The sequence below is a fragment of the Kitasatospora sp. NPDC050543 genome, from assembly GCF_044457565.1.
In the GTDB taxonomy this organism is placed as follows: Bacteria; Actinomycetota; Actinomycetes; order Streptomycetales; family Streptomycetaceae; genus Kitasatospora.
Window position 1 is genome coordinate 122,261 of sequence record NZ_JBITGZ010000016.1, and the last position, 45,729, is coordinate 167,989.

Annotated in this window: 40 protein-coding genes and 2 pseudogenes (1 of these 42 running past the window's edge); 18 read left to right on the top strand and 24 right to left on the bottom strand. The window is 73.8% G+C overall.

From position 1 onward, the window contains the following. The 3 genes from ACIBH3_RS20895 to ACIBH3_RS20905 all read left to right on the top strand — a co-directional run. On the top strand, positions 1-1,040 hold the 3' portion of the coding sequence (locus ACIBH3_RS20895; RefSeq protein WP_396313513.1) for an SAV2148 family HEPN domain-containing protein. The gene continues 235 nt to the left of window position 1, outside the view; 1,040 of the gene's 1,275 nt are visible here — the last part of the coding sequence; its start codon lies off the left edge, out of view; the stop codon is at positions 1,038-1,040. 371 nt (positions 1,041-1,411) lie between these two features. Next, on the top strand, positions 1,412-2,701 hold the full coding sequence (efeB, locus tag ACIBH3_RS20900) for an iron uptake transporter deferrochelatase/peroxidase subunit (RefSeq protein WP_396313514.1): 1,290 nt from the start codon (positions 1,412-1,414) through the stop codon (positions 2,699-2,701). A gap of 152 nt (positions 2,702-2,853) precedes the next feature. Continuing rightward, positions 2,854-3,555 carry an exonuclease domain-containing protein gene (locus ACIBH3_RS20905; protein ID WP_396313515.1) on the top strand — a complete coding sequence of 234 codons (702 nt, stop codon included), beginning with the start codon at positions 2,854-2,856 and terminating at the stop codon, positions 3,553-3,555. 348 nt (positions 3,556-3,903) lie between these two features. Here ACIBH3_RS20905 and ACIBH3_RS20910 read toward each other — a convergent pair whose 3' ends face one another. Together ACIBH3_RS20910 and ACIBH3_RS20915 are read right to left on the bottom strand one after the other, a co-directional pair. Next, the gene (locus tag ACIBH3_RS20910; protein WP_396313516.1) at positions 3,904-5,031 is read right to left on the bottom strand and encodes a polysaccharide deacetylase family protein; all 1,128 of its coding nucleotides are present in this window, start codon (positions 5,029-5,031) and stop codon (positions 3,904-3,906) included. Between the two features lie 122 nt (positions 5,032-5,153). Beyond that, positions 5,154-6,047, bottom strand: a complete 894-nt coding sequence (locus ACIBH3_RS20915; RefSeq protein WP_396313517.1) for a phosphotransferase enzyme family protein — start codon at positions 6,045-6,047, stop codon at positions 5,154-5,156. A 407-nt stretch (positions 6,048-6,454) separates the two neighbouring features. Between ACIBH3_RS20915 and ACIBH3_RS20920 the strand changes: the two genes are divergently transcribed. From ACIBH3_RS20920 to ACIBH3_RS20940, 5 genes are all read left to right on the top strand, one after another. Continuing rightward, entirely contained in the window at positions 6,455-7,318 is an 864-nt protein-coding gene (locus tag ACIBH3_RS20920; protein WP_396313518.1) for an MBL fold metallo-hydrolase, read from the top strand. 592 nt (positions 7,319-7,910) lie between these two features. Continuing rightward, positions 7,911-10,085, top strand: coding sequence for an MMPL family transporter (locus tag ACIBH3_RS20925; protein ID WP_396313519.1), 2,175 nt, complete (start codon positions 7,911-7,913; stop codon positions 10,083-10,085). A gap of 410 nt (positions 10,086-10,495) precedes the next feature. Continuing rightward, entirely contained in the window at positions 10,496-10,699 is a 204-nt protein-coding gene (locus tag ACIBH3_RS20930) for a cold-shock protein (RefSeq protein WP_396313520.1), read from the top strand. A 185-nt stretch (positions 10,700-10,884) separates the two neighbouring features. Next, entirely contained in the window at positions 10,885-12,615 is a 1,731-nt protein-coding gene (locus ACIBH3_RS20935) for a DEAD/DEAH box helicase (RefSeq protein ID WP_396313521.1), read from the top strand. A 322-nt stretch (positions 12,616-12,937) separates the two neighbouring features. Continuing rightward, entirely contained in the window at positions 12,938-13,060 is a 123-nt protein-coding gene (locus ACIBH3_RS20940) for a hypothetical protein (RefSeq protein ID WP_396313522.1), read from the top strand. A 62-nt stretch (positions 13,061-13,122) separates the two neighbouring features. Here the strand turns inward: ACIBH3_RS20940 and ACIBH3_RS20945 are convergent, their stop codons facing one another. From ACIBH3_RS20945 to ACIBH3_RS20995, 11 genes are all read right to left on the bottom strand, one after another. After that, complete coding sequence (locus ACIBH3_RS20945) at positions 13,123-13,968, bottom strand: sirohydrochlorin chelatase (protein ID WP_396313523.1); 846 nt, start codon at positions 13,966-13,968, stop codon at positions 13,123-13,125. 11 nt (positions 13,969-13,979) lie between these two features. After that, a complete protein-coding gene (locus ACIBH3_RS20950; protein WP_396313524.1) occupies positions 13,980-14,894 on the bottom strand; it encodes an ABC transporter permease in 915 nt (304 codons plus the stop codon). Then, a complete protein-coding gene (locus ACIBH3_RS20955; RefSeq protein ID WP_396313525.1) occupies positions 14,881-15,684 on the bottom strand; it encodes an ABC transporter ATP-binding protein in 804 nt (267 codons plus the stop codon). The genes ACIBH3_RS20950 and ACIBH3_RS20955 overlap by 14 nt, the downstream gene beginning before the upstream one ends. Before the next feature lie 224 nt (positions 15,685-15,908). After that, positions 15,909-17,078, bottom strand: coding sequence for an aliphatic sulfonate ABC transporter substrate-binding protein (locus ACIBH3_RS20960; protein WP_396313526.1), 1,170 nt, complete (start codon positions 17,076-17,078; stop codon positions 15,909-15,911). Between the two features lie 249 nt (positions 17,079-17,327). Beyond that, positions 17,328-18,698: a sulfate adenylyltransferase subunit 1 gene (locus ACIBH3_RS20965; RefSeq protein WP_396313527.1), complete on the bottom strand. Its 1,371-nt coding sequence runs from the start codon at positions 18,696-18,698 to the stop codon at positions 17,328-17,330. A 2-nt stretch (positions 18,699-18,700) separates the two neighbouring features. Further along, positions 18,701-19,639, bottom strand: coding sequence for a sulfate adenylyltransferase subunit CysD (gene cysD, locus ACIBH3_RS20970; RefSeq protein ID WP_396313528.1), 939 nt, complete (start codon positions 19,637-19,639; stop codon positions 18,701-18,703). Further along, positions 19,636-20,217, bottom strand: a complete 582-nt coding sequence (gene cysC / locus ACIBH3_RS20975) for an adenylyl-sulfate kinase (protein WP_396313570.1) — start codon at positions 20,215-20,217, stop codon at positions 19,636-19,638. Before cysC ends, cysD begins: the two co-directional genes overlap by 4 nt. A 122-nt stretch (positions 20,218-20,339) precedes the next feature. Further along, complete coding sequence (locus ACIBH3_RS20980; protein ID WP_396313529.1) at positions 20,340-21,038, bottom strand: phosphoadenylyl-sulfate reductase; 699 nt, start codon at positions 21,036-21,038, stop codon at positions 20,340-20,342. Continuing rightward, entirely contained in the window at positions 21,022-21,240 is a 219-nt protein-coding gene (locus tag ACIBH3_RS20985) for a hypothetical protein (protein WP_396313530.1), read from the bottom strand. The genes ACIBH3_RS20980 and ACIBH3_RS20985 overlap by 17 nt, the downstream gene beginning before the upstream one ends. A 73-nt stretch (positions 21,241-21,313) precedes the next feature. Beyond that, positions 21,314-23,035: a nitrite/sulfite reductase gene (locus ACIBH3_RS20990; protein WP_396313531.1), complete on the bottom strand. Its 1,722-nt coding sequence runs from the start codon at positions 23,033-23,035 to the stop codon at positions 21,314-21,316. 199 nt (positions 23,036-23,234) lie between these two features. After that, on the bottom strand, positions 23,235-23,318 hold the full coding sequence (locus ACIBH3_RS20995) for a putative leader peptide (RefSeq protein WP_310593185.1): 84 nt from the start codon (positions 23,316-23,318) through the stop codon (positions 23,235-23,237). A 352-nt stretch (positions 23,319-23,670) separates the two neighbouring features. Here ACIBH3_RS20995 and ACIBH3_RS21000 point away from each other — a divergent pair, with 352 nt between their 5' ends. Together ACIBH3_RS21000 and rsgA are read left to right on the top strand one after the other, a co-directional pair. Next, complete coding sequence (locus ACIBH3_RS21000) at positions 23,671-24,939, top strand: YihY/virulence factor BrkB family protein (protein ID WP_396313532.1); 1,269 nt, start codon at positions 23,671-23,673, stop codon at positions 24,937-24,939. A 329-nt stretch (positions 24,940-25,268) separates the two neighbouring features. After that, complete coding sequence (gene rsgA / locus ACIBH3_RS21005) at positions 25,269-26,402, top strand: ribosome small subunit-dependent GTPase A (protein WP_396313533.1); 1,134 nt, start codon at positions 25,269-25,271, stop codon at positions 26,400-26,402. Positions 26,403-26,465: 63 nt separating this feature from the next. Here rsgA and ACIBH3_RS21010 read toward each other — a convergent pair. Further along, a pseudogene (locus tag ACIBH3_RS21010) lies at positions 26,466-27,500 on the bottom strand (glycoside hydrolase family 1 protein); the annotation flags it as partial. Then, a pseudogene (locus tag ACIBH3_RS21015) lies at positions 27,428-27,928 on the bottom strand (carbohydrate ABC transporter substrate-binding protein); the annotation flags it as partial. The pseudogenes ACIBH3_RS21015 and ACIBH3_RS21010, both read right to left, overlap by 73 nt. Positions 27,929-28,494: 566 nt before the next feature. On the opposite strand from ACIBH3_RS21015, the gene ACIBH3_RS21020 reads away from it, so the two are divergent. After that, the gene (locus tag ACIBH3_RS21020; RefSeq protein ID WP_396313534.1) at positions 28,495-29,220 is read left to right on the top strand and encodes a YoaK family protein; all 726 of its coding nucleotides are present in this window, start codon (positions 28,495-28,497) and stop codon (positions 29,218-29,220) included. A 24-nt stretch (positions 29,221-29,244) separates the two neighbouring features. Here ACIBH3_RS21020 and ACIBH3_RS21025 read toward each other — a convergent pair whose 3' ends face one another. The 4 genes from ACIBH3_RS21025 to ACIBH3_RS21040 all read right to left on the bottom strand — a co-directional run bounded on the left by ACIBH3_RS21025 (position 29,245) and on the right by ACIBH3_RS21040 (position 33,332). Beyond that, complete coding sequence (locus ACIBH3_RS21025) at positions 29,245-29,682, bottom strand: ASCH domain-containing protein (protein WP_396313535.1); 438 nt, start codon at positions 29,680-29,682, stop codon at positions 29,245-29,247. Positions 29,683-30,249: 567 nt separating this feature from the next. Beyond that, a complete protein-coding gene (locus ACIBH3_RS21030) occupies positions 30,250-31,299 on the bottom strand; it encodes a CU044_5270 family protein (protein ID WP_396313536.1) in 1,050 nt (349 codons plus the stop codon). Continuing rightward, complete coding sequence (locus tag ACIBH3_RS21035; protein WP_396313537.1) at positions 31,296-31,919, bottom strand: RNA polymerase sigma factor; 624 nt, start codon at positions 31,917-31,919, stop codon at positions 31,296-31,298. The genes ACIBH3_RS21030 and ACIBH3_RS21035 overlap by 4 nt, the downstream gene beginning before the upstream one ends. Before the next feature lie 366 nt (positions 31,920-32,285). Beyond that, complete coding sequence (locus ACIBH3_RS21040) at positions 32,286-33,332, bottom strand: LacI family DNA-binding transcriptional regulator (protein WP_396313538.1); 1,047 nt, start codon at positions 33,330-33,332, stop codon at positions 32,286-32,288. Between the two features lie 181 nt (positions 33,333-33,513). Between ACIBH3_RS21040 and ACIBH3_RS21045 the strand changes: the two genes are divergently transcribed. Together ACIBH3_RS21045 and ACIBH3_RS21050 are read left to right on the top strand one after the other, a co-directional pair. Then, positions 33,514-35,109, top strand: a complete 1,596-nt coding sequence (locus ACIBH3_RS21045; RefSeq protein WP_396313571.1) for a DNA-3-methyladenine glycosylase 2 family protein — start codon at positions 33,514-33,516, stop codon at positions 35,107-35,109. Beyond that, positions 35,106-35,609 (top strand): methylated-DNA--[protein]-cysteine S-methyltransferase, encoded by a 504-nt coding sequence (locus ACIBH3_RS21050; RefSeq protein ID WP_396313539.1) that lies wholly within the window; start codon positions 35,106-35,108, stop codon positions 35,607-35,609. The genes ACIBH3_RS21045 and ACIBH3_RS21050 overlap by 4 nt, the downstream gene beginning before the upstream one ends. Before the next feature lie 44 nt (positions 35,610-35,653). Here ACIBH3_RS21050 and ACIBH3_RS21055 read toward each other — a convergent pair whose 3' ends face one another. Then, a complete protein-coding gene (locus tag ACIBH3_RS21055; RefSeq protein ID WP_396313540.1) occupies positions 35,654-36,298 on the bottom strand; it encodes a MarR family winged helix-turn-helix transcriptional regulator in 645 nt (214 codons plus the stop codon). Positions 36,299-36,467: 169 nt separating this feature from the next. Between ACIBH3_RS21055 and ACIBH3_RS21060 the strand changes: the two genes are divergently transcribed. Continuing rightward, a complete protein-coding gene (locus ACIBH3_RS21060; protein WP_396313541.1) occupies positions 36,468-38,162 on the top strand; it encodes an MFS transporter in 1,695 nt (564 codons plus the stop codon). A 69-nt stretch (positions 38,163-38,231) separates the two neighbouring features. Here ACIBH3_RS21060 and ACIBH3_RS21065 read toward each other — a convergent pair whose 3' ends face one another. From ACIBH3_RS21065 to ACIBH3_RS21075, 3 genes are all read right to left on the bottom strand, one after another. Beyond that, on the bottom strand, positions 38,232-39,017 hold the full coding sequence (locus ACIBH3_RS21065) for a DUF305 domain-containing protein (RefSeq protein WP_396313542.1): 786 nt from the start codon (positions 39,015-39,017) through the stop codon (positions 38,232-38,234). After that, entirely contained in the window at positions 38,999-39,673 is a 675-nt protein-coding gene (locus ACIBH3_RS21070; RefSeq protein WP_396313543.1) for a DUF3105 domain-containing protein, read from the bottom strand. Before ACIBH3_RS21070 ends, ACIBH3_RS21065 begins: the two co-directional genes overlap by 19 nt. Positions 39,674-39,794: 121 nt before the next feature. Further along, positions 39,795-40,352, bottom strand: coding sequence for a hypothetical protein (locus ACIBH3_RS21075; protein WP_396313544.1), 558 nt, complete (start codon positions 40,350-40,352; stop codon positions 39,795-39,797). A gap of 320 nt (positions 40,353-40,672) precedes the next feature. Here ACIBH3_RS21075 and ACIBH3_RS21080 point away from each other — a divergent pair, with 320 nt between their 5' ends. After that, positions 40,673-42,610: a hypothetical protein gene (locus ACIBH3_RS21080; protein ID WP_396313545.1), complete on the top strand. Its 1,938-nt coding sequence runs from the start codon at positions 40,673-40,675 to the stop codon at positions 42,608-42,610. A 100-nt stretch (positions 42,611-42,710) separates the two neighbouring features. Here the strand turns inward: ACIBH3_RS21080 and ACIBH3_RS21085 are convergent, their stop codons facing one another. Next, positions 42,711-43,319: a TetR/AcrR family transcriptional regulator gene (locus tag ACIBH3_RS21085; protein WP_396313546.1), complete on the bottom strand. Its 609-nt coding sequence runs from the start codon at positions 43,317-43,319 to the stop codon at positions 42,711-42,713. Between the two features lie 110 nt (positions 43,320-43,429). Here ACIBH3_RS21085 and ACIBH3_RS21090 point away from each other — a divergent pair, with 110 nt between their 5' ends. The 3 genes from ACIBH3_RS21090 to ACIBH3_RS21100 all read left to right on the top strand — a co-directional run bounded on the left by ACIBH3_RS21090 (position 43,430) and on the right by ACIBH3_RS21100 (position 45,601). Next, positions 43,430-43,654, top strand: a complete 225-nt coding sequence (locus tag ACIBH3_RS21090; protein WP_396313547.1) for a hypothetical protein — start codon at positions 43,430-43,432, stop codon at positions 43,652-43,654. Between the two features lie 370 nt (positions 43,655-44,024). Continuing rightward, positions 44,025-45,200: a peptidoglycan-binding protein gene (locus tag ACIBH3_RS21095; RefSeq protein ID WP_396313548.1), complete on the top strand. Its 1,176-nt coding sequence runs from the start codon at positions 44,025-44,027 to the stop codon at positions 45,198-45,200. A gap of 116 nt (positions 45,201-45,316) precedes the next feature. Then, entirely contained in the window at positions 45,317-45,601 is a 285-nt protein-coding gene (locus ACIBH3_RS21100) for a hypothetical protein (protein ID WP_396313549.1), read from the top strand. The last annotated feature ends 128 nt before the right edge of the window (positions 45,602-45,729 follow it).

The following is a 45,729-nucleotide window of genomic DNA, read 5'->3' on the forward strand; positions in this document are numbered from 1 at the left end:
AGCAGCGGCTGCGCGCCCTCGTCGACGAGGTGCTGCACCCCATCTACGCCCCCGCCCACGGCGAGGACTGGGTGACGGCCGCCGCAGGACCGGCCGGCGAGGAGTGGGCACACCGCGCCGGAGCCGTCCGCGAGGTCAGCCGGCGCAAGGGCTACCTGCTCGACCCCGCCGACGACGACCCGCTGGTCTTCCTCACCCTGCCCCAGCTGCGCGAACTCATGGTCCAGCACTGGCCGTGCTTCGAGCCGTTCCTGGCCGACCGCCGGGAGATCGAGCTGGCCCTGGACGAGCTGGAGGTCGCCCGGCACGTCGTCTCCCGCAACCGCAGCCTCTCGCAGACCGTCCTCGCCCAGACCGAACGGGCCGCCGCCCGGCTGCTCGCCCTGCTCGACGGCGGCAGCGGCGGCGCGCCCTCCGACGTCGTCGAGTCGCTGGTCGCCGGACGCTACGCGGACGTGGTCGCGGTGCACGCCGACCGGGTCCGCCTCCAGCGCGACCTGCCGGTGGAGGACCTGCTGGACGGTGCCCGGCGACTGGACGCGCTCGGCATCGGCCTCGGCATGCTCTGCCAGAACTACACCGGCAAGCGGTTGGTCCGGCTGGCCACCGACGGCTGCCGGGTCCGGCTGCTCTTCCTCAACCCGGCCGGCAGCGCCGTGCGCCGGCGCGAACGCGAGCTGGGCATCGGGCGCGGCGAGCTAGCCCGTTCGATCGAGATGAACATCATGCACGTCCGCCGGGTCCGGGCCCGGCTGCGGGACCAGGGCGGCTTCGAGATCCGGGTCTTCGACGAGACCCCGCGCTTCACCGCCTACCTGGTCGAGGGCCCGCGCCCGACCGGCCAGGCGGGCGGGCGCCGCCACTCGGGCGACCTCGGTGTCATCCAGCCCTATCTGCGCAAGGCCCGCGGGATGGAGTCGCCCGCGCTGGTGCTGCGCGGGGGCGCCGGGCAGCAGCCGGGCGGGACGGAGCCGGGGCTGCTGGAGGTCTATCGGGAGGAGTTCGAGGGCGTCTGGGGGGACTCCCGCGCGGTGTCCTGACGGCGCGCCGGGCCGCGCCGCACGTGGCGGGGCGTCCGGGGTCGTCAGCCGGGTGGCGGGTGCCGGCGGCGCCGGGCGTCCGCCGGGCGGGGTGGGTCGGACGGCTCCCGCCCGAGGCGCGTCGGGCACTCGGCCGCCCCTCCTCAGCGCCTTCCGGCCCCCCGATGGGCCGTCAGCCGGGCGCCCCGCGCGGGGAGCGCGAGCGCGGACCCCTTGCTAGCGTCGGCGTGGTGATCGGGCGGGCCCGTGCCCCGCCCGCCGCCCCTTCCCCCGGTGCTCGGGCCGGGCCGCGCCAGGGCCGGCCCTACCACCGGCCGAGGGGCGCGCGACGCTCACCGTCCTCCCCGTACCCAGACCCGGAAGGCCGACTGATGACCAGCCAGTACCCAGCCACCGGCTCCTGCCCCCTCCCCGGCGCGCCGGGCGGATCCTCGCGGCGCGGCTTCGTCAAGGCCGCGCTCGGCGCCGGCGCGGCCGGCGCGGTCCTCGGCCTGGGCGGCGCCGCCCAGGCCCCCGCCCTCGCCGCGGACGGCGCCGGGCCCGAGCCCGCAGCCGCGCTCATCCCCTTCCACGGCGAGCACCAGGCCGGCATCAGCACCGCCCCGCCGCCCGCCCACGCCACCTTCGCCGCCTTCGACGTGACCGCCGCCGACGGCCCGGCCCTGGAGCAGCTCTTCCGTACCCTCACCGAGCGGATCCGTTTCCTGACCGGCGGCGGCACCCCGCCCGACCTCGGATCCTCGGCCGCGCCCTCCGACGACGGCCTGCTCGGCCCCGCCCTGCCGGCCGACGACCTCACCGTCACGGTCGGCGTCGGCGCCTCCCTCTTCGACGAGCGCTACGGCCTGGCCGGCGCGCAGCCGCTGCGGCTCACCGCGATGCGGGCCTTCCCCAACGACGACCTGCGACCCGCCGCGACGCACGGGGACCTCTCGCTGCAGATCTGCGCCCGCAGCCGCGACACCGTCCTGCACACCCTGCGCGACCTCACCCGCCACACCGGCACCCTGCTGCGCGCCCGCTGGCAGATCGACGGCTTCCAGAGCCGTCCCCGCCCCAGCGGCGCCCCGCGCAACCTGCTCGGCTTCAAGGACGGCATCGCCAACCCCGACCCCGCCTCCGGCCGGCAGATGGACCAGCTGGTCTGGGTCGGCGCGGGCAGCGGCGAACCCGCCTGGGCGGTCGGCGGCAGCTACCAGGTCATCCGGATCATCCGCACCCTGGTCGAGCCCTGGGCCGACGTCCCGCTCGGCGAACAGGAGCGGATCATCGGCCGGCACCGCGACAGCGGCGCGCCGCTCGGCGCGAGGGCCGAGAGCGACGCCCCCGAGTACGCCAAGGACCCGGACGGGGCCGTCATCGCCCTCGACTCGCACATCCGCCTCGCCAACCCGCGCACCGCCGACAGCGCCGACAGCCGCATCCTGCGCCGGGGCTACAACTACGACCGCGGCCTGGACGAGGCCGGCGAACTCGACCTGGGCCTGGCCTTCTGCTGCTACCAGCAGGACGTCCGGCGCCAGTTCGAGGCCGTCCAGACCCGGCTGGCCGACGAGCCCCTCGCCCGCTTCCTGCGGCCCACCGGCGGCGGCTACTTCTACGTCCTGCCGGGCGTGCGCGACAGCACCGACTGGCTGGCCAGGGCCCTGCTCAGCCCCTGACACCGGCGTCCGGCGGCCGTCCTGCCCCCGTCCCCGCCCCCGTCCCCGCCCCCGTCCCCGCCCCTGCCCCTGCGGCCGCCCCGCGGCCGGCTTGTCACAGGCGCAGGTGATGATGGGGGACGTCAGAGCGTCGGACGGAAGGACACACCCCTATGAGCTGGTGGCAGGAGCCACTGGTCGGCTTCGATCTGGAGACCACGGGCACCGACCCGGCCGTATCCCGCATCGTCACGGCTGCGCTCGTGGACACCGTCGGGAGCCGCCAGCAGGGCACCACCAGCTGGCTGCTCGACCCCGGTGTCCCGATCCCGGCCGATGCCGAGGCCATCCACGGCATCGGCGACGACCTCGTCCGCGCCAAGGGCCGCCCCGCCAAGGAGGCGGTGGAGGAGATAGCCGCCGCGCTCTGCGAGCGCCTCACGGCGGGCCGCCCGGTCGTCGCCTTCAACGCCCCCTTCGACCTCTCCCTGCTCGACGCCGAGCTGCGCCGGCACGGCCTGCCCGCGCTGGCCGAGCGGCTCGGCGGCCCGGTCGCCCCGGTGCTGGACGCGCTGGCGATCGACCGCGCGGTGGACAGGTACCGCAAGGGCTCCCGGACGCTCCAGCGGGTCTGCGAGGTCTACGGGGTCGAGCTGACGGACGCCCACGAGGCGGGCAGCGACGCGCTGGCGGCCGTCCGGGTGGCGGTGGCGCTCGGCCGGCGGTACCCGCGCCAGGTGGGGGAGGTGCCGCTGGCCGAACTTCACGCCAGTCAGGTCGGCTGGTACCGGGAGTGGGCCGAGGGCCTGCAGGACTGGCTGCGCCGGGGCAAGGACCCGCAGGCCGTGGTCGACCCGCGCTGGCCGCTGCGCTGAGGGAGCCGGCCTCGGCTCGACCCGGCCGTACGCGGCCCGCAGCGGCTCGACCCGGTGGGCGGCGCCGGGCCGCTCCCCGTCCCGTCCCGGCCCAGCAGCGACCCGGCGGCCCGGGGACGGCGAGCAGCTCCACCTACCCGGTACTCCGCCCGGCGGCCCGGGCGAAGACCGCGACGCCACCGGAGCCGTCCCGGACGGGGCCGACGCTGGAGCCCGTGCCCGTGCCCGTGCCGGAGTACGTTCCGGTTCAGTTCGGTGCCGGAACTGACGGCGCCTCGCACCGGAAGTCGGCCCGTCCGACCTCCTGCTCCGCGTGCCGGGGTTCCGTCCGTACCGCGGGCGCAGCGCTCAGGCGGCCGGGAAGTCGAAGGTGTAGCCCTGGGCGGTGAGCCAGGGCAGCAGCTGGCGCAGAGCCGCGACCGTCTGGCTGCGATCGCCCCCGCCGTCGTGCATCAGGATGACCCCGCCGGGCCTCAGCTCGCGCTGCACGGTGGCCAGGATGGCCGCTGAGCCGGGCCTGGTCCAGTCCCGGGTGTCCACCGACCAGCTGAGCGGCCGCATGCCGTACTCCGCGGCGACCCGCTGGTTCTCCGCGGTGAACCCGCCGCCCGGGGCACGGAACCAGGGGACCTTGGTGCCGGCCCCGCCGGCCTTGACGATCATGTCCTTGGCGGCGGAGATCTCGTAGACCTGCCGGTCGTGCGAGAGCGCCGCGAACGGCTGCGGGTGGTGCACGCTGTGGTCGCAGAGCCGGTGCCCGGCGGCCAGGATGCGCTTGACCACCGCCGGGTTGGCGGCGGCCTGCGGGCCTATCTGACAGAACGTGGCCTTGGCGCCGTACTGCGCGAGGACGTCCAGGATCTGTCCGGTGGCCGGGCCGGGGCCGTCGTCGAAGGTCAGCGCCACGGTGCGGCCGCCCTGGGCGGTGGAGGACACGAGGGCGGGCGAGACCCCGGACGCGGGCGGCGGCGGCGCGGGCGCCGGCGTGGCGGTGGGGGCGGGGGTGGCGGGGGGTTGGGTCGGGTCGGGCTTGGGCGTGCCGCCCGGCTCGGGTGTGCCGGGGGCCGGCTTCGGCGGCTTGGCGGGGGCGGAGAGGGAGGCGGACGGGGTCGGGTGTGAGCCGGGCTTCGTACCGGGCGTGGCGCTGGGCGCGGTGCTCGCCTTGGGCGGGCTCGCGGGCGTACCGGCGCTGGAGGCGCTCTCGGACTGCGTCGCGGCCGGGGGTTCGGCCGAGCCGACCGCCGAGGGGCTTGCCGGGCTGCTCGCTGCGCTGCCCACCGGGGTGCTCGGCCCCCGCTGCGGCTGGAGCGCGCCCTGGGCCGTCCCGCAGCCGGTGATCACCGCCGCGGCGACCAGCGCGGCGCCGCCCACCGCCAGCCCGCGCCGCAGCGTGGTGCGCCGCGGGGCGGCGCACCGGGCCCCGGACCCGGCCCCGCGCAGGTGCTCCCGTGTGTGGTCCCGCATCTTCTCCGGCATGGCAGCGGCTCCCGTTGTCGTACCGGCCGCCCACTCGGCCGGGCTGACTGCAGGAGAGGACGCGGATCCGCGGGGCGGTGGTTCCGTACCCGGAGGAAGCCCGTGCCGCAGTCGATCGACCGTCAGAACGGGTACCAGCGAACGGCCGTCGCACCGTCCCGCAGTGAGGCGACCCGGCGGCCGAACTCGGCCAGGGCGGCCGGATTGCCGGCGGCCTGCTGGGCGACCCAGGACGCGCTGGCGGTCTCGCGCGCACCGCGCAGCACCGCGAAGCCGGGCCAGTCGCGGACATCCCAGCCGTAGCCGGCGGTGAAGGCGAGGTAGTCGGCGGCGGGCACCCCGTACCGGTCGTGGCTGAGCGCGAGGACGACCAGGTCGTGCTCACGCAGGTCGTTCGCGACGAACTCCAGATCGAGCAGGACGGGGCCCTCGGCGCCGACGTGGACGTTGCGGGGCAGCGCGTCGCCGTGGATGATCCCCGGCGGCAGGTGCGGTGTCAGCCGGGGCAGTTCGGCGGCGAAGGCGTCCCGCCGCTCGCGCAGGAAGGCCACGTCCGCCGGGTCCACCCGGCCCTCGGCCGAGGCCAGCCAGCGCTCGACCGGTGCGAGCAGGTCGCGGCCGCCGAGCGGGAACGGCGGTGGCGGCAGCAGGTGCAGGGCGCGCAGCAGCGGCGCGAGGTCGGCGGGCTGCGCCTGCCGGACGGCGGGGGCGAGGCGGTGCCAGAAGGTGACGGGGTGCCCGTCGGCGAGCTGCGGCCCCGGCGCGGCGGTGTCGTACGGGCGGACCACCGGCACACCCTGCTCCGCCAGCCAGCGCGCTACGGCGAGTTCGCGCCGCGCCCGCCCGTCGAGCTCGGGGCCCCGGCCGACCTTGGCCACCACCGCCGGATCGCCCAGGTCGAACACGGCGTTCTCCCCGAGCGCCAGCAGCCGCGCGTCCACCGGCGCGGGCAGCCCGGCCGCCGTGCACGCCCGGGTGAGCAGCGCCCGGGCGCGGTCCTCGTCGAAGGGGATCATGGGCGCTGCTCCGTTCCGCCGGGATGTCGTGATCATCATCGCGCACGACGGTTCGAGGCGGCGCGCGCGGTCCGCGTGTCAGTGGCGTCCGCTCGGATCTGGCACATGACCGTCCACGACCTCGCCCGCAGCCTCCCCGACTTCGCCGACCTCGCCGACCTGGGGAACCTGTGCGGCCCGTGATCCCGGACCTCGTCGCCGCCCTCGACGACGACGCCACCCTGGCCGACCTCGCCGACGACCTCGCCGAGATCGGCTACCCCCTGGCGGAGCGGCCCGCAGGTTCGTGATCGTGACCACGGTGTCCAGGGAGCCGGGCGGACGGGGTGCCGTCCCCTCCAGATCATCGCGGGTGGGGGCCGTTGAATCGGGCTGTCCTGTGGGGGTGGCCCGGCTACGGTGGCGGCGTGACGCCTGTGAATGAGACGAATGAGTTGCCGGCCGGGAATCTGGATGTCGTCTGGCACGCGGGGTGGCCTTCGGCCAAGCACGATCCGGCGCCGGAGATCCAGGTGCATTCCTACGACGAAAGGACGGTGATTCTTCGTCAGAACAAGTCGGTGCATTTGGAGGCGCCGTTCATGTTCCTGTTCTTCGGGCAGGAGCGGGCGTTGCTGCTGGACACCGGCGCGACCGAGGAGGAGGCGTACTTCCCGCTGCGCCGGACCGTCGACGAGCTGATCGCCGGCTGGCTGGAGCGCAGTCCCCGCCCCGGCTACGCGCTGGTGGTGGCGCACACCCACGGGCACGGTGACCATGTCGCGGGCGACGGGCAGTTCGCGGGCCGGGCGGACACCGTGGTGGTCGGGCGCGGGGTGGCGGAGGTCGTCGAGGCGTTCGGCCTGAAGGACTGGCCGGGCGGGCTCGGCGAGTTCGACCTCGGTGGGCGGGTGCTCGACCTGATTCCCGGGCCGGGGCACCAGAGCGCCGGGCTCGTCTTCTACGACCGCCGCACCGGGCTGTTGCTCACCGGGGACTCCTTCTACCCGGGCCGGCTGTACGTCCGGGACGTGGCGGCCTTCACCGCCACCGTCGAGCGGCTGCTGGCGTTCTGCGAGGCCCGTCCGGTGTCGCACGTCCTGGGCTGCCACATCGAGATGAGCACCACGCCCGGCGAGGACTACCCGCGCGGGTGGACGTACCAGCCGGACGAGCCGCCGCTTCAGATGACGGTCGATCAGCTGAAGGCGCTGCGCCAGATGCTGGCCACGGCCGACGGCCGGCCCGGGGAGTACAACGGTGGTGACTTCATCCTCCACATCGACGGCTGAGCGGCCCGCCGGGCCCGCGCGGAGTGTGCGGGCCCGCCGGGTCAGGCCTCGACCCGGCGGTGCCGGGCGCCTTCGGCGGCGGACGGGGCCGGCACACCCGCGGCGGCGCCCATGGGGGTGCCGGGCGTGGTAGCCCATCGAGAGCCCGAGGAGGATCGCGAACAGGAACAGCGGGACCCAGGACTCGACCGCGCCGACCCCGGCCCGTGCCCAGCAGCGAGGCGCCCACACCGTGCTACTTGCCCGGGGGCGTGCTGGGGTTGTCCCTACCTTCGGCCCCTGATCTCTCCTCCCTGGGGACAGCCTGGAAATCCACCCTGAGGGGGAGGGCACTCCACCCGGAGCACGAGGTCAACGAGGGGCCGGCGGGGTGAAGATGGTGCGGGGCCGCCGCGAGGCGTCCCCGAGGGGGTGGGGCCGCGGGGGGCTGCTTGCCGGTCGGCAAGCAAGTACTCGTAGGATGTTGTCCTCTTACTACTTACCTGCCGACCGGCTAGAACTGTCTTCGGGCTGTTCCGATCCGGTCCACTGCCGTTGCCCGATGTCCCGTCCCCAGGGCTGCGGTGAATCATGCCCAGGAGGCATAACGAGCATGTTCCACCGAATCGGACAATTCGTCGTCCGCCGGGCGTGGTGGGTGATCGCGGCGTGGGTGGTCGCGGCCTTCGTCATCGTCGCCTCGGCGCCGAAGATCACTGCCCAGACCGACGAGGCGGCCTTCCTCCCCAAGCACTACGAGTCCATCCAGGCGGCGGAGCTCCAGGAGAAGGCCTTCCCGGCCAGCTTCACCCCGGGCGCGCTGCTGCTCTTCGAGCGCACCGACGGCGGCACGCTGGACGATGCCGACAAGGCCGGCATGGACAAGATCGTCAAGGGTCTCACCGCCGCGCACATCCCGGCGGTCGAGACGGTCCTGCCGCTCAGCGACAAGTCGTTCTCCAAGGACGGCAAGTACGCGCTGTCGATGGTCTCCATCGACAAGACCAAGATGCAGACCGACGAGTACCCCGAGGCTGCCAAGAAGCTGCGCGAGGAGGGCGTCAAGCTGGCGTCCGGTACCTCACTGAAGTACCAGGTCGGCGGCCAGGCCGCGAGTGCCCTGGACCAGAAGGACGCCTCGGGCGCGGCGGACGCGATCATCGCCATGGGCACCATCGTGCTCGTCATGCTGATCGTCGGCATCATCTTCCGCAGCATCCTCGCCGGCCTGCTGCCGGTGGTGCTCTCGCTCGCGGTCGCCATGCCGGTGGCCAACGGCCTGATCGCGGACGCCACCAAGCTGTTCGACCTGAAGAGCTCGCCCGTCACCTCGGCGATCCTGATCGTCGTGGTGCTCGGTGTCGGCACCGACTACTTCCTCTTCCTCGCGTTCCGCTACCGCGAGCGGCTGCGGGCCGGTGACGACCGCAAGACGGCCGTCGTCAACGCCGTCGGCCGGGTCGGCGAGGCCATCGCCTCGGCGGCGGGCGCGGTCGCCGTGGCCTTCGCGGTGCTGGTGCTCTCCAGCCTGGGCATGTTCAAGGCCCTCGGTCCGGCGCTGGCCATCGCCGTCGTCGTCACCGCGCTGGGCTCGCTCACCCTGGCCCCGGCCGTGCTCGCGGTCATCCCCTCGCGCGGCGTGTTCTGGCCGGGCAAGAAGTGGATGAACGAGCCCTCGAACGCCCGCTTCGCGGCCCTCGGCCGGATGACGGCCAAGCGCCCCGGCCTGGTGGCCGTGGTCTCGGGCGGTCTGCTGGCGGTGCTGGCCCTGGCCGGCATCGGCTACAACGGCACCTTCGATCTGGCCGGCAGCTCCATGCCCAAGGACAAGGAGTCGATGGTCGTCCAGGACAAGCTGGTGAAGGGCTTCTCGGCGGGTGCCGCCGACCCGAGCCACGTCTACCTGACCAGCACCCAGGGCGGTGCCAAGCTGGACGCGGCCGCGCTGAGCGGCTTCGCCGGCCAGATCGGCGGCGTGCCCGGTGTCGCCCAGGTCGCGCCCCAGCCCCAGCTGAGCGCCGACGGTGCCACGGCGGACTTCACCGTCCTGCTCAACGACGCCCCGGCCAGCAATGAGGCGATCGACACCATCAGCAAGGTGCGGGACACCGCGCACGGCGCCGCGCCCGCCGGTACCAAGGCCTACGTCGGCGGCATCAGCGCGGTGTACAAGGACATCAACACCGCGATGGCCCACGACTACAAGCTGGTCTTCCCGATCGCCGGCCTGCTGATCATGATCATCCTCGGTCTGCAGCTGCGCAGTGTGGTCGCCCCGTGGTACCTGATGGCCTCGGTCGGCCTGGGCTTCGGCGCGACGGTGGGGGCCACCACGCTGATCTTCCAGAACATCAAGGGCGAGGCCGGCCTGATGTTCATGCTGCCGATCTTCATCTACCTCTTCGTGGTGGCGCTCGGCACCGACTACAACATCCTGATCATCGCCCGACTGCGGGAGGAGGTCCGCGAGGGCCGCAGCCCGCGCGAGGCGGCCAGGGAGGCCATCCGCCACGGCGGTCCGACGGTCGCGGCCGCCGGGTTCATCCTGGCGGCGTCGTTCGCGACCTTCATGCTCGCGGGCAACGTGCTCTTCATGGAGCTCGGCTTCTCGCTGGCCTTCGGCATCGTGCTGGCGGCCTTCGTGATGGCGATGTTCTTCACACCGGCGCTGACCGCGCTGCTGGGCCGGGCGGCCTGGTGGCCCGGCCACGGGGACGTGGCCAAGCCCGGCGGCCCCGCCGCCGTGCCCGCGGGTCACGGCGAGCCGCAGCCGGCCGGTCGACACTGACCGGGTGGTACCCGGTCGTCGGCACTGACGGGGTACCACCGACCGGGTGGCCACCGACCGGGTGGTGATCGTCCGGATCCGCCCCGTGGCCGGGGCCGGACCCGGCCCTTGGTCGGGTAGTGCCTGGTCACGCCATACGCGGCGTCCGCTCCGGCGGGCGCCGCGTGCCCGTTCGGGCCCGGCTGTAAACGTGACGTGCCGGGCAAAAGTCACCCGATCATTCCGGCGACCTCCGTGCTACAGTCGACGCAGTTGCAGTTTTGGTTCCCATGAACGTTTGTGTGCGCCTGCTGGTTCCAACCAACAGGCGCATTTGTTTTGTCCGGTGTTTCAGTCTCCGGATGGGGATCGCGGCTACTTGGGGCCCACGAGGTGTGGGTCCTGATGCCCCAGTTTTAGAGGAGACGGTTATGGCTACCGGCACCGTGAAGTGGTTCAACAGCGAAAAGGGCTTCGGCTTCATCGAGCAGGACGGCGGCGGCGCTGACGTGTTCGCCCACTACTCGAACATCGTGGCGAACGGCTTCCGTGAGCTCGTTGAGGGCCAGAAGGTCGAGTTCGACGTCACGCAGGGCCAGAAGGGCCCGCAGGCCGAGAACATCCGCGTCATCTGAGTCCAGCCTCCGAGCTGACTCACGTCGCGTAGCGAGGGCCCGTACCGCACGGTGCGGGCCCTCGTGCATGCCGCCGAACGGCCGGGGCGGCACCACTCCATCCTGACGGCCGACCCTCCCAGGTCCATCGCCACGGCACAGCCATGGCAGTCGGCCAATCAAGTCCACCAGGACGGAGTACTTCTATGACCAACCCAGCACGCCCCGCGCGCGACGCCTCCCGTACCCAGGGCGGCGGCCAGTCCCGCAGCCGCTCCCGCTCGCAGGGCGGCGGCAGCGCGAGCAGCACCGGCGGCTACAGCGACGCCCAGCGCCGCAGCGGCAGCAGCTCCGGCGGACTGCGCAGCGCGGGCGGCGGCCGTGGCCGCGGCCGCGCCGGTGCGCCCCGTGAGCGCGCCGTCGAGGCGCCCGCCGACTTCGCCGTCGTCGAGGGCACCCCGGCCCGCCCGCCGGCCGCGACCTTCGCCGAGCTGGACATGCCCAAGGGCCTGCTCTCCGCACTGACCCGCGAGGGCGTCACCGAGCCCTTCCCGATCCAGTCCGCCACGCTGCCCGACTCCATCGCCGGCCGTGACGTGCTCGGCCGCGGCCGCACCGGCTCGGGCAAGACCCTCGCCTTCGGCCTCTCGCTGCTGACCCGCACCGCCGGCAAGCGCGCCGACGCCCGGCGTCCGCTGGCCCTCGTGCTGGTCCCGACCCGCGAGCTCGCCCAGCAGGTCACCGACGCGCTCACCCCGTACGCCACCGCCGTGAACCTGCGGATCGCCACCGTCGTCGGCGGCATGTCGATCACCCGCCAGGCGAACGCGCTGCGCCGCGGCGCCGAGGTCCTGGTCGCCACCCCCGGCCGGCTGGACGACCTGATCAACCGCCAGGACGTACGGCTCGACGAGGTCGCCATCACCGTCCTCGACGAGGCCGACCAGATGGCCGACATGGGCTTCCTGCCGCAGGTCACCAAGCTGCTGGAGCAGGTCGCCGAGGGCGGGCAGCGGATGCTGTTCTCCGCCACCCTGGACCGCAACGTGGACCGCCTGGTCCGCCGCTTCCTGACCGACCCCGTCACCCACTCGGTGGACCCCTCGGCCGGCGCGGTGACCACCATGGACCACCACCTGCTCCAGGTCGACACCGCCGACAAGGCCTCCGCCACCGCGCACATCGCCGCCCGCGAGGGCCGGGTGATCATGTTCGTGCACACCAAGCACGGCGCGGACCGCCTCGCCAAGCAGCTGCTGGCCACCGGCGTCAAGGCGGCCGCCCTGCACGGCGGCAAGTCCCAGCCGCAGCGCAACCGCACCCTCGACCAGTTCCGCGAGGGCCACGTCACCGCGCTGATCGCCACCAACGTCGCTGCGCGCGGCATCCACATCGACGGCCTCGACCTGGTCGTCAACGTGGACCCGCCGATCGACCACAAGGACTACCTGCACCGCGGCGGGCGCACCGCCCGGGCCGGCGAGTCCGGCACCGTCGTGACGCTGGTGCTGCCCGAGCAGCGCCGCGAGGTCAGCCGGCTGATGACCACGGCCGGCATCCGCCCGACCACCACCAAGGTGCGCCCCGGCGATGCCGAGCTCACCCGGATCACCGGCGCCCGTACGCCCTCCGGTGTCGCCGTCACGCTGGCCCCGGCCATCGCCGCCGCGCCCGCCGCGTCGGCCGGCACCTCGTCCGCGCCGCGCCGTCGCTCGGGCCCGCGCTCGTCGCTGCCCACCGACGTCGACATCAACGGCAACGCGCGCCGGCGCCGCCCCAAGCAGCGGATCGGCGGGGCCGGCAACGGCGCCGGTAACGGCAACGGCCGTACCGCCGCGGGCTTCTCCGGCAAGGCCGCCGCAGGCGCCAAGCCCGGCTCCGGCTCCAGGAGCGGCGGCAACTACGGCACCGGACGCCAGCGCCGCCAGGCCAACTAGCCAGGCGACCGGCGGCGCATCGCCCGTCGTGCGAACGCCGGCACGGCCCTCGGGCCGGGCCGGCGTTCGGCGTTCGGGCCTCTCCTCGCTCGGGTGGTGCACCGCTTCGGCGGCTCACCACCCGTTCGGTTGCCCGCGGGGTCGGACCGCGCTGAGCGCCGCCTCGCCGGCCGGCCGCTGCGGCTCCGACGCCAGCAGCGCCGCCAGCCGGCGCGCCCCCGGGGAGTCGTCGCCGCCCCGCTCCCCGTACACCGCCCGCAGCTGAGCCAGCATCCGGCGGGCGTGGCGCTCCCACTCCACCGTGCGGGCCCGATGGGTCCGGTTGGACCCCGCCGACACGGCGCTGACCCAGGGCCCCGGCGGCAGTGTCTACCTGTTCTCCGGCCGGCTCGACCTGCTCCTCGCGGGCACCCCGGGCGACGGCTTCGTCCTGCGCAGGATCTGAGCGGCGGGCCGGAGAGCGGCGGTCGGGCCGACGGGCGTCAGCGGGCCCCGGCACCGGCCGGCTCAGGCCGTCCGGGCTGCGGCTGCGGGGTGGGCGGAGCGGGCTGTGCGGGTGGCGGAGTCGTAGCGGGCCAGGACGAGGCGGGCGATCTCCGGGGCGGCGCCGAGGACGGTGGCGATGTGGTCGGCACCGGCCTCCTCGGCGGCGGTGGTGATCCGGTCGGGGAGCAGCCCGGGGGCGAGCAGGAACGGCGCGACGGCGACCGGCCCGGCCCCGGCGGCGCGCAGCGCGGCGACGGCGTCGGGCACCCGGGGCCCGCCGGCGGAGGCGTAGGCGACCTCGACGGCGGCCCAGCCTCGGCTGCGCTGCCAGTCGGCGGCCAGGGCGTGGGTAGCGGCGTCGGCGGCCGGGTCGGAGGAGCCCGCGGCGGCGAGCACCAGGCCGGTGCGGGCGCGGACGGCGGGGGAGGCGACGTTCAGTCCGGTCTCGGCGAGGCGGCGCTCCAGGGCGGCGAGCAGCAGCGGCGAGGGGCCGAGCACGTCGGCGACGGGCAGGCCGCCGCCGGCCGCCCGCAGTGCGGCGGGGATGTCCTTCTTGGCGTGGAAGGCCCGGTTGAGCAGCAGGGGGACGGCCACCGCCGGGGTGTCGCCCAGCCGGGAGACGACCTGCGGGATGCGCGGTGTGCAGTGGTCCAGGTACGCGGTGGCGACCTCGGTGCCGGGCCGCAGCGCGCCGACCCGCCGCACCAGCGCGTTCACGGTGGCGGCGTGCCTGGGGTCGCGGCTGCCGTGGGCGATCAACAGCAGGGCGGGCCCCCCGGCCGCCGCCCCGCCCGCGGGGACGGCCGTGGCGCCGTCCGGGGCGGCGGGCGCGGCGGGCAGGGCCGCGGCGAGCAGGCGGGAGGCCATCAGCGGGATCCCTACCGCGCCGCGGCCAGCAGGCCGCGGTTGCGCAGCACCCGGCGCTCGATCGGGGAGAACACCAGCAGCTCGATGGCGATCCCGACGAACAGGATGAGGATGATGCCGAGCAGCACCCCGGCCATGTCGGAGAACTCCCGCTGGTTCTCCAGGTACCGGCCCAGCCCGATGCCGAGGTCGGGGGAGCTGGCGACGAGTTCGGCGGCCATCAGCGAGCGCCAGGAGAACGCCCAGCCCTGCTTGAGGCCGGCCAGGTAGCCGGGCAGCGCGGCCGGCAGCAGCACGTGCCGGGCGCCGACGAGACCGCTGGCGCCCAGGGTGCGCCCGGCCCGCAGGAACAGCGGCGGCACCTGGTCGATGCCCGCCACCAGGCCGTTGGCGATGGAGGGGACGGCGCCGAGCAGGATGACGGCGTACATCATCGAGTCGTTGATGCCGAGCCAGATCACCGCGGCGGGCACCCAGGCGACCGAGGGCAGCGACTGCAGCCCGGACAGCACCGGGCCGAGGGCGGCCCGCACCGGCTTGACCCGGGCCACGATCAGCCCGATCGGGGTGCCGATGGCGACGGCGGCGAGGAAGCCGGACAGGCCGCGCCAGACGCTGGTCCAGATGATCTCGAAGAGCGTGCCGGCCGTCCACAGGTCGCCGAGCGAGGACCACACGTCGGCCGGGCTGGGCAGCTTGTAGGCGGTGGTGACGTGCAGGCTGTAGGCGCCCTGCCAGACGGCGAGCACCAGCAGCAGGCCCAGCAGCGGCGGCAGGGCCTTCTGCCGCAGTGCCTGGCCGAGGGAGGTGTGCTGGGCGACGATGGAGTCCAGGGCGTCCAGGCCGGCCTCGACGCTGACCAGGTCGGAGGCGCCGGCGCCGGCGGCGTCCTGCGGGGGCTTGGTGGCGGTCTTACTGCTGGCCATGGCGGCGGATCTCCCCACGCAGTTCTTCGGTGATCTCGATGGACAGGTCCGCGACGCCCGCGGACTCGATGCGGCGTGGCTGCGGCAGGTCGATCCGCCATTCGCGGGCGACCCGGCCGGGGCGGGAGGAGAGCAGCACCACGCGCTGGGCGAGCCGGACGGCCTCGCGCACGTTGTGCGTCACGAACAGGACGGTGAGCTTCTGCTCGGCCCAGATCCGGGTGATCTCGTCGTGCAGGACGTCACGGGTGATCGCGTCCAGGGCGGCGAACGGCTCGTCCATCAGCAGCACCGAGCTGCCCTGGGCGAGCGCGCGGGCCATCGCCACCCGCTGGCGCATCCCGCCGGAGAGCTCGTGCACCCGCTTGCCGTACGAGCCGCCGAGCCGGACGAGGTCGAGCAGACGCTCGGCCTCGGCGCGGCGCTCGGGGCGGGCGACCCCGTTCAGGCGCAGGGCCAGCTCGATGTTCCTGCCGGCCGTGAGCCAGGGGAACAACGCGTGCTCCTGGAACATCAGGGCGGGACGGCCCCCGGGCACCTCGATCGAGCCCGCGGTGGGCCGGTCGAGACCGGCGACCAGGTTGAGCAGGGTGGACTTGCCGCAGCCCGAGGCGCCGAGCAGGGTGACGAACTCGCCCGGCCGGACATCGAGGGTGATGTCGTCCAGGACGTGGGTCGCGGAGCCGGGGCGGCCGAAGGACTTGTGGACGTGCGAGATCCGGACGGCCGGGGAGCCGTCGGCGGACTCGACGCGGCGGGCGTCTTCCGAGGTGGTCAGTGCCGGGGTCATCGGGCACCTCCTGCATGAGTGGCCATGGGTGGCCGTGAGCGGCCATGAGTGGTCTGGCGGGAGCGGCGGGGCTGGCGGTCGGGGAGCGGCGGGGCGGCGGCGAGGTCCGGGAGCCGGGGTCCGGCCCCCGCCCGGCCCTTTGACTGGGCATCGACCGGGCGGGCGGGGATCCGGACCGCGGAGCCTGTGCGGGGCGCGCCCTGGGGTGCGCCCCGGCGGACCTGCTACTTGGTGCCGAGGCCGGCGTCCGCCACGGCGGGCCGGCCCTGCTCCTTGAGCACCTTGTTCAGCAGGGTGAGGTCGTAGATCCCGGCCAGGTTGGGCTTCTTCAGCAGCCCGGCGGTCACCGCGTGGTCGGCCTCGGACTGCAGGGTGGTGGCCAGCGGGTCGTCCAGGAAGTCGATGTCCTGCCAGGCCGGGTCGAGCACCGCGGGCTCCAGCGCGTTGCCGGCGGCGTCCTTGATCGCGGCGTTGGCGTCGGCCTTGGCCTGGTCCGGGTTGGCCTTGATGAAGGCGTTGGTGTTCACCGAGCCGCGCAGCACGGCCTCCACCACGTCGGGGTGCTCCTTGAGGAACTTCTGCGACACGATGAGGTTGGTGATCACGAACTTGTCGTCCGGCCAGAGCGACTTCTCGTTCAGCAGCACCTTGCCGCCGAGCGTGACCAGCTTGGAGGCGGTCGGCTCGGGCACCCAGGCGGCGTCGATCGAACCGGACTTGTACGCGTCCGGAGTGACCTTGTTGTCGGTGCGGACCACCGAGACGTCACCGCCGCCGGAGTTGGCGTCGACCTTGAAGCCCTTGCCGGCCAGGTAGTTCAGCAGCGCCACGTCCTGGGTGTTGCCCAGCTGCGGGGTGGCGATCTTCTTGCCCTTGAGGTCGTCCAGCGAGCTGACCTTGTCGGGGTTGACCACCAGCTTGACGCCGCCGGAGGCCGAACCGCCGATGATCCTCAGCGACTGGCCCTCGGACTTGGTGAAGCCGTTGATCGCGGGGGAGGGGCCGATCCAGCCGATGTCGATGGAGCCGGCGTTCAGCGCCTCGATCTCCGCCGGGCCGGCGTTGAAGACCTGGGTCTTCACCTCGGTGGCGCCCAGCTCCTTCTGGAACAGGCCCTCCTTGAGGCCGACCAGCGCGGTGCCGTGGGTCAGGTTGGCGAAGTAGCCGATCCGGACGGTGGAGGCGGAGAGCTTGGCGCCCGAGGCCGGGGCCGGGCCGGCGGCCGATCCGGTGCTGCCCGCGCCGGCGGCCTTGTCGGCGCTCTTGGAGCCGTAGCCGCAGGCGGTCAGCAGGCTGACGGCGGTCAGACCGGCCACGGCGGCCACGGCGGGCCGTCTGAACCGGCCGGCGAGGGGGCGGGCGGCGCTATGGGGAGAAGCCTGGTTCGAAGCCATGAGAGTCGTCCCTGTTCATGGACGGACCGTCAGGTGACGGTCCTGGTGCGGAGGTCGGGGTTGCGCTTGCGGCACCGGAATGCCGGGCAAGCCGGGCGGGGGCTGCTGTGGGAAGCCGGCCGCCCGGTGACAGGGGTCAGTGCCCCTGTCCGCCCACACATCGCGTCAGCCCGCCCTGGCCGCTGCCGAGGACGCCGCTGCCGATGCGGCCGCCTTCCTTGTCCATGCCCGAGAACGCCTCGCTGGGCATCAGACCCAGTCCTCCTCGTCTGCCGTGTCGAGCGCGACGGTGTCGAAGGCTTCGCCCGCCATGCCGGCCGTGAGGGTGGCACCGTCGGCCGGGTCGATCAGCAGGAACGAGCCCGTCCGGCGGTTGTCGGTGTAGTCGTCGAGCGCCAGCGGCTCGGCGGTGCGCAGCACCACGTGGCCGATGTCGTTGACCGCCAGCCCTTGGGCGCCGGAGCGCTGTTCGAGGCTGTCGATGTCGATGCGGTAGGAGATCTCCTTGACGAGCGCGCGCACCGTGCGGGTGGTGTGCTTGAGCAGCACCTTGTCGCCGGCGCGCAGCGGGCGCTCGTGCAGGTGGCAGACGGTCGCGCTGACGTCCCTGGTGGGCGTCGGCGCGGCGCCGGCCGCGATGAGGTCGCCGCGGGAGACGTCGATGTCCTCGGCGAGGCGGACGGTGACCGACTGGGGGGCCCAGGCGATGTCCGTCTCCTTGCCGAGTGCGTCGATGCCGGCGACGGTGGTGGTGCGGCCCGAGGGCAGCACGGTGACGGTGTCGCCGACGCGCAGGACGCCGGAGGCGAGCTGGCCGGCGTAGCCGCGGTAGTCGGGGTGCTCGGCGCTCTGCGGGCGGATCACGTACTGGACGGGGAAGCGGGCCGGTTCGCGACCGGGGTCGCTGCCGACGGGGACGCTCTCCAGGTGTTCCAGCAGGGTCGGGCCGCCGTACCAGTCCATCCGGGCGGAGGGTTCGACGACGTTGTCCCCGGCCAGCGCCGAGATCGGGACGGCGACGACGTCCGCGACGCCGAGCGAGGCGGCGTAGGCGGTGAACTCGGCGGCGATCCGTGCGAAGACGGGCTCGGCGTAAGCGACGAGGTCCATCTTGTTGACGGCGAGGACGACGTGCGGGACGCGGAGCAGGGCGGCGACGGCGGCGTGCCGGCGGGTCTGCTCGACGACGCCGTTGCGGGCGTCGACCAGGACGACGGCGAGTTCGGCGGTGGAGGCGCCGGTGACCATGTTTCGGGTGTACTGCACGTGGCCCGGGGTGTCGGCGAGGATGAAGCGCCGGCGCGGGGTGGCGAAGTAGCGGTACGCCACGTCGATGGTGATGCCCTGCTCGCGCTCGGCGCGCAGTCCGTCCGTCAGCAGCGCCAGGTCGGGTGCCTCCTGGCCGCGGGCCTCCGAGACGCGTTCGACGGCCTCCAGCTGGTCGGCGAGCACCGACTTGGAGTCGTGCAGCAGCCGGCCCACCAGGGTGGACTTGCCGTCGTCGACGGAACCGGCGGTGGCGAAGCGCAGCAGCGCCGTGGCCGAGGCCGCACCGAAGGGGTTGTCCGCGGGGGCGGCCGAGTTGCCCAGAGGATCGTTTGCCGTGAGATCGGTCGTCATGTCTAGAAGTACCCTTCGCGCTTGCGGTCTTCCATGGCGGCCTCGGACATCTTGTCGTCCGCCCGGGTCGCGCCGCGCTCGGTGAGGCGGCTGGCGGCGATCTCGGTGATCACGTCGGCGATGGTCACCGCGTCGGAGTCGACCGCGCCGGTGCAGGACATGTCGCCGACCGTGCGGTAGCGCACCAGGCGCCGCTCGACGTTCTCGCTCTCCTTGGGGCCGCCCCAGTCGCCGGCGGTCAGCCACATGCCGTTGCGGGCGAAGACGTCGCGCTCGTGGGCGTAGTAGATCCCCGGGAGCTCGATCTTCTCGCGCTCGATGTACTGCCAGACGTCCAGCTCGGTCCAGTTGGACAGCGGGAAGACCCGGACGTGCTCGCCGACCGCGTGCCGGCCGTTGTACAGGCTCCACAGCTCGGGGCGCTGGCGGCGCGGGTCCCAGGCGCCGAACTCGTCGCGCAGGGAGAAGACGCGCTCCTTGGCGCGGGCCTTCTCCTCGTCGCGCCGGCCGCCGCCGAAGACGGCGTCGAAACGATTCGTCTCGATGGCGTCCAGCAGCGGGACGGTCTGCAGCGGGTTGCGGGTGCCGTCCGGGCGCTCGCGCAGCCGGCCGTCGTCGATGAAGTCCTGGACGTGGGCGACGTGCAGGCGGAGGTTGTGCTCGGCGACCACCCGGTCGCGGTAGTCGATCACCTCGGGGAAGTTGTGCCCCGTGTCCACGTGCAGCAGCGCGAAGGGCACCGGCGCCGGCGCGAAGGCCTTCAGCGCGAGGTGCAGCATGACGATGGAGTCCTTGCCGCCGGAGAAGAGGATCACCGGACGCTCGAACTCCCCCGCCACCTCGCGGAAGATGTGCACCGACTCCGCCTCCAGGGCGTCCAGGTGCGAGAGCGCGTAGGGGTTCTCCTGCGCCTCGATCAGGCTGTGGGTCGCGGTCGTCATGCCAGGCCCCTCGTCGTCAGGAAGGCGTGCAGTTCGGCGGCCGAGTCGGCCACCGACCGGCCGTGTGTCTGGATGCGCAGCTCCGGGTCCACCGGGGCCTCGTACGGGTCGTCCACGCCGGTCAGGCCCGAGAGCTCGCCGGCGGCCTGCTTGGCGTACAGGCCCTTGACGTCGCGCTCGGAGCAGACCTCCACCGGCGTGGCGACGTGGATCTCCAGGAACTCCGTACCGTTCGCCGCGTGCCGATCGCGGACGGCCGCCCGGGAGGCCGCGTACGGCGCGATCACCGGTGCGAGCACCTTGACGCCGTTGGCGGCGAGCTTCTCGGCGACGAAGCCGATCCGGGTCACGTTGGTGTGCCGGTCCTCCCGGCTGAAGCCCAGGCCCTTGGAGAGGAACTCGCGGATCTCGTCACCGTCCAGGACCTCGACCCGGTGGCCCTCGGCGCGCAGCCGCTCGGCGACGGCGAAGGCGAGGGTGGTCTTGCCCGCGCTGGGCAGCCCGGTCAGCCACACGGTGGCGCCGCGCTCGCAGGGGGCGGCCGAGGGGGCCGCCTCTGCGGCTCCGTCGACGGCCAGTGTGCCGGCTGTGGTCACGGTGAAGTCTCCTGATGATGCGAAGAATCGGTGCGGGGTCGAGCGGGTCTGACGGTTGTGCGGGTCGAGCGGGTCCGACGGGTCGTGCGATCCGGTCGGCCGGGTCAGAGGTGGATGCCGCACTCGGTCTTGCCCGAGTCGGCCCAGCGGCCCGCGCGGCCCTCCTCGCCCTCGGCGGGCTTACGGGTGCACGAGAGCGGCGAGCAGCCGACCGAGGTGTAGCCCTCCCACAGCAGCGGGTTGAGCAGCACGCCGTTGGCGCTGACGTACTCGTCCACGTCCTGCTGGGTCCAGCGGGCGATCGGGGCGATCTTCACCTTGCGGCGCTTGGCGTCCCAGGCCACCACCGGGGTGCCGGCCCGGCTCGGCGACTCGTCGCGGCGCAGCCCGGTGGCCCAGGCGTCGTACCCGGCCAGGCCGCGGCCCAGCGGCTCGACCTTGCGCAGCGAGCAGCACAGGTCCGGGTCGCGGTCGTGCAGGGCGGGCCCGTACTGGGCGTCCTGCTCGGCCACGGACTGCAGCGGCTTGAGGGTGATGACGTTGACCGGCATCACCGCCGCCACCGCGTCCCTGGTGCCGATGGTCTCGGCGAAGTGGTAGCCGGTGTCGAGGAAGACCACGTCCACGCCGGGGAACACCGAGGAGGCGAGGTGCGCCACGACGGCGTCCTCCATGGAGGAGGTGACGCAGAACCGGCTGCCGAAGTTCTCGGCGGCCCAGCGGAGCACGTCCTGCGCGGACGCCTCCTCCAGCTCCCGGCCGGCGGCCGTCGCCAGCGCCTCCAGGTCAACCGTGCCGCTCATGTCCCGTCCCCCCACTGGTCGCGGTGTCCGTCGTGGTCGCGGTGTCCGGCGTGCCGGCCGGGGCCAGCAGGCCGAGGAACTTCAGCTGGAACGCCCGGCGGCAGGCGCCGCACTCCCACGCACCGTGGCCGCCCTCGGCACAGGGCCGCAGGTCCTCGTCGCCGCAGTACGGGCAGTAGAAGGGGGCTGCGCGCTCGCTCATGCGCCCACCTCGCTCCGCTCGGCGGTCGCTTCGCGAAACGCGCGCCTTCCAACGGTTCGCTCGCTGCGCCCGCTCACGACAGTGCCTCCTCGCCGGCCCGGGCGGTCCACTGCGCGAACCGCTCGCCCTCGGCCCGCTCGGCCTGGAAGCGGGTCAGGACGCGCTCCACGTAGTCCGGCAGGCCTTCCTTGGTGACCTTGAGGCCGCGCACCTTGCGGCCGAAGCCGGCCTCCAGGCCCAGGGCGCCGCCCAGGTGAACCTGGTAGCCCTCGACCTGCTCGCCGTTCTCGTCCGTCACCAGCTGGCCCTTGAGACCGATGTCCGCGACCTGGATCCGGGCGCAGGCGTTCGGGCAGCCGTTGATGTTGATGGTCAGCGGCTCGGCGAACTCGGGCAGGCGCTGCTCCAGCTCGTCGATCAGGGTGCGCCCGCGCTCCTTGGTCTCGACGATGGCGAGCTTGCAGTACTCGATACCGGTGCAGGCCATCGTGCCGCGCCGGAACGGGGACGGGGTGACCCGCAGGTCCAGCGCCTCCAGCCCGGCCACCAGGGAGTCGACCTGGTCCTCGGCGATGTCGAGGACGATCATCTTCTGTTCGGCGGTGGTCCGCAGCCGGTCGCTGCCGTGTGCGGCGGCCAGGTCGGCGACGGCGTTCAGCAGCTTGCCGTCCACCCGGCCCACGCGCGGCGCGAAGCCGACGTAGAACCTGCCGTCCTTCTGGCGGTGCACGCCGACGTGGTCGCGCCAGGTGCCGCTGGGCTCCTCGGGCGCGGGGCCGTCGATCAGCTTGTACTTGAGGTACTCGTCCTCCAGCACCTGGCGGAACCTGTCCTTGCCCCAGTCGGCGACCAGGAACTTCAGCCGGGCGCGGTTGCGCAGCCGACGGTAGCCGTAGTCGCGGAAGATGCCGATGACGCCGCCGTAGACGTCCGCGACCTCCTCCAGCGGGACCCAGGCGCCCAGGCGCACACCCAGCTTGGGGTTGGTGGACAGGCCGCCGCCGACCCAGAGGTCGAAGCCGGGGCCGTGCTCGGGGTGGACGACACCGACGAAGGCGATGTCATTGATCTCGTGCGCGACGTCCAGCAGTGGGGAGCCGGAGACGGCGGACTTGAACTTGCGCGGCAGGTTGGAGTAGTCCGGGTTGCCGATGAAGCGGCGGTAGATCTCCTCGATGGCGGGGGTGCCGTCGATGATCTCGTCCTCGGCGACGCCGGCCACCGGTGAGCCGAGGATGACGCGGGGCGTGTCGCCGCACGCCTCGGTGGTGGACAGGCCGACGCCTTCCAGCTTCTGCCAGATCGCGGGCATGTCCTCGATCCGGATCCAGTGGTACTGGACGTTCTGGCGGTCGGTCAGGTCGGCGGTGCCGCGGCCGTACTGCTCGGAGACCTCCGCGATCGCCTTGAGCTGGGCGACGGTCAGACGGCCGCCGTCGATGCGTACGCGGAGCATGAAGTACTCGGCGTCCAGCTCGTGCGGGTCGAGGATCGCGGTCTTGCCGCCGTCGATGCCCTCCTTGCGCTGGGTGTACAGACCCCACCAGCGCATCCGGCCGCGCAGGTCGGCCGGGTCGATCGAGTCGAAGCCGCGGTGCGCGTAGATCGTCTCAATGCGTGTCCGCACGTTGAGACCGTCGTCGTCCTTCTTGAACTGCTCGTTCGGGTTGAGCGGGGTGAAGTGCCCCATGCCCCACTGACCCTCGCCGCGGTGGCGGGTCACCTTGCGGGCGGCGGCGGGGCGGCGCGCGGCGCCGTCGACCTGGGGCTCGACCGGTTCGGGAGTGGGGGCCATGATGTCGTCCTTACGGGCAGGTGGCTCTGACGCCTGGTGGAGTCGCTGGGCGTGCTCCGGCTGCGCGGGACTGCTGTGACCTGCGGGTTTCGTCAGGACTGGGAGAAGCAGTGACCGTGGCCGGGGGCGCCCGCGGATCCGCTTTCGGCGGCGATGGCGAGGAGTGGCGCCGGGTGCGGTGGTGGCAGCGGGGTAGGGCTCAGGTCACCGGACAGATGGCGCTGGACACGCGAAGGAGATCGACGTGGAGTCGACCTACCAGGGTGGTTCCGGCGCTGGGCATGGCAAGAGATTCGCACGGGCGGCGACTCGTGGTCCACTAACGTCCGCATTCTGGACTCATTGGTGTCAGACTCTGAGACCTCAGGCTCTTTGGCCCGCTCCGGGCATTGGAGCGTACGCGCCCCGCCCCCGGGCCGCCTTCCGGCGTCGGGTCGGGGCCTCGCCGGGATCCGCCCGACGGCGCTCCGGGCGTCCGCCCGACGCCGCGTCCGGGCTTGCGCGCCGTGCCCGTCCGGCGCCGCGCGGTGCCCCGCCGGAGTCCGCGTGGCGGCCGTCCGACGCCCGCGGGCGGGCGGGTAGATCGGCGGGGACGCCCGGCCCGATACCGTAGGTCTGTGCATCCAGCAGGCGAAATGACGAGACCGACCCCCGAGCGCCCCTCGCGGCGGCGGGGCAAGGGCTCCCGGCGCGCGGTCAAGCGGGTCACCTGGCGCAGCACGGCCTGGGCACTGATCAAGGACACCACCAACACCTGCGTCGAGTACCGGGTCACCGGCCTCGCCGCCGAGGCGGCGTTCTTCACCCTGCTCTCGATCCCGCCACTCCTGCTCTGCCTCGCCGGCACGCTCGGCTACCTCGACGAGTTCCTCGGCGCCGGCACCATCGACAAGCTCAAGTCGGACATCATCTCGGCGGCCGGGACGGTGCTCTCGCAGTCCTCCGTCAAGGAGATCGTCGTGCCGCTGCTGCACGGCGTCTTCGACGACAAACGGCCAGACCTGATCTCGATCGGCTTCCTGCTCTCCCTGTGGTCCGGCTCCCGGGCGCTCTACATCTTCATCGACACCATCACCGTCATGTACGGCCTGGACGGCAAACGCGGGATCGTCAAGACCCGGCTGATGTCGCTCGGCCTCTACCTCGGCGCGCTGGTGATCGGCTCACTGGTGCTGCCCCTGCTGGTGGCCGGCCCGGGGCTGGTGGTGGCCGCCGTGCCGAGCATCGCCGACGTGGTCAGCGCGCTGTACTGGCCGGTCGCGATCCTGCTGCTGATCGTCTTCCTGACCACCCTCTACCACCTGGCCGTCCCCGTCTCCACGCCCTGGCGCGAGGACATCCCCGGCGCGCTGGTCGCCCTGGTGGTGCTGGTGGTGTGCAGCCTGCTGCTGCGGCTCTACCTGGTCAGCTCCGTCGAGGGTCCATCGGTGTACGGCTCGCTGGCCGCGCCGGTGGCCGTGCTGCTGTGGATCGGCGTGGTAGCGCTGGCGGTGCTGATCGGCGCCGCGATGAACGCCGCCATAGACCGCCGCTGGCCGACCCTGGAGACCGCCGACGCCCGCGCGGAGAACGAGCGCGCCAGCGAGGAGGCGGCCGCCGCCGTGGTCCGGGAGGTGGCCGCCCGCCGCGCCGTCGAGCGGGCCCGCAAGGCGCGCGAGCTCGGCCTCGCCGAGGGCGCCGAGGAGGAGCCCGACGAGGACGGCGACGAGGGCGAGGTGCCCTCCGAGTACCCCGAACGCTGGGCCGACTTCCTGCCGCCGGAGAACGTCAAGGGGCGGATCGCCTCCCGTGGCCCGCACCACCGCCCCACCCCGCCGCCGCCCGACAGCGACCGCCCCGCCGAGCCGCCGCCGTCCTACCCGCTGCCCGGGCGCCCGCCCCGGCCGCCGTGGGAGCACCGCTGAGGCGTCGCCGGCGTACCGGCGAGGTGGCGCTGACGTACCGGCGACGAGCCGCTGACGTACCGCCTTCGGGCGGGATGGCGCGGCCGGTGGAAAACCGGTTGGCAGCGGGCCGCGGCTTGGCTACGGTAGGCCAAGTCCGAAATCGGGGGCCCGTCATGGGCCGAACAGAGAAGCAGGAGGTGGGCCTCGTGGCTGTCACCGTCGTCACGGCTGTCCTGGACAGCACTCGCGTTCACCTCCTCCTCCCGGCCGCCGGCTGACGTACGAGAGCTCTCTCTCGCGCAGCCGCCGCCCGCCGGGATCGCGTTCCTCCCGAAGGGCCCACTGCGTTGTCCAACGCCACCCCCAGCTCCGCTTTCGGTTTCCCCACCATCGCTTCCACCTCCACCTCCTACTCCGCGCTGTCCGGCCACGGCTGGACGGCCGAGCTGGAGGAGCTCTTCGCCCCCCTCATCGAGGCCGGGCTCACCCCTGCGCGGATCGCCCGCGTCGACCGGGGCCAGTGCGACGTCGTGCTGGCCGACCCGGAGAGCGGCGAGCTGCGCACCGTACGCGCCGACACCCGCCCGGTCGGTGATCCCGACCCGGTCAACTGCCCGTGCACCGGGGACTGGGCCGCCGTCGACCTGGCGGCCGCACCCATGCCAGAAGTCTCGGCCCTGCTGCCGCGCTCGACGGCCATCGTCCGCAAGGCGGCCGGCGGGCGCTCGGACGGGCAGGTGCTGGCCGTCAACCTCGACACCGTCCTGATCGCGGTCTCGCTCGCCGCCGATCCCGACCTCGGCCGGATCGAGCGCTTCCTCGCCCTCGCCTGGGAGAGCGGCGCCGAGCCACTGGTCGCCCTCACCAAGGCCGACCTGGTCGACGACGCCGAGCACATCCGCGCCGACGTCGAGCAGATCGCGCCCGGCGCGACGGTGCTCGTGGTCAGCGCCGAGACCGGAGAGGGCCTGGACGTGCTGCGCGCCTGCACCCCGGGCACCACCGCGCTGATCGGCCAGTCCGGCGCGGGCAAGTCCACGCTCACCAACGCCCTGGCGGGAGCGCGGGTGATGACGGTCCAGCAGACCCGCGCGGTCGACGAGAAGGGCCGGCACACCACCACCACCCGCGAGCTGATCCCGCTGCCCGGTGGCGGCGTGCTGATCGACACGCCCGGCCTGCGTGAGGTCGGCCTCTACGGCGGCGAGGGCCTGGCACTGGCCTTCTCCGACATCGAGGAACTGGGCGAGGACTGCCGGTTCCACGACTGCGGCCACGAGACCGAGCCCGGCTGCGCGGTACTCGCCGCGCTGGAGGCCGGCGTGCTGCACCAGCGCCGGATGGACAGCTACCGCAAGCTTCAGCGCGAGAACGAGTGGATCGCCTCGCGCTCGGACGCCCGGCTCGCGGCCGAGCGGCTGAAGAAGTGGAAGACCATCACCAAGTCCGTGCGGGCCACGGGCGGCTCGCCCAAGAAGTGATCCACCCGGTGGTCCGGCGCGCGGCCGCCCGGGGGCGTCAGGTCCCGGGGCGGCCGCGGGCGTTCAGCGGGCCGGCAGCCGCCCGGTGCGGATGACCTCGGCGTACCACCGCGCGCTGTCCTTGGGCGTGCGGCGCTGGCTGGCGAAGTCGACGTGGACGATGCCGAAGCGCTTGCTGTAGCCGTGCGCCCACTCGAAGTTGTCAAGCAGCGACCAGAGGAAGTAGCGGCGCACCGGGACGCCGTCCGCGACCGCCAGGCGCACCGCGTCCAGGTGGCCGTGCAGGTAGGCGATCCGCTCGGGGTCGTGCACCTCGCCGGAGGGGTCGCAGTAGTCCTCGTACGCCGCGCCGTTCTCGGTGATCAGCAGCGGGACGCCGGGCAGGTCGTCGCGCAGCCGTACCAGTAGCTCGTACAGCCCGCGGGCGTCCACCGGCCAGCCCCTCGCGGTGCGGGTGCCCTCGGCGGGCAGGAAGCGGATGCCCTGGTCGGCGGGCCAGGGGGAGAGCTCACCGCCGTGGCCGTCCTCGCGGGCCGCCGGCGCGGCCGGGTCGGCGGCGGCCACCACCGTCGGGGTGTAGTAGTTGATGCCCAGCGAGTCGATCGGGCGGGAGATCTCGGCGAGGTCGCCGTCGTGGACGAAGGACCAGTCGGTGACGTGCGCGGTGTCGGCCAGCACGTCCGCCGGGTAGCTCCCGCGGAAGACCGGGTCGAGGAAGATCCGGTTGGCCAGGCCGTCGATCCGGCGGGCCGCTTCGAGGTCGCCCGGATGATCGCGGGTGAGCGGGCGGACGGCGGCCAGGTTGAGGGTCAGCGACACCTGGGCGGCGGCGGGCAGCTCGGCGCGCAGGGCGCCGGTGCCCAAGCCGTGGGCCAGCAGCAGATGGTGGTGGGCGGTGAGGGCGCCGGCCGGGCCGGTGCGGCCGGGCGCGTGCACGCCCGAGCCGTACCCGAGGAACGCGCTGCACCAGGGCTCGTTCAGGGTGGTCCAGTGGGCGATACGGTCGCCCAGCCGTCGGGCGGCCAGCCGATGTCGGTGCCGGCGCCGAGCACCCGGCCGTCGGCCGTCCTGACGGCGGCGGCCTTCCAGGGCACCAGGCCGTCGTTGACGGCGCCCGCGCCGACAGTCCTGAGATCGGTGAGCTTGTCGGCCTGCCTCTGGAGTACGCCGGCGACCCGGCCGACCTCCAGGCCCTGGATGTCGGCGAGACCGCCGCCGCCGGCCAGTTTGGTCTGCAGGGCCTGCCAGTACTGGCCCTCGTCCTGGGTGTCGGTCTGCTTGATGGTGATGCCGGGGTGCGAGCTCGTGTACTCGTCGTAGAGGCCGCTCTCCTTGAACCCGAAGGTGCCGAAGAGGTCGACGGTGAGCGTGACCTGCCCGCCGCCGGCGTCCCTGGAGCCGCCGGATCCGCAGGCGGTGAGCAGCAGGGCGCCCGCCAGGGCGGCGGCCCCGAGGGTGGTGGTGGCACGGCGGGTTCTGGTGGGTGGAGTGGAGCGCTTGGTGTGCGTGCGGCGCGTGCGGCGCATGGAAGCCTCCTGGCTTCGTCCGGATCCGGCGGCTCTGAGCGGGGGGACGTACGAGAGCGCAAGTCATGAGAGCGCTCTCTCAGTGGGCTGCAAGGGCTGGGTGAGAGCGCTCTCAGTTGCTGGGGAGGAGATTGCCGCGCCGCGCCGCCCGCCGTCAAGGCCCTGACCCTTGAACGTCCCGCGGGGGTGCTCCTGCCGCCGGGGGCTCGGAAGTTGAAGCCGGGAGCGCTGCGGGGCGGCTCTCGCGCGGGGCATTGACGCGCGACGGTTCCCTCTCTACCTTCAGTCGCGATGAGAGCGCTCTCGCAGACTCCTGACGCCCGCTCCGCCCCGAGCCGGACGTCTCCCGTCGGCCGGGCGCCGACCCCGCGCTGCCCGCTCCGGTGATCCGGCGGAGTGGAAGGTCGGCCGGGCCGACCCTCCACTCCGAGGCCTCCGCCCTACGGCCGGGCGGGTGCCAGCCGTGCCACGGACGGTGCAATGCGCCGACCAGGGCGGGGCGCGGGAGAGAGTGGGAGGGCCGCCCACCCGACCGGGCCGGCGCCGCGGGTGTGAGGGGCCGCCAGATGGACCTGAAACGGGGAACCGCGCTGACGCTGGCGCTGCTGGGCCTGACCATGACCAGCGGGATCGTCGAGGCCGTCAGCTTCCTGGCGCTCGGGCACGTCTTCACGGCGATGATGACGGGCAATCTGCTGCTCCTCGCCTTCGGCATCGCCGGCGGCGCGGGCCTGTCCCCCGGCCGCTCGGCGGTCTCACTCGCCGCCTTCGTGACCGGTGCGCTCGCCGGCGCCCGGCTGGAGAGCCGGGTGGCCGCACACCGCCACCGCTGGTTCGTCGCGGGCCTGCTCGCCGAGGCGGTACTGCTCGGCGTGGCAGGCGTGGTCGCCTGGCGGCTCGACGGCGCCGACACGCCGGCCTCCGCCCGGCACTACGCGGTGGTGGCCCTGGTGGGCGTCGCGATGGGGGTGCGCAGCGTCACCACGCTCCGGGCCCACGTGCCGGACCTGCCGACCACACTGGCCACCAGGACGCTGACCTCGCTTCTCAGCAGCCTGGCGTTCGTGGCCGGGCCGGAGCTCAGACCGGCCGCCGGGGAGCGGCCGTGGCTGCGCCGCTCGGCGGCGGTGGCCTCGATGTTCGTCGGCGGCCTGCTGGGTGGGTGGATGCTGAAGGCCGGATGGCGGCCGGCCGGGCCGCTGCTGCTGGTTGCGGCGGCGGCGCTGGCCATCGCGGTCGCGTACGGTCTCGCCCCGCGTTACCGGTCTCCGGTGCCGCCCGGTGGCGGGTGAGTCGGGAGTGCGCGGCCGGACGGTTCAGGACGCGGGGACCACCCTGAAGCGTTCGAGTACCACCGGGGTGGCGTCATCCACGGTGAACGCCGGGTCGTCCATCGCGGCGCGCAGTTCGGCGCTGTGCCAGAACGTCTCGTGGTCCGCGCGCCACTCGGCCACCGTGGTGTGCCCCTCGCCCTCGTCCAGGGCGTGCGCGAGGTCGACGTCGGCCAGTGCCACCACCCGGACCTCCGTCACCTCGATCACGGCGACCGGCCGATTGTCCGAGTCGACCACCGCGGACCGTGCGCCGACCCGTGGCAGGGCCTCCCCGCAGTGCTCGTACTCGGCCACCAGCCCGGTGGTGCTCGTCTTCGCGCCACCGAGGATCGCGGCCACCAGCTTGTCGCGCACTGGCCCGGGGAAGGCGAACTCGGCGGTGGGCAGGGCGCCGGCGTCGGTGTTCTGATGATCGGTCATCTCATCAGCGTAGGCCGGGTGGCAATCCCATTACGGGGCCGTGGGATCGTTCGGCGGCTGCGCGCACGGCCGGGCCGAGGGGTGAACGCCGCGCCCGCCGCGCGTATTTCCGCCCGAGCATCAGCGTGAGGGTGAGGCAGGTCCCGGGCGAGTGTGGGGTAGGCGCACACGTCGCCGGTGGCCTTGGCGTGCGCCCAGAGGGTTGCCTGAAGGACGGGAACCTCGGTGGTGCCGGTGTTGCCGTTGGCGGAGCCGGGGTTGATCAGGTCGTAGTTGTCCCAGCTGCCGTTACCGGGAGCGGTGGGGATGCGCTGTGCGATGGGGGAGATGTCGGTGGGTTGATGTCGCGTTCTTCCCCGACAACCTTCGGTTCGCCGCGGTCCAGATCCCGCGGCTGGCCCTGGACAACGCCCGTCCCCGCGGCGCTCTCGAAGCGCGACCAAGGTCACCCGTTGTTGCTCGGCGACAAGGGATGCCCTCGCCGCCGGGCAACAACTGCTCTCGGGACTCGCCGACAAGGCCACGCGCCAGTGACGGCCGGGCGCGGCGCGGTTTGTCCCGCTTGCGTCAGCTCGCCTGGGACGGGGACGGGGTCTGCCTGATGTCGTTGACGATCGTGCGGGTGGTGATGGCGGTGGTGTGGACGACGGTGCCGGGCTTGATCAGGTTCGCCTCCGTAGCGCCGGGAACGGGGTTGACCTGGACGGTGCGCTTGCCTAGGAAGGTGAGGGTCTTGTTGTCGAAGATCCACTCGGTGCGCTGGCCGCTGGTCTCGTCGAGCCGGGCCACCGCGACGCCGTGGCGCCCGGCCGCATCGACCGCATCATCGACCGTGACCACGCCCGGGATCTTGGCGGCGGCCTTGTAGAGCGCGGAGGTGAGAGCGGAGGTCGGGTAACTCTCGCCGAGAAGGTCGCCGATGGTGGTGAACGCCTCCTGGTCGGGGCCGCTGCCCGTCCCCTTGGTCTCGTTGTAGATCTTGGCGAGGAGGGCGTCGGGGTCGGTGGTGAGCGCGGCGAGGTAGTCGTATGAGGGGGCGTTGAGGTACGGCTGAACGTCCGAGGCCAACGTGATGCCCTTGGCGTCGGTCGCGCCCGGCTCGATCAGCCAGCCGTTCTTGCCGTCGAGAGACCGCCAGGTCTGGCGGGGGTGCAGCTTGTCGCTGACGACGGTGCTCTTTCCGCTGTCGTTGCGGACGTGGGTGCCGGCCGTCGTCGACTCGATGTAGACGTACTGCCCCTCGCGCGCCTTCGGGGCGGAGGTTTCGTCGGCGGCCAGCGCGATCCGGCCCAGCAGCTGCACGGCGCCACTCGCGTGGGCGGAGCCGACCTGGGTGGTCAGGAGAGGGCCGGTGGCAAGGCCGGAGTCGTCGCCGCTGCCGCCGGGCGTGACGGTGAGGTGGACGCCGGTCACGACGGCTCCGGCCAGGGCGAAGGCCGCCACCGGGATGAGAACCGCGCGGCGCAGAAACGGATTGCGCCGCTTGGCGGAGGCGGGGGAGGACGTACGGAGGTCTTCGTGGATCTGGGTCATCAAGCGCTCCCGGTGCAACTGATGGCGGCCCGCCGGCAGATCCCGCTCCGTGAACTGGAGCAACCTGTCGATCTCGTTGGTCATCGGATTCCTTCCTCTGCGGACCGGACCGCGATGGCGCGGTCGCCATTTACCTGTCGAGGGCGGGCAGCGGGTTCCCGTTTGGGCCATGCCAGTTCCGCGTCCGTGAGTTTGCGCAGCTTCGTACGCGCCCGGGACAGGCGGGAGCGGACCGTGCCGACCGGGATGCCCAGGGCCTGGGCCGCATCGGCGTACTCCATGCCCTCCAGCAGGCACAGCACCAGCACCTCGCGCTCGGGTCTGCGCATCGAGCCCAGGGTGCTGAGCGCGGCGGCGATCCGGCGTCGGTCGTCCACCTGGCCGGCAACCGCCTCGGCATGGTCGGGCACGTCGGACAGCTCGCGGACCGCAGCGGCGGCCGCGGCCCGGTAGCGGCGGTTGCTGCGGCAGTGGTTGCGGGCGAGGTTCGTGGCGATGCCCAGCAGCCAGGGCCGCAGCGAGCCGCCTTCCGGGTCGACCTTGCCCCGCAGTCGCCAGGCCTCCATGAACGTGGCCGACATGACGTCCTCCGCGACCGACCAGTCGGCGGTCAGGCGGAAGGCGTGGTTGTAGACGGTACGGGCGTAGCTGTCGAACAGCCCGCCGAAGGCATCGGGATCCCCGGCCCGGACCCGGGTTCGCATATCTGTGGTCACCTCTCTTCGCTGTCCGGCTCTCGCGGGCGAGTTCCGGTGATGCGCGTCACACGCGCTCAAACCGCACGGCTCGCACCCGCATCCAAGGCACAACCCCCTGACCGGGTGGCGCTACCGGGCTGGCGGTCCTTTCCAAGCCGCCCGCCATGAACCTGGCGGGATGCACATGCGAAGGATCCTTCGGTAGGCCGGCTTGCGAGGCGACCTCGTCGCCGTCCCCACCGGCGAACGCCGACACCACCCGGTGCGGTCCTAGCCGCAATGCCGCTGACCTAACGGCGGCTGCGAGTACCTGACCTGCGGCGATGTCCCCCCGGATAGCCCTGGGATCCAGCAAGGTCACCGGTATTGGACCTAGGCCGAGCTCCGCACGACCAGCCGGGTCGGGGTGATGATCGAGGTGGGGCCGGTGGCGGCCTGCCCGCCGATGCGACGCAGGAGCAGACGCGCCATCAGGCGGCCCATCTCCTCGATGTCCTGGCGGATGGTGGTGAGCGGCGGGTCGGTCCAGGCGGCGACCGACTCCAGGTCGTCGAAGCCGACCACCGCGACGTCCTGCGGGACCCGGCGCCCGTGCTCGCGAAGCACCCGCAGCGCGCCGGAGGCCATCAGGTCGGAGGCGGCGAAGACGCCGTCCAGGTCCGGGCAGCCGGCGAGCAGCCGGGCCATCGCGCGGCCGCCCCCGTCGGGGGTGAAGTCGCCCTCGGCGATCAGCGCCGGGTCGCCGTCGGGCAGGAGGTCGCGGTACCCGTCCAGGCGGTCGAGGGAGGAGGTCTGGTCGAGCGGGCCGGTGATGGTGGCGATCCGGCTGCGGCCGAGCGACCGGAGGTGCTGGACGGCGAGGCGGGCGCCGCCGCGGTTGTCGCTGTCGACGTAGTGCAGCTCGCGGTCGTGCTCGGCGCCGGGCCAGCCGGGCCGGCCGCCGATCACGGTGGGCAGCCCGACCCGGCGGGCCATGTCGGGCAGCGGGTCGCTGCGGTGGAGTGAGAAGAGGAGCGCGCCGTCGACGTGCCCGCCGGCCAGGTAGCGCCCGGCCCGCTCGTAGTCCTGCTGGTCCTCGACCAGCAGCAGGACCATCTGGTTGTCGGCGGCGGACAGCTCCCGGCTGATCCCGCGCAGGTGCTGCGCGAAGAAGGGGTCGGAGAAGATCCGGCTCTCGGGCTCGGCGACGACCACGGCGACGGCCTGGTTGCGGCGGGTGACGAGGGTGCGGGCGGCGAGGTTCGGTACGTAGCCGAGCTCCTCGACGGCCTGCTGGACCTTGGCGCGCAGCGGCTCCCGTACGCCGGCGCCCCCGTTGATCACCCGGGAGGCGGTGGCCCTGGACACGCCGGCGCGCTCGGCCACCGACTCAAGGGTGGGGCGGGGGAGTGCGCCGAGGGGCTGCTGCTGCTCGGTCACCGGGGGCTCCTCTCGCGGTCCGGCGTGCGGGGGAGCAGCCTATCGGTTGACGAGGCCTGTTGAGAGCGCTCCCACCAGGCCGGCCGCCGACCGGTCGGACCGCCGTCCACGGCCATGTCGGTTTTCCGCCAGTCGACGGTCCCCGGGTTGCCGCAGACTGGACAGCGTGATCGACGACGACATGCGGTACCGAGCCGTGGACAGCCGTGACTCCCGCTTCGACGGTGTCTTCTTCACGGCCGTCACCTCCACCGGCATCTACTGCCGCCCGAGCTGCCCCGCAGTGACCCCCAAACGGGTCAACTGCACGTTCTACCCGACCGCCGCCGCCGCCCAGGGCGCGGGCTTCCGGGCCTGCCGCCGCTGCCGCCCCGACTCCGTCCCGGGCTCGCCCGAGTGGAACCACCGGGCCGACCTGGTCGGCCGCGCGATGCGCCTGATCGGCGACGGCGTGGTCGACCGCGAGGGCGTCGCCGGCCTGGCCGACCGTCTCGGCTACAGCTCCCGCCAGCTCCAGCGCCAGCTCATCGCCGAGCTGGGCGCGGGGCCGATCGCACTCGCCCGGGCCCGCCGGGCGCAGACCGCCCGGCTGCTGCTCCAGACCACCGGGCTGCCCGTCACCGAGGTCGCCTTCGCGGCCGGGTTCGCGTCCGTACGGCAGTTCAACGACACCATCCGCGAGGTCTACGACCGCACGCCCAGCGGGCTGCGCGCCGAGGTCGCGGCCGGCCGCCGGGCGTCCGCCGCCCCGGCGGGCGGCCTGAGCCTGCGCCTGGCCTATCGCGGCGCCCTGGACAGCGATCACCTGATCGACTTCCTGGCGCTGCGCGCCATACCCGGCGTGGAGGAGGTCGTGGCGGGCGTGCGACGCGGCGTACGGACATACCGGCGCACGCTCGCGCTCCCGTACGGGCACGGCGTCGCTGAGGTGGACGGCCTCGCCGCCACCGAACCGCGCACCCGCGGGTGGCTCGATTGCCGATTGCAGCTCACCGACCTGCGGGACCTCACCACCGCCGTCCACCGCCTGCGGGCGCTGTTCGACCTGGACGCGGACCCGGACGCGGTCGACGAGCAGCTCGGCGCCGACGCGACCCTGGGACGGCTGATCCGCTCCCGGCCGGGCCTGCGCTCGCCCGGGCACGTGGACCCGCACGAGCTGGCCGTCCGCGCGGTGCTCGGCCAGCAGGTGACCGTCGGGGCGGCCCGCACCCTCGCGGGCCGGCTGGCCGAGAAGTACGGTGCGGCGCTCCCCGAGCCGAGCGGCGGACTTCGCCTGCTCTTCCCGACGGCCGCCGCGCTGGCCACGGCCGCCCCGGAGGACTTCGCCATGCCCGCCGCCCGCCGCCGGGCCCTGACCGGTCTCTGCGCCGCCCTGGTCGAGGGCACCGTCCGGCTGGACGGCGGCGTGGACCGCGAGCAGGCGGCCGCCGAACTGCTCGCCCTGCCCGGCATCGGCCCCTGGACGGTCGGCTACCTGCGGATGCGCGCGCTCGCCGACCCGGACGTGTTCCTGCCGAGCGACGTGGGTGTCCGGCACGGGCTGCTGCGGCTCGGCGAGGCGGGCGACCCCGACTCGGCGGCCCGCCTGGCCCAGGCCTGGGCGCCCTGGCGCTCCTACGCCGTGCACCACCTCTGGGCGGCCGCGTCGGCGGCGGGTGGGGCTCCCGGTGCAGCTGGTGCTGCCGCAGCTGTGACTGTTGAAACGAATGTTGATGTGGACGTTGAGGTGCCTGCCGGCGCGACGGCCGGCGAGTCGAAGGGGACGAGGGCATGAGCACGGTCTTCACGAGGATGGACAGCCCGCTGGGCCCGCTGCTGCTGAGCGGCGTGCGCCAGGACGGCGGGGTGGCGGCCCTCGCCACGGTCACCGCGCCCGGACAGAAGGGAGCGCTCGCCGAGCCCTCCGACGACTGGGAGTACGACCCGGATGCGCTCGCCCCCGCGGTCGCCCAGCTGACGGCCTACTTCGCCGGTGAGCGCACCAGCTTCGATCTGCCGCTGGCGCCGGTCGGGACGGAGTTCCGCCGGCGCGTCTGGGCGGCGCTGGACGACATCCCGTACGGGGTCACCGTGACGTACGGTCAGCTTGCGGTGGCGGCCGGTCTGTCGCCGCGCGCGGTCCGGGCGGTGGGCGGCGCCGTTGGTGCCAACCCGCTGCTGGTGGTGCGACCCTGTCACCGGGTGATGGGAGCCAACGGCTCGCTCACCGGCTTCGCGGCCGGGGTCGATCGCAAGCGCTGGCTGCTGGAGCTGGAGAGCGGCACGCTCTTCTGACCTTCGACTGACAGCCGACTGCCTCTGGCCTCCGACCTCCGGCTCTACCGGGCCGGTCCGTGGTGGTCGTCGTGGGCGGGTTGTGGTGCGGGTGACTGGGTGGGCTGTTGGGCGGGCGGCGCGGCGAGGGCCTTGGCGAGGCGCTCCAGACCGGGCAGCGCACCCATCACGGCCTCGCGGTCGTCGGGGGAGAGGCTCGCCAGCGCGTCGGCGATCCGGCGCTCATGGGCCCGCTGCCAGTCCTCCAGCTGCCGCTGGCCCGCCTCGGTGAGCGCGATCCTGGCCGTGCGGCGGTCCCCGGGGTCGGGCTGGCGGTCGACGAAACCGGCGTCCAGCAGCTTGCTGATCAGGCCGCTGACGGTGTTCGGTGCCAGCCGCTGCCGGGCCGCCAGCTCGCCGACCCGGAGCGGCGCCGCGGCGAGCGTCTGGAGCAGTTCGACCTGCGCCATCGGCAGCGACTCCCACGGGTAGTCCGTCCGGATGCTGCTGCGCAGCGCGCGCCGGAGCCGGGTGACGACGTCGGTGAGCAGCCGCGCGCGCTCGACCGCCAGTGCGACCTCGTCCGTGACCCCGTACACCTCGTCGAGCACGCCGTCGAAGCGCGCCTCCAGTGCCGAGGGCGCGGGTTCGCCTGCCCCGCCCTCGGGCGAGTTTGGGCTGGTCGGGTCGGGGGTGGGCAGTGACGGCATGGCGGACAGCGTAGCGTCTTGCCGCGTGGTGCTCGGTGGGCGACCAGGTCCGCGGCGGAGCGGTTCGGGCGGCGAGCTGCTCGTCCAGGGAGTACCTCCGGCCGGGAAAAGCTCCCCGGCAGAACACCTCCTTGGGCGAGTAGTTCTGACTACGATATATTCTGCCCCCATGAGCGCCGACCGACCACCCTCCCCCAGCGCCGCTCCCGCTCCCGCTCTCCCCCTGGCCGCCGGAATGGCCTCGGGTCTGGGCGCCCGGCTGCTCGAAAGCCGTCTGCTGGCTGAGCGGCCGCGGCCGCGCGTGATCGCGTGCCGGCGGTACGCCCACTGGCTCGCTGTCGGCACTGTGTGCCTCGGCGCGTTCCTCGGGCAGCTCACCGCGAGCATCACCGCCCTGGTCTTCCCCGCCCTGGAACGCCGGTTCGAGACCGGCTTCGCCGCCGTCGAATGGGTCGCCCTCGCCTACCTGCTCGTTCTGGTGGCCCTGCTGGCGCCGATCGGGAGGCTCTCCGACCTCGTCGGCCGCAAGACCATGTATGTCGGAGGCTTCGCGGTCTTCGCGCTGGCCTCGCTGGGCGCGGGCCTGTCCGGCAGTCTGGGCGTGCTGGTGGCGTGCCGGGCCGTCCAGGCGGTCGGCGGGGCGATGATGCAGGCCAACAGCGTGGCGCTGGTCGCGAGGGGGGTGCCGGAGTGCGCCATGCGCAGCGCGCTGGGGATCCAGGCGGCGGCCCAGGCACTGGGGCTTGCCCTGGGTCCGTCGCTGGGTGGCCTCCTGGTCGAGCACGTGTCCTGGCGCTGGGTGTTCTGGGTCAACGTGCCGATCGGGGTGCTGGGCGTCGTGGCTGGCTGGTTCCTGCTGCCCCGCACCCACCCCGACGGGCGCCCCACAGCGGTGGCGGCAGCCGCGCTCGCGCCCCCGACCGGAGGCGAAGTACCGCCGGCCGTCCCCGGGCTTCCGCCGGCCGTCCCCGGGCTACCGCCGGCCGGGGAGAGCGGCAGCGGCCGGTTCGACGGGCTGGGCCTGCTGCTGCTCGCGGGCGCGTCCACCGCTCTGCTGCTCGCCCTGTCGACGGCCTCCGGCCTACCGCTGCCGGGCTGGGCGGTGTTCGTCCTGCTGGCGGCGGCGGTGGCTCTGACGATCGCGCTGGCGAAGCAGGAGCAGCGGGCCGCCAGGCCGCTGATCGCCCCCGGGCTGGTCAGCACACCGGGCGTCCGGTCGGGGCTGGTGGTCGCGCTGGTCGGCTATCTGCTGCTGTTCTGTCCGCTGGTGCTGGGCCCGGTGCTGCTGGTCGATGCTGGCGTCCCGGTGGCCGGGGCCGGTCTGATGATCACTCTGCTACCGGCCGCCTTCGCGGTCGCCGCGACCGTCGGCGGCAGGTTGCTGCCCCGGAAGTGGTCGGATGCCGTGCGTTCACGGTGCGGGGCCGGGGTCACGGCGGCCGGCCTGGTGGTGCTTGCCCTGCTGCCGTTCGGCGAGCGGGCCTCGGCGGGGCCGCTGCTGGTCGTCGGGTACGGGCTCGGGCTCCTGCTGCCCGCCAACAACGCGCTGGTGATGCGCGGCATCCCGGCGGAGTGCTCGGCCGTGGGTGGCGGCATGGTCAACATGGCGCGCAGCCTCGGCACGGCGCTGGGTACGGCGTTGCCCGTACTCGGCATCCACCTGGCGGGCCCGGCGGCGGGCGGGCGTGCGGTGCTGGTCGCGCTGGCGGCGGTGGCGGGAGCGGCCGTCCTGCTCACCCGCCCGGGCCGCGCGGTGCGACCCGTGCCACGCGGGCGGGGCGAGGGCGGGCGCGGCGAGGGCGGGCCGGCCGAGACGACGTCAGGGCCGGAGAGCCGCCCCGCACGCGGAGTGCGGCGGACGTAGGTCCCGTCCGCCGCACTCCGAACCCGTACGGCTGCCACCCGCGTCGCGCACCCAGCGCGGGGGCACCGCTCAGACGCCGGGCTTGGCGCCGCGCTCGGTCAGCATGTCGGTGATCAGCTGGATCTCGGCCGTCTGCCCGATCACCATCGACTGGGCGAGCCGCTTCTCGGCGTCGTTCTTCGCCAGGTCCACGTACCCCTGGGCCATCTCCACCCCGCCCCGGTGGTGTTCCAGCATCAGCTGGAGGTAGAACACCTCGGCGTCACGCCCGCTCAGGGCGCGGAGCCTGTCGAGCTGCGTGTTGGTGGCCATGCCGGGCATCAGCGAGCCGTCGTGGGCCTCGTAGACGTGGTTCATCCGCATCCAGGCCATCGGCTTGGCCTGCGAGCGCTGCGTCAGGTTCCACTGGTCGAGCCAGCCCATCATCATGCCGCGCTGGTTGGCCTGGGTGTTGATGATGTCGAACGCGAGGGTGCGCACGGCGGCGTCCTCGGTGCGGTCGCGGACGATGAAGGACAGGTCGACGGCCTGCTGATGGTGCGTCGACATGTCCCGCGCGAAGCCGGCCTCCGGGGAGTCGTCTGCCGGCGCGGCGGCGACGCTGCCGGCCGCCGAGCCTCCGCTCGTCACCAGGGCGGGCACGCCCAGGCAGAGGGCGACGGTGGCGGCCAGCGCGGCCGGCCACCAGAGCCTGCGGCGCCCGGCTCCGCCGGGAGTGCCCTCCGCGGCCTTGCCGGCACTCCCGTCCGAGGTCCGTTCGGCAGTCCGGGCTGCGGCCTCATCGGCAGCCTCGTCGGGTGTCGCGTCGGTGGCGGTCATCGCGTCGTCGCCCCCGCTCACTGGGCCGCGCTGCACGAGGCGCCCGGCTCCTGGGTCTGCTTGCCCTGCACGTACTTGGTGAAGAACTCGTCCACCCGTGGGTCGTTGGCGTTGTCCAGGACGAGCTGGGTGCCCCACGCGCTCAGGGTGATCGTGCCCTGCTCGTCCGGGTACGGGCTCATCAGCGAGTACTGGGTCGTCGAGACCTTGGTGGCAAGGGTCTTGATGTCCTCAGGCGTGGCCTTGGCGTTGTACGTGACCCAGACCGCGCCGTGCTCCAGCGAGTGGACGGCCCGCTCGTTCTCCACCGGCTGGTCGTAGACGTGCCCCATGCAGTCCAGCCACATCGGGTTGTGGTCGCCGCCGACCGGCGGCGTCTGCGGGTAGGTCACCTTGGTGGTGACGTGGGTCCGGCTCAGGTTGTCGAACGTCTGCACGCCACTGACGGGCGCGTTCGCCCGGGCCTCGTCGGCCTTCCGCTGGTTGTCGGCGTCGATGACGATCCACGTACCGGTCGCTATCGCGCCGACCACCAGCGCGCCGGCGACCGTGATCGCGATCACCTTGTTGCGGCGGTCCCGGCGCTGTTCCTCGGCGCGCAGCTCGGCGATCCGGGCGCGGCGGTCCAGGCCGGACTGCTTGCCACTGGGCTTGTTCGACTGGTTGCTCGACTGCTTCGAGGCGGAACCCATGGAGATGTCCTTGTCCCCGTCGTGCGCTGTGGGCACGGCGGAATGAAGAGGTGGCAGAGGGGGCGGAGCCGTCGGTCCCGTCCGCTGCGGGAGGCGGGACGAAGGCCGGCGGTGGGTTCCGCTAGGACCGTTGGACCTGTAGTTCGTGCAGGTCGGGCGCCAGATGGGGCCCTGGGGGAGTGGCGACGGGTGTGCCGCGCGGCAGGGCCCGGACGGTGACCGGCCGGGGCAGGGTGACCGGCAGCCGCTGCGGGGGCGGGTTCGGGAGCTGGGCGTCCTGCGCGCAGTAGGGGTGACTGGAGCACCCGTTGTGCTGCGGAGGGGTGTCGCCGTCGGCCGAGCACCAGGTGCGCGGACGCTGCCCGTCGGTGCGCTGGACCGGCCGGACCGGCTGGCCCGGCTCGTCCCGGTCCGCGCGCGTCGCCCGGTCCGCCCGCGTTGCCCCGGCTGTCCGCGCGGCCCGGTGATCGGCGGTGTCGGAGGGGGAGGACGCCGGGCCGGCCTGGGTCGTGACGGGCGGTGGTGTGAACCCGGATCCGGCCGTGACGGCCTGGGCATGCCCGGCGGACGCGAGCATCGTCAGGAGTCCGACCATCAGCAGGGCCAACAGCGCGCCCACCGGGCGGCCCGCGTTCGCGGCCCTCCCCGGCCTGGGTGCTCTGGGCGCCGACGCGGTCATGCGCACATATTAATCAGCCGAACGGGTGAAGCGATGCCCCTCCCGGGCCCTCAATTTCGCCCCCGGACAGTCCGGCTGCCCCGGGAAAGCGCGCTGCTCCGCGTACTTTCGGCCTGGGTGGACGGATCCGGTCGGCCGAGGAGCACGGCCGGGTACGTCCGGCGGCGGTGGGCATCCTCCGATGGGTGCGGAGTTGTCCCCGAACGCCGGACACCGTCGTCGTGCTTCGGGAGAATGACGCGGAGTCCGGCACGCAACCCGCTCGGCAATGCCCCCCGTCCCCGCCGGGGGTACGGCAACCACGGACCAGGAGCCGCCAGATGAGGAAGCAGGGCGCACCCGCGCAGCAGCAGCCGGAGGACGGCTGGTGGCACGCGGTGTACGAGGGGCCGTCCGGCGTGCTGCCGGACATTCCGGGCGCCGTGGCGGGGGAGGGAAGCGTCGACGACTGGTTCGACACGGCTGCGGGGATGATCGGCGTGCAGCGCACGGCGGAGGACGCCGACGATGCGTCCGCTGCTGCTGCTGCTGCCGCCGCCGCTGCGGCTGCTGCGGAGCCGGAGGGTGAGCCGGAGGGCGCGCCGGACTCCGCCGTGGCGGTGGTGCGGGACAGCATCGACGACTGGTTCGACACCGCGGCGGGCGTGATCGGCGCCCAGCGTGTGGGGGAGCCCGCGCCGGCCCGGGTGGACGCGCCCGCCGACGGGCCCGGCACCGACCGTCCGGATGAGCCGGAGCAGCTCCAGCGGGCGAGGCAGCAGGAGCGGCCGGAGCCGCCGCACTTGGAGCAGGTGCCGGCGCAGCGCGAGGCGGAGGAGGAGACGCCCGCACCGGACGGGGTGTCAGCCGACGCCGGAGTGGCCGCTGCGGGCGAGCCGGTCGACGAGACCCGCCGGTTCGCGGCGCCGTCCTGGGCCGACGACAGAGGCCCGATCCCGGCCCCGGCCTCGCGCGCGGCCGAGGAGGTGCCGGCGCCCGAGCAGCCCGCCGCCGACACACTGCAGAGCCTGCTCGTCGAGCCGTCCCCCGCCGGTACCGGCGCCTCGGACGCCTCGGTGCCCTCGTCGCCTGAGCCTGCCACGGCCTCCGCCGCCCCGCTCACGGAGCCCGAACCGGGCGCACCGACCCCACCGGTCGCATCGACCCCACCGGCCGCACCCACTCCGCCCGCCGCACCCACCGCTCCCCGCCCGGGCGTCCGCCCCGCGTACACGGCCGGGACCGTGCCGCACGTCGGCGAGCGTCCCCCGACGTACGGGCCGGAGCCGACCGCGGTACCGGCCGCCGATCCGGACGGGCTCGGGGCGGTCGTGCCCGACACCACGCTGGAGGGGGCGCAGTACGGCGTGTCCACGCTGCGCGCGGTGTCCGTACGCGGCGACTCGGCCCGCTACCTGGGCGAGCCGCGCCGGGATTCCCTGCTGGTGACCCGGTTCGGCGACGGGCCGGACGGGCTGCTGCTGGCGGTGCTGGGCAGCTACGGCCGGCCGAGCGGGGGAGAGGCCCCGGCGGCGGACGCGACAGCCCTGGCCACGGCGGAGGCCTGCCGCCAGCTCGCCGCCGCGATCGGCCGCAGCCGTGCCGAGCTTGCCGCCGATCTGCGGGCGGGCGCACGAGACCGCCTTCGGTACGGCCTGCAACGCCTCGCCACCCGCGCGGCAGCGCCCCTGCGTGCCACCGTGCCGGACCTGACCCCCGCCACCACGTCGGAGACCGAACGCGCCACCGAACCCGAAACCGAACCCGAGGCCGAGTCCGGAACCGCACCGGTCGCATCCAGGCCCGAGCCGCTTGCGTCGTCCGAGCCCGGGAGCGCGGCCGCCGCGACGACCGCCGAGGAGCCCCCCGGCTCGTTGCACTGCCTGCTGCTCTCCCTCGACCCCGCCGCGACCCACCGCGCGGCCTTCGGCGTCGGCCCCGGCGGGCTCTTCCTGCTGCGGTCCGGCCACTGGATCGACGCCTACGCCGCGCGCCTGCTGCACCACCCGGACGGGCAGCCGCCGCAGGCCGCCGAGGCGGTGCCCGACCCGCGCCCGTTCCGATTCCGGCTGGTCCCGGCCACCGCGGGCGACATCCTGCTGCTCTGCACCCCTGGCCTGGCCGGGCCGATCGCCGACGAGCCGGCCGTCGCGCACTTCCTGGCCGCGCACTGGGCACACCCGCATCCGCCGGGCACGGTCGACTTCCTCCGCCAGGTCCAGGTCAGGGCGAAGGGCTACGCGGACGACCGCACCGCGGCCGCCCTCTGGACGGAGTAGCCCGACCGGCCCGACTGGCCCGGCCGACCGGGGAGACCCACCCGGCCTGGGACCCACCCGGCCCCGGGCCGCCGGCGAGGGCGGCCCGCGGCGGGGGAGGTCAGCGCCCGCCCAGCAGCGTCGCCGTGACGGCGGCGGTCTGGGCCAGCGCCTCCTCCCGGCGCGCGCCGGGCAGCCCGATCGCGATCGGCACCGCGAAGCCGTCGAGCAGCGCCCGGATCTGCACCGCCCGGTCGTACGCCGAGCCGGACCCGGGCAGGAACCCCCCGTTCGCCGTGCCCTCCTCGATCAGCGCGACCAGGTCGGCCTGCCAGGGCGCCTCGATCTCCAGCTGCCCCTGCCGGATCTCCGCGCTGGCGGGGGAGCGCCCCCACACCTCCACCCAGAGGATCCAGCGCGGATCGCCGGGCCCGCTGGGCAGGTACAGCTCCGCGTACGCCGCCAGCCGGTCCCAGACGCTGTCGGTGGCGCGCGCCATCGCCTCCTGCCGGCGGGCGCCGAGCTGCTCCTCGCTCCAGCGCAGGGTCTCCAGCAGCAGCTGGTCCTTGCTGCCGAAGTAGTAGAGGAGGTGTCCGGCGCTCATCTGGAGCTGCTTGCCGAGGCCCGCCATGGTGAGCTTGGCGAGCCCGTGCTCCGCGATCGCGCTCCGCGCGGCGGCGAACACCTCCTCGCGGGGGCGCGCCGGGCGGCGCGGACGGGTGTCCGCCATCTGTCGTTCTCCTCCTGGGCCGGGGGTCGGCCTTTACGATACGGCGGTTCGTGCGCCCCCTATGGTGGGTACGCTGCTGGCCAGCAGGCCCCGTAACCGAGGGGGTAGTCATGGCTACTCTGATCATCTTCCTCTGCGGGTCGGCCGGACTGGTGGCCGGGCTGACGGCCCTCCTCGCCCGGCGCGGCGCGCGACCCACCCAGAACATCGACGGCGTACTGGCCGAGCGTGAGCGCAGCGCGCAGGCGCACGCGATCCGCTCGTCGTACAGCTCCGTGGCCATGCACAGCACCCACGGGCTGATATCGGACGACCTGGGCAGGTACGTCGGCTGACGCCCCGCGCCCGCCGCAGCCGAACCCTCCTGCCACGCACCCTCATTCGCTCCCCGCGACCGCCGCAGCACGGCGAACATCCCGGTGCGGACGCCATTTGGTGCCCGGAAGGGTGGGGCGCGCGAGGACCGGCACCCGCCTCCGGCCCCGAAATGCCGTCCACGAACCGTGAAGTCCTGCGGCATATCTGCCGATACCTCATATGCCCCGTCATCACCGGCCGGTGACCGGCGGAGCTCCACCGACCGCTCTCGCAGCACCGCCCCCACCGCGTCACCCTCACCCGCGCCGCCCTGACTCCCCCCAGCTCACCGTCACCGCCTGGACTCGCGTTCCCGTTCAGGAACTTCAGCATGCCCCGGAGGCCCCCGTGCCAGAACTCTGGATGCCCGGCGCCGAGCGTCACGACGTCGGCGACCACGCTCCGACCGACCAGCAGTACCCGCCGCGCGCGATCGCCCACATCACCTGGGACCGTGACGCCAGCCCGGCCGCACCGCAGGACTGGGTGCCGTTCGACGACCTCGTCTCCTACTTCACCGGCTCCGGCCGGGGTGATGCGCCGCATCTGGTCTGGGATCCCTTCTCCGGGCGGATAGCCCAGCTGTTCCCGGCGGACTCGCGGTCCAAGAGCCTGGTGGACGACGCGGGCGGCACCCGGACGAACCGCGCCGGTGCGGTGGTGATCCAGATCGAGGCGGTGTTCTTCCCCAACTGCCGCAGGAACGGGCGGGTCTACGGCGTGCTCACGGACACGCCCTGCGCGGGGTGGGACCGGCTGCACGCCTGGATCGCGTCCTGGGGGGTGCCCGACGTCTGGCCGATGGGCCGGCCGGTGGACTTCACCTCCCGCCGTGACGAGTACACCTGGGAGACCAGGGGCGGCTGGTACGCGCACGCCCACGTCCCCGAGAACGACCACCAGGACCCGGGACCCTGGCCGGACTTCAGCACCGGCTCGCCGCCGCCGTCCCAGCCGCCCCCCGACGGGGAGATCGCCCGCTACCAGGTGACGATCGGCGGTCTGCGATACGGCTACGGCGCGCACGGGGAGCACGTCACGCTGGTCGGCCGGGCGCTGGTCGCCGCGGGATTCGGCCGTCACTACACCTCCGGCCCCGGGCCGGACTGGACGGACGCCGACACCCTGAACTACGCCGACTACCAGCGCTCCCTGGGCTACACGGGAGCCGCGGCGGACGGCGTGCCGGGTGAGGCATCGCTCCGCCGGCTGCTCGGGCGCCTCCCCGGTGAGCGGCCCGCGGTCTCGGTGGCCCACCTGGTGGCGGCGGCCCGTACCGACCCGGGCGGTGGGCAGGGCCACCGGACGTACGGCACCGAGGTGAAGATCGTCGAACAGGCCCTGGTCGACGAGGGGCTGCTCGACCCGGCCTGGGTGGACGGCAGTTTCGGCACCCGGACGGTGACGGCGTACGCCGCCTGGCAGCGCCGCCTCGGCTACACGGGTTCGGCGGCGGACGGAATCCCCGGCCACGGCTCCCTCTCCCGCCTGGGCGACGCCCACGGTTTCATCGTCACGGAATGATCGGAGACCACGATGCTTCGTTCCCTCACCGAAGCCATCGCGCGCACGGCGCCGACCTGCCCGGTCATGCCGCCCGGCAGCCCCAACACGGCTGCCCTGCGATCCCGGCAGCATCCGTGAGCGCCACGGACGCCGATCCATCGGTCTCCGTCACCCTGGAACTGGCCGAGATCCACCGGATCGTCGACGTCGGATTCGCGCAGCTCGAAGGGCAGTTGGCGCTTATGCTCCAGCGTGCGGTCCAGTCGGACGAGCATGTCGCGGAGCTGAAGGCGGAGGTGAGCGGCCTGCGCCAGGAGGTCGAGGAACTCCAGCGCGGCCGCTGGCCGCTCCCGGCGGTCGGTGCCCTGACGGCCCTCGCCGCGCTGACGGTGGCACTCGTGCAGCTGTTGAGTCGGTGAGCCGTGGGGGGGGCCCCCGGGGGGGGGCCCCCCCGCCCCCCCCCCCCGGGCCCCCCCCCCCCCCCCCCGCGCGGCGCGCCCCCCCGCGGGGGCCGGCGGCGGGGGGCCGGCCGCCGGCGCCGCAGGCC

Coding starts and splice junctions, on each gene's coding strand:
- efeB (WP_396313514.1), top strand. CDS start 1,412: ATGACCAGCCAGTACCCAGCCACCGGCTCCTGCCCCCTCCCCGGCGCG.
- ACIBH3_RS20905 (WP_396313515.1), top strand. CDS start 2,854: ATGAGCTGGTGGCAGGAGCCACTGGTCGGCTTCGATCTGGAGACCACG.
- ACIBH3_RS20910 (WP_396313516.1), bottom strand. CDS start 5,031: ATGCCGGAGAAGATGCGGGACCACACACGGGAGCACCTGCGCGGGGCC.
- ACIBH3_RS20915 (WP_396313517.1), bottom strand. CDS start 6,047: ATGATCCCCTTCGACGAGGACCGCGCCCGGGCGCTGCTCACCCGGGCG.
- ACIBH3_RS20925 (WP_396313519.1), top strand. CDS start 7,911: ATGTTCCACCGAATCGGACAATTCGTCGTCCGCCGGGCGTGGTGGGTG.
- ACIBH3_RS20930 (WP_396313520.1), top strand. CDS start 10,496: ATGGCTACCGGCACCGTGAAGTGGTTCAACAGCGAAAAGGGCTTCGGC.
- ACIBH3_RS20935 (WP_396313521.1), top strand. CDS start 10,885: ATGACCAACCCAGCACGCCCCGCGCGCGACGCCTCCCGTACCCAGGGC.
- ACIBH3_RS20945 (WP_396313523.1), bottom strand. CDS start 13,968: ATGGCCTCCCGCCTGCTCGCCGCGGCCCTGCCCGCCGCGCCCGCCGCC.
- ACIBH3_RS20950 (WP_396313524.1), bottom strand. CDS start 14,894: ATGGCCAGCAGTAAGACCGCCACCAAGCCCCCGCAGGACGCCGCCGGC.
- ACIBH3_RS20955 (WP_396313525.1), bottom strand. CDS start 15,684: ATGACCCCGGCACTGACCACCTCGGAAGACGCCCGCCGCGTCGAGTCC.
- ACIBH3_RS20960 (WP_396313526.1), bottom strand. CDS start 17,078: ATGGCTTCGAACCAGGCTTCTCCCCATAGCGCCGCCCGCCCCCTCGCC.
- ACIBH3_RS20965 (WP_396313527.1), bottom strand. CDS start 18,698: ATGACGACCGATCTCACGGCAAACGATCCTCTGGGCAACTCGGCCGCC.
- cysD (WP_396313528.1), bottom strand. CDS start 19,639: ATGACGACCGCGACCCACAGCCTGATCGAGGCGCAGGAGAACCCCTAC.
- ACIBH3_RS20980 (WP_396313529.1), bottom strand. CDS start 21,038: ATGAGCGGCACGGTTGACCTGGAGGCGCTGGCGACGGCCGCCGGCCGG.
- ACIBH3_RS20985 (WP_396313530.1), bottom strand. CDS start 21,240: ATGAGCGAGCGCGCAGCCCCCTTCTACTGCCCGTACTGCGGCGACGAG.
- ACIBH3_RS20990 (WP_396313531.1), bottom strand. CDS start 23,035: ATGGCCCCCACTCCCGAACCGGTCGAGCCCCAGGTCGACGGCGCCGCG.
- ACIBH3_RS20995 (WP_310593185.1), bottom strand. CDS start 23,318: ATGCCCAGCGCCGGAACCACCCTGGTAGGTCGACTCCACGTCGATCTC.
- ACIBH3_RS21000 (WP_396313532.1), top strand. CDS start 23,671: ATGACGAGACCGACCCCCGAGCGCCCCTCGCGGCGGCGGGGCAAGGGC.
- ACIBH3_RS21020 (WP_396313534.1), top strand. CDS start 28,495: ATGGACCTGAAACGGGGAACCGCGCTGACGCTGGCGCTGCTGGGCCTG.
- ACIBH3_RS21025 (WP_396313535.1), bottom strand. CDS start 29,682: ATGACCGATCATCAGAACACCGACGCCGGCGCCCTGCCCACCGCCGAG.
- ACIBH3_RS21030 (WP_396313536.1), bottom strand. CDS start 31,299: ATGACCAACGAGATCGACAGGTTGCTCCAGTTCACGGAGCGGGATCTG.
- ACIBH3_RS21035 (WP_396313537.1), bottom strand. CDS start 31,919: ATGCGAACCCGGGTCCGGGCCGGGGATCCCGATGCCTTCGGCGGGCTG.
- ACIBH3_RS21045 (WP_396313571.1), top strand. CDS start 33,514: ATGCGGTACCGAGCCGTGGACAGCCGTGACTCCCGCTTCGACGGTGTC.
- ACIBH3_RS21050 (WP_396313539.1), top strand. CDS start 35,106: ATGAGCACGGTCTTCACGAGGATGGACAGCCCGCTGGGCCCGCTGCTG.
- ACIBH3_RS21055 (WP_396313540.1), bottom strand. CDS start 36,298: ATGCCGTCACTGCCCACCCCCGACCCGACCAGCCCAAACTCGCCCGAG.
- ACIBH3_RS21060 (WP_396313541.1), top strand. CDS start 36,468: ATGAGCGCCGACCGACCACCCTCCCCCAGCGCCGCTCCCGCTCCCGCT.
- ACIBH3_RS21070 (WP_396313543.1), bottom strand. CDS start 39,673: ATGGGTTCCGCCTCGAAGCAGTCGAGCAACCAGTCGAACAAGCCCAGT.
- ACIBH3_RS21075 (WP_396313544.1), bottom strand. CDS start 40,352: ATGACCGCGTCGGCGCCCAGAGCACCCAGGCCGGGGAGGGCCGCGAAC.
- ACIBH3_RS21080 (WP_396313545.1), top strand. CDS start 40,673: ATGAGGAAGCAGGGCGCACCCGCGCAGCAGCAGCCGGAGGACGGCTGG.
- ACIBH3_RS21085 (WP_396313546.1), bottom strand. CDS start 43,319: ATGGCGGACACCCGTCCGCGCCGCCCGGCGCGCCCCCGCGAGGAGGTG.
- ACIBH3_RS21090 (WP_396313547.1), top strand. CDS start 43,430: ATGGCTACTCTGATCATCTTCCTCTGCGGGTCGGCCGGACTGGTGGCC.